Below are 55,583 nucleotides of genomic sequence, written 5' to 3' on the forward strand. Positions count from 1 at the left end.
TGCAGATAGGCGGGGCCGATGTCGTCCAGGGCGGCGACGAGGGCGGGGTAGATGTCCTCGGTGTCGCCCTCCTCGATGCCGTTGACGGTCAGGCCGGGGGCGATCCTCACCCCCACCCGGTCGGCGCCGATCGCCTCGGCGACGGCCCGGACCACCTCGACGACGAAGCGGATGCGGTGGGCGACCGGGCCGCCGTAGGCGTCGGTGCGGTGGTTGGTTCCCTTGGCGAGGAACTGGTGCAGCAGATAGCCGTTGGCGGCGTGCACCTCGACGCCGGCGAAGCCCGCGTCGACGGCCCTGCGGGCAGCGGCGGCGAAGTCGGCGACGCTGGAGCGGATCTCCCCGACGGTCATCTCACGCGGAACGACCGCGGTCTGACGGCCGCTCGCCGTGTGGATCGGCTCGGGCAGCGGGATCGGGGAAGGGGCGAGGGGCGTGAGCCCGCTGTTGTCGGGGTGCCCGACGCGGCCGCCGTGCTGCAGCTGGAGGAACATCCGGCCGCCGGCGGCGTGCACGGCGTCGGTGACCTGCCGCCACCCGGCCACGTGGGCGTCGTTGTGGATCGCCGTGATGTTCGGGTAGGTCTGGCCCACGGCGTTCGGCGTGGAGGCCTCGGCGATGATCAGGCCGGCGGAGGCCCGCTGGGCGTAGTAGGTGGCCATGAGCGGCCGCGGTACGCCGTCGGCCGTGGCGCGGTTACGGGTCATCGGCGCCATGACCAGACGGTTGGGCAGTTCCAGCGGGCCGAGGAGGGCGGAGTCGAAGAGGCGGGATCCGGCCGGTGCGTTCGTCATGCCCGTACGGTAGAAGTTGACACTGATGTCAGGGTCAAGGCCGTGACCGGCAAGCGGGGGTGGGACATGCGGATCGGTGAACTCGCCCGACGCAGCGGGGTGAGCGACAGGTCGCTGCGCTACTACGAGGCGCAGGGCCTCCTGGCGTCCGAGCGTACGCCCGGAGGGCAGCGCGAGTTCGGCGAATGGGCGGTCGACCGTGTCATCCGCATCCAGGCGCTGTACGCGGCGGGGCTCACCAGCAAGAAGATCGCGCGGCTCCTGCCCTGCATGCGGGACACGGACGGCGCGCCGAGCGAGGCCGCGACACCGAAGCTGGTCGAGGAGCTGAGCGAGGAGCGCGACCGTATCAACCGCACGATCGCGGACCTGGTGCGCTCCCGCGACGTCCTCGACGAAGTCATCGCCGCCGCCTCCTCCACCTTCTCGGCCGGCCTGCGCCCCGAAACCCCCAGCGCCGTCGCCTGACCCACCCGCCGGAACCTTGACCGCCCTCGGGGCCCGGGCCGTGTCCTCCGGCCTGGAGGCAGGCACCCGCACCCGCACCCACACCCGCACCCGCACCCGCGTCGGCATCCGCCGAGGTCACCCGGTGCGCCGGGAGCGGGCCAGCGCCAGCCCGCCGAGGGCCACACCCGCCAGGCCCGTCAGCATGGCCACGTAGGCCCCGCCCAGCCCGTTCCCGGTGCCCAGGCCACCGTCGGCGGTGGCCGCGACCAGCCCACCGAGGCCCATGCCGGTCACCCCCGCCACCATGGCCACCACAGCCTTGCGCGACCGGCCGGCGGCAGCACCGGGCCGGCCCGCGGGGCGGGCCAGGACCAGCACGGCGACGACCACACCGGCCAGCCCCAGCACCGCACCGGTGGTGGCCCCGAGCCGCCCGGGGCCGAAGTCGTAGAGACCGGCGGCGACCGGCCGGACCGAGGCGTGCGCGGCCGCCGGTCCGGCAAGCCCGATGCCTCCCCACACGACGACCGCGGCAACGGTGACCAGACGACGGACAGACATCGGGATGCTCCTTCTCTTCCTGCGACGGTGTGCGGCCCGAGCATGTCCGCCGGAGCCACCCTCCGTCGTCCGGCGGACGCAGACACTTCACGCTGCCGCCGCTGCCGCATCCCGCTACCGCGGACGCCGCAGCAGACGCGCCGGGTACCGCGTCCGCGGTAGCCGGCCGTTCGTCCACGAGGGGGACTCGCCCCGTGGCGGCGCCCGGCTAGGGTGCGCGCATGAGTGCAGGTGAGTCCGGTGTCCGGGCCCGTGTCGGAGACTGGGCCATCTCCCTCGGCGTAGCGGCGGCGCTGCTGATCACCGGGCGGTCCGGGCAGCCGTCCGGCACGAGCCTCGTCGTGCTCGGGTACGTGCTGCTGGCGGCCGGCGGGCTGGCGCTGGCCGCGCGCCGCCACGCCCCGGTCGCCGTCCTGGCCGTCACCGCGGTGTGCGCGGTGGGGTACCAGGCAGCCGGTTTCGACGTCCCCGCCGTCGCCTACCTGTTCGCGGTCTACGCGGCCGTGCGGGCGGGACACCGCATCGCCACGGCGGTGGCGAGCGTGGCCGTGTTGGCCGTGCTCCCGCTGGCGGCCCTGGCCTCGGGCCCGCACGACACGGGCGAGGCGTTCGCGCAGGCCCGAGGCGCCCTGGAACTGGCCTGGCTCGTCGCGGCCGCCGCCGCGGGCGAGGCGCTGCGGCAGGCGGAACGGCGGGCGGACGAGGCCGAGCGCACCCGGGAGGAGACCGCGCGACGCCGTGCCGACGAGGAACGGCTGCACATCGCACGGGAGTTGCACGATTCGCTCACGCACCAGATCTCGGTCATCAAGGTCCAGGCCGAAGTCGCCGTCCACGTGGCCCGCAAGCGCGGCGAACCGATACCGCAGACCCTGCTGGCGATCCAGGAGGCCGGCCGTGAGGCGAGCCGGGAGCTGCGGGCGACCCTGGAGGCACTGCGCGACGACGACACGACCCCGCCGCGCGGACTCGACCACGTCCCGGAGCTGGTGGAACGTGCGGGCAGGGCCGGTCTGCAGACGTCACTGACGATGGAGGGGCCACGCCACGACGTGCCGGCCGCGGTGGGGCGTACCGTCTACCGGATCGTCCAGGAGTCGCTGACCAACGTCGCCCGTCACGCCGACGCCGGCACGGCCTCGGTCCGGATCGACTGCCGCCCGGACGCCCTCGTGGTACGTATCGACGACGACGGCAACGCGACACCGGGCAGCGCCCCGGTGCCCGGCGTAGGCCTGCTCGGCATGCGCGAGCGGGTCACCGCGCTCGGCGGCCGGCTGCGGGCGGAGCCCCGCGGCGGGGGCGGCTTCACCGTCGAGGCCGAACTCCCCGTGGACGGGGCGTCGTGATCCGTGTCCTGCTGGTCGACGACCAGCCGCTCATCCGCAGCGGATTCCGCGCGCTCCTCGACCTCGAAGACGACATCGAGGTGGTGGCCGAGGCCGCCGACGGCAAGGAGGGACTCACGCGGGCGGGGGAGCACCTGCCCGACGTCGCGCTCATCGACATCCAGATGCCGGTCATGGACGGCATCGAGGCGACCCGGCGCATCGCCGCCGATCCGGCCCTGGCCGCGGTGCACGTCGTCATCCTGACCAACTACGGCTTGGACGAATACGTCTTCCACGCGCTGCGTGCGGGAGCCGCCGGATTCCTCGTCAAGGACATCGTGCCCGACGACTTCCTGCACGCCGTACGCGTCGCCGCGCGCGGCGACGCCCTCCTGGCACCCTCGATCACCCGCAAACTGATCAACCGGTACGTCACTCAGCCACTCCCCGGCGCCACCGCCACCGGCACCGGCGGGGGGCTGGAAGAGCTGACCGGCCGCGAACGCGAGGCCGTCGTTCTGGTCGCCCAGGGCATGTCCAACGACGAGATCGCGGGCCGCATGGTGATCAGCCCGCTGACCGCGAAGACCCATGTCAACCGGGCCATGGCCAAACTCCGTGTCCGAGACCGGGCCCAGCTCGTGATCCTTGCCTACGAATCCGGCCTGGTGACCCCGCGCACCTCCTGACAGCCTTCATCCGCTCCGCCGCCCCCGAACATCCCCGTGCCGTCCTGCGGTTCATGATCAAGGGCAGCCCGGCCGGCCGAGGAAGGAAAGCGATGGGATGACCAGGGCATGAGCGTTCACGACACCATCCACGAACGACTCCGCGCCGCCCTGCGCGCCGCCGACCCGTGGACCGCCCTGTCCGCGCTGAGCACCGACCGGCCGGGCCGAACCGACCGGCCCGACCAGCAGGGCAGGCCCGACCGGTCCGACCGGTCCGACGGGCCCGACCGGCTCGCCGAGGCGGTCGGGGAGCTGTACCGGTCGGACACGGACCCGGCCGTCTTCCGCCCGGCCGTCTGCGGGGCGCGCCGAGGAGCACCCCGCCGTCCCGTCCGTGTTCGGCCGCGGCCGTCTGCGCGGTGGTCTTCGCACCCGTGCCCGCCGCCGGCGAGGAAGACGACCGGCAGGACGGGCAGGATGCACGGTGAGACCGCGGTGATGAGGCCGCCGAGCAGGCCGATCAGGACCAGGGTGAGCATGGCTACCGCCTCTGCCGCCGGAACGCCGGTGCGTCCTCTTGCCCGGCATCCGGATCAGTCGCCGGTCCGAATGGCGGGGGAGCGAGGGCAGGGGAGTGAGGGCAGGGGGTCCGGCCTCACTCCCGCGGTGTCACGTGTCGGAGCGGCCGACGCCGCGCGCCCACAGGATCAGGGGGATCTGGAGGGGGAGCCGGCCGTAGGCGAGGGCCTTCTGCTTCGGCGGGCGGGTTCGCCAGTCGTAGGCCATCTTGACGTTGGCCGGGAAGACTCCGGCGAAGAACAGGGCTGTGGCGCGGGCGCTCGCCTTGCGGGTCGCCGGCAGGGCGAGACCGGCGGCGAGGGCGAGCTCCGCGACCCCGCTGGCCTTGGTCCAGGTCCGGGGGCTGCCGGGAAGGGACGTGGGCACGGTGGCGTCGAACTGCTTGGGGGAGACGAAGTGGGCGACGCCCGCGGAGGCGAGCAGCCCGGCGAGCAGGAGGGCGGAGCGTGTGGACCGGGACATCGGATTCCTTCGGACGGGGAGCGGACCGGCGGAGAGGAGAGAAGACAGCACGCACCTTACCGGCCGGTAAGTATGTGTGGGGGCCGTACTCCACGTCACTCCACGCCCGGAGCGAACCGCGCACCGAACCGGATGGCTTGCCGCTTCGAATACGAGGTGTCCGGGCCCGGTCCGGGAGAATCGCACCTGTGACAGAGCACGCCGGCGGGAACACGACCCCGGGCTACGAAGTCGACCTCCCCGGCCTGATGGAGAAGGTGGCACACGGCGACCGTGACGCGTACACCAGGGTTTTCAGAGCATTGGCTGAACCGGTCTTCGGCGTGATCCGGCGGGTCCTGAGGGACCGCGCCATGTCGGAGGAGGTCGCGCAGGAGGTTCTCGTGGAGGTGTGGCGTACGGCGGCCCGGTACGACCCCGGGCGCGGGTCGGTCCTCTCCTGGGTCCTGACCATGGCGCACCGCCGGGCGGTCGACCGGGTGCGTGCGGAGGAGGCGGCGTCGGCACGCGAGGAACGGGCGGCACGCATGGAGCCGGGGACCGAGTACGACGAGGTCGCCGAAGAGGTCGAGGCGCGGGCCGAGAGGGACGCGGTACGCCGCTGCCTGGAGGGCCTGACCGCACTGCAACGGCAGTCGGTGACCCTGGCCTACTACGAGGGGCTTACCTACCGGGAGGTCGCACAACGGCTGGGCCGGCCGCTGGGCACGGTCAAGTCCCGGATGCGGGACGGCCTGACACGGCTGCGGGACTGCCTGGGGGTGACGGCATGAGGCCGGAGGAGCTCCACGACCTGTCCGGAGCGTACGCACTGGACGCGCTGAGCGATGCGGAACGTACGGAGTTCGAGGCCCACCTCGCCGGGTGCGCGTCCTGCGCGCAGGAGGTACGCGGCTTCAGGGAGACGGCGGCGAGGCTCGCGGCGGCCACGTCGGCACCCGTACCGGCCTCGCTGGAGGCGGAGGTGATGCGGGAGATCGAGCGGGCGGGCCAGCTGCCACCCCTGACGCCCGGCACACCGCCCGCGCCCGGCACACCGCCCGCCCCTGACGCACAGCCCGCGCCCGACAGGCCGGCGCCCGACGCACCGGACAGCCCCGGCACACCTGCCACACCTGCCACACCTGTCACGCCTGGCACCCCCGCCCCGCCCTCCCGGTCCGCACCCGCCCCGTCCTCCCTGCCCACCCCGTCTTCCTCGTCCGCACCCGCCTCGTCCGTCTCCCGGCCCGCGCGAAGGAGCCGGGCTCTGGTGTGGGCACTGGCCGCCTCCCTCGCCTCGGCGGTCCTGCTCGGCGGTACGGCGCTCGTGCAGCATCAGGCGGCCGTGACCGCGCGGCAGGAGGCGTCACGCATCGAGCGGACCGCGGACACGGTGGCCGCGGTGTGGGCCGCCCCCGACGCCCGGCTGACCGCGACCGGCCTCCCGCGGGGTGCGACGGGCACGGTGGTGGTGTCGAGAAGCGTCGACCGCGCGGTGTTCACCGCAGCCGGTCTCGCGGAGCCGCCCAGCGGCAAGGTCTACCAACTCTGGTACGACGACCGGGGCACGATGCGCCCGGCCGGACTGATCACGCCCGACCGCACCAGCACGGTGACCCTCCTCGACGGACCGGTCGACGAGGCGGCCGGCATGGGCATCACCCTGGAGCCGTCCGGAGGGTCGCCCCGACCCACCAGCAGGCCCCTCGCCCTGGTCACCTTCTCCACCGCCTGAGAGGACCGACGGACGATGAACCGACACGACGAGGGCGACGGAGGGCCGGCGCAGCGGCCCGGCGTGCCCCGCCCGTCCTGGACCGCGGCCCGCGACGGCGGGCGCCCGGAGCGGACGGACGGGTGCGCGCACGCCGCCACGGTGCCTGCCGCGCCGGAGGCACCGGCCGACGGCTGCGCCGAGTGCCTGGCCTCCGGCGGGAGATGGCGACGGCTGCGCTGGTGCGCGACCTGCGGGCACGTCGGGTGCTGCGACAGCTCGCGGGGCCGACACGCGTACGCGCACCACGAGCGGACCGGACACCCCGTCGTCCTCTCCCTGGCAAAGGACGAGGACTGGGCGTGGTGCTTCGCGGACGAGGTCTTCCTCGTCCGCGAGACGCCGGGGGACGACACCGAGCGGGGGAGCGGGCCCTGAGGTACCCCTCCCCCTTGCGCGTCAGCCTGCCGTTTCGGCCCGCAGGTCGGCCAGGACCTCACGCGCGGCACGAGTGCCCGAGGCCAGGGCGCCCTGGAGGGAACCCGTGGCGCGATGATCACCGCACACGTACCGGCCCGGTGTGACGCGTGTGGTCTGTGACAGGGGGTGGGGCCCGGGCATCGCGGGCAGGGCGTCGTGCACCGTGACCCGGTGGACGAGCTCCCAGGCACCCGTGTCCGCGACGTACACCTCGCCGAGGGCGCCGGCCACGGCGGCCACCGCCTGCGCGTCGGGAGTCCCGAGGACCGAGGTCGAGACCAGGGCCCGGCCGTCGGGGGAGTAGTGGGGGTGAACGGCCGTGAGGACGCAGCTGTTGAGGAACCGGCGTCGTGAGTCGATCACGAGGACGGGCTCGGCCAGGGGCGGCTGCGCCGCCGCGTGGTACAGCGTGGTGACGGTCCGGCCGCGCGGTACGACGAGCCCCGGGAGGAGTCCGGCGGCGGCTCGCTGCCCGGTCGCGACGACGACCCGGGGGGAACGGGTCTCGGAGCCGTCGTCGAGCGCCACGCCTTGCGATGTCAGGGCGGCGACGGGGCTGCCGGTCCGCAGCACGCCCGTGGGCAGACGGGAGGCGAGCTGGGCGGGGACCGCGCCGATGCCGTCGGCCGGCAGGCACAGGGTGCCGCGCAGCATGCTCCGCCACACGAAGTGGAAGAAGCGGGCCGAGGTCTCCAGGTCGTCCTCGAGGAAGACCCCGGACAGGAAGGGCCGGAAGAACGTCTCCACCAGCTCGGGTGACACCCCGGCGTCGGCCAGGGCCGTGAGCGTCGTGCCGTCGGGCCGGGCCCGCAGCCGGCCGGCCGGGGCGAGGACGTCGCGCGCCGTCATCGCGGTGAGGGCGAGCAGGTCGCGGCCCGAGGCCAGCCGTCCGGGCAGCAGGTCACGACTCTCACGGGGACGCCGGGTGGGGTCGGTGAACCGCAGCAGCCCGCCCTCGGTGTGGACGAGGACACCGGGCGTGAAGGGCCGCAGGCGCAGCGCCCGCAGATCGAGGCGGCGCTTCACCTGGGGGTAGGAGGTGTTGAAGACCTGGAACCCGCGATCGAGGGTGAAGCCCGCGATCCGGTCCGTACGCATCCGCCCGCCCACGGTGTCGTCGCCTTCCAGCAGACGCACCTTCAGCCCGGCCGCCGTGAGGTCGGTGGCACACGCGAGCCCCGCGGCCCCGGCCCCGACGACCGTCACGTCGCACCGCTCGTCGTCCGGCATCCCCATGACCGTCGTCACTCCTCGTACGTCGCGCCCGGCTCTTCGCCCGGCCCGTTCAGGACCGTCCTCGGCCCCGCCACGTTAGGCGGACCGGCCTGCCCGGGGGCCGGGACGCGCCGCATCGCCGGAGGACGCGGCCCGTGCCACCCCCGAAGCACTCCAGAAGGCTCGCTCAGGACGCGTCCTCCGGCGAGACCGAATCCTTCCGGGAAACCTTCCAGGAACTCCCGTCGGGCGGGGCCGGACTCCGCTTCGGCCATCTCCCTGAGCACGTCGATCAGCTCCTGCCGCTGATCGCCCGGCAGCAGGCCGAACACATGGGCGACGTCCTCCAGCACCTTCACCGAGTCGTCCGAATCCATCCGCTCGTCCTCGCCGCCCTCGACGAACGGCTGGCCGGCTCGGCGGCGGGCGACCGCCCCCGCGTCGGCCGTCAGTGCGCCGGTGCGCCGAACTCCGCGTGTCTGGACGCCTGTTCGTAGCGCGAGTCACCGTCGTCGGACGCGGGACGAAGGAGGGTCCGACGTTGCTTGTCCCTGGCCTCCCGCAGGAGCCGGAGGAACTCTTCGTCAGTCATGTCGCTCACCTCGATTGCGCACGGGCCGCGGCCGTCGGCGGACATCGGCTCGGCGACCGCGATGACCTTCGTGCTCCTACTCATGGATTCGTCGCCCGCGGCGGAACGGACTGGTCCCCTCGGTCCCGAACCGCGGAGAGGGACGGGAACGGCAGAGCCGCCAGGTGCTCCGCGCACACCCCGTACCGCAGCCACCGGCCGTCTCCGGGCGGCCCGACACCGGACCGTGTCCCGGCGCCGCGGCGCCACCGGCCGTCAGGCAAGCGACGCATCGGCCCCGGCCCGGTCGGCCTCGTCCGGCCCGGCCGCATCAGCCCCGGCCCGGTCGGCCTCGTCCGGCCCGGTTCGCCGCGGCGCCGGCCGGGGCTTGAGCTGGCGAAGGGTGTAGCCGCGGTGCGTCGGGTCGAGGGACTTGGTGCTCTCCTTGAACAGGTACTCGGCCCGCTCGTAGGACAGGCGCCGGCGGCCGGTGTCCGGGCAGAGATCCGCCGGCGCGGGTGTCCGGGCCGGGCCGGGCCGCCGGTCGGAGAGGAAGACCGGGCCCCGCGTCCGGCCGGCCAGCAGCGGGGGCAGGAGCCGGGCGGTCCGGGAACGCCAGCTCACCCACCCGCGGCCCGTACGGGCCCTGCGATCGTCCAGGTCCAGATCCTCGATGTCGAGCGACAGGACGGCCTTCACCCCGGCGGCCGACTCGTGCAGGAGGCACCACAACGCCCGTTCGCGCAACGGCAGGTCACTGCGGCTCCAGAGCGCGTCGAGCTGCGCGGAGGCCAGGGGCCGGGAGCGCGCAGGGGCCTCGGCGCGGCGCTCCAGCCCCGCCGCGAGACCGTCCAGCGACGCCCAGGCGCCGAACGACCGGACGGCCGAGCGGTGCCGGTTCCAGGTACGGGCCGCGGCCCCTCCCCAGGAGGTCGCGAACGCCTGCGACACCTGGTCGGCCGTCAGCGCGGCCAGCGGCATCTGCTCGCCGAGGGCGCGGCACAGCCGCCGGAGGGTCTGCCCGTACGAGCGGAGCGTCGCCGCGTCCAGATCGTCACGGCTCAGGAACTCCCGCGCGGCCTGCGCGAGCGTCGGAAGCGGCGGGACACCGGTGACCGCGATCGCCTCCGCACGCCGGTGCAGGAAGGCACGCTCGGCGGCGTTGCCGGTGAGCGACGCGGCCCGGTGGAACTCCAGCCTCGCTTCCCCGGTCCGGCCCAGACGGAGCAGCAGATCTCCCCTGACGCTGGGCAGGAGGTGGTAGTCGCGCAGGGCCGGATCGGTGACCAGCGAGTCGACCAGGTCGAGGCCCGCCTGCGGTCCGTACGCCCTCCCGAGCGCCACCGCCCGGTTGAGCTGGACGACCGGCGTCGGAACGAGCCGCGCCAGCGCCTCGTACAGGCCCGCGATCTGCGCCCAGTCGGTTTCCTCGGCGGTACGCGCCTGGGCGTGGCACACGGCGATCGCCGCCTGCAGCAGATACGGCCCGGGCGTGCCACCGATCTCCCGGGCCCGCAGCATCGCGGTGAAGCCGCGGCGGATGAGCAGCTGGTCCCAACGGCCCCGGTTCTGCTCGTGCAGCTGGACGGGCTCGCCGGACGGGCCGGTGCGCGCGGCCGAGCGTGAGGCCTGGATCTCCATCAGCGCGACCAGCGCGTGCACCTCGGCCTCCCGGGGCGCCGACTCGGCCAGCAGCCGCCCCAGCCGCAGTGCTTCGAGACAGAGACCGGGCCGCATCAGATCGTCGCCGGAGGTCGCCGAGTACCCCTCGTTGAAGATCAGGTAGATGACCTCCAGCACGGACGAGAGGCGCCCGGCCAGCTCCGTGCCGTCCGGCAGGTCGAACGGCACGCGCTGCTCGGCCAGGGTCCGCTTCGCGGCGGCGATACGCTGGGTGATCGCCGTCCCGGTGACCAGGAAGGCCCGTGCGATCTCCTCGGCCGTCAGACCGCCGAGCAGCCGCAGCGTCAGTGCGGCGCGCGCCTCGGTCGGCAGCACGGGATGACAGGAGATGAGCATCAGCCGCAGGACGTCGTCCTGTTCGGGGTCGTGCTGCTGCTCCAGCTGCTGGGCGAGCTGCTCCTGCTTGCGCGTCAGCCGCTCGGAGCGCCGGATGTGGTCGACGGCCCTTCGTTTCGCGGTGGTCGTCAGCCATGCGGCCGGGTTGTCCGGGACGCCCGAGCCGGGCCACTGTTCGAGAGCGGCGACGAGCGCGTCCTGAGCCAGTTCCTCGGCGAGCCCGACGTCACGGACCATCCGTGCGAGTCCGGCGACGATCTTGGCCGATTCGAGCTTCCAGACCGCGTCGACGGTGCGATGGACATCGGGCACGGACACAGGCCCGATGACAGCACGTGCCCCGGCTCGCTCGCAAGCCGGGGCACGCCTCCCTCGCCGTCGCGCTGCGGCCGACGGCTCAGGGGCCGAAGACCTGCTGGATCACGCTCTCGCCGTCCCCGACGATCCTGCGGAAGCGCCGGGCCAGCTCGATCGCCTCCTCCTTGGACCGGACCTCGATCAGCGCGAAGCCGGCCACGGCCTCCTTGGCCTCGGCGAACGGCCCGTCCGTCACCGTGATCTCGTCGCCGGCGGAGCTGATCAGAATGCCTCCCGGCTCCAGACCGCCGGTGGCCAGCAGCGAACCCGCGGCCGTCAGCTCCTCGATGAACCGGCCCATCTCGGCGTACAGCTTCTCGTCGGGAGCGGTGTCGGAAGGCCTGGTCGTCATCAGGTAGCGCATGGGTTCCTCTTTCGTCGGGCCGGGCCGTGAAGTGCGGTGGCCGCTTTCTGTCCACACGTCGAACGAGCCCATGTGACAGGGAATCGCAGCGTTCCCTGTCACATCGCTCCTTCGACGTGTGGACAGGAACCGAACACGACGAGCCCGGAGGCACCCGCCATGACCACCACCGACCACCGCGTCCCCACCACGCCCACCGCGACCGGCACGCCCATGACGACCGGAACGACCGCCGCGACCGGCGCTCCGGCCCGGGGCACCACCCGCCGCCTGCTCGCCTGTGCGGCGGTGGCGTCTCCGCTGTGGGCGGTCGTCGCCCTGACCCAGGCCGCCACCCGGGACGGCTTCGACATCACCCGCCACCCCCTGAGCGCACTGAGCAACGGCTCCCTCGGCTGGCTCCAGATCGCCAACTTCCTCGCCGTCGGAGCCCTGCTCGCCCTCGGGGCGACCGGCCTGCGCCGGGCCCTGCACGGCACCCCCGGAAGCACCTGGGCGCCGCGGCTGGTACGGGTCGCCGGCATCGGCATGATCGCGGCGGGCGTGTTCGTCATGGACCCGGCCGACGGCTTCCCGGTGGGCACCCCCTACGGAATGCCCGCCGTCCTCACCTGGCACAGCTACGCCCACTTCGCCGCCGGTTCGGTCACCTTCCTCTCGATGATCGCCGCGTGCTACGTCCTGGCCCGTCACTTCAGCCGCGCCGGCGACCGCGGGTACGCCGTCCTGGCCCGCGTCGGCGGCACCGCCCTCCTGCTCGGCAACGGCTGGTCGATGAGCGGAGGCGAGGCGGGCACGCTGACCCTGGCCGTGGGCGTCATGGCCGCGATGTTCTCGATCTCCCTGATCGCCGCCCACTACCGCCGCAGCCGCTGAGCCCTCCGGGACACGGATGCGGCAGGGCCGCCCACGAGGGCGGCCTTCCCGCATGCCCGCACGACCCCACCAACCAGGCGCCGATTTCCGCATCCTGTATGCGGATTCAGCATGCCGAATGTTAGGTTCGTATCCGTGATGGGTGTCGAGGAGATCCTGAGGCTCACGGTTGCCGCGCTGATGGCACGGACCGGTGAGCGCCAGAACGACCTGGCCGTGCGGATCGGACAGTCGCAGGCACAGGTGTCGCGGAAACAGTCGGGCCGCCAGCACTGGTCGCTGGAGGACGTCGACCTCCTCGCGGCGCACTACCGACTGCACGCGCTCGACCTGCTCGCCGGACCCACGCACGCGGTGGGCGTCCTGCACGGCTCGGTCCCCAGTCTTCAGCGGACCGGCACGCAGCCGTTCACCCACCCCACCGGGATCCAGCCTCCCGCCACCCCCACCGCGCCTGCCGCTCCCGCCGTCGAGCAGTCCTCCGTACCGCCCGTACAGCCGCCCGCCGTCCCCGTGCAGGCGCCCGGGCCCGCCGTCCCTGCCCAGCTGCCCGAGCCCTCCGGCCCGGCCTCTGCGCCAGTCGCCGCGGATCCGCAGGCGACGGCGGGGCCGTGTGTGCTGTGCGGACAGCCGGCCCAGATCGAACTCGACGGATTCCCCCAGCACTTGAGTGCCGAGGAGTGCGCGGACGCCGTGGCCGCGGCAAGCGCACCACCGACCGTGCCCGCCGCACCTCCCGCGCCCGGCCCGGAGGCCGCTGAGGCGCCCGGGGCCCCGGAGAGGCCGGCAACGCCGGACGTACCGCGGCGGAGCGCGCCCGGGTACGCCTCCGGGACGCTCGTGGAGCAGATCGCCGACCGGGCGCGCGAGGTCCTGGCCGGGTCCGGCGGCGACGTCGACGCCGCGCAGGCCGCGCTGATCAAGTCGGCCATTCCGGATGTGATGGCACTGTTCAAGGCTTCCCGCGTGGGCGGCCGGTACGAGCATTCGGAATTCCCGCCGACGCAGGAAATTCTGCGGAAGAAGTCCCAGAAGGGCGCGGACGAGATCTGGGAGGGCCGCCCGAAATGGCGAAACCCGGAGATTTTCGCGGCGGCGAAACGCGGCGAGCGCATCGAGGTCACCGCCCTGGACATGAACGCCGCCTACCTCTCCGCGCTCAAGTGCTGGCTGCCGATCGGTCAGCTGCGTGAGGACACCGGCGGTGTCCACGACCCGAAGAGGGCCGGCGTCCACCTCGTCACCCCGGCCGGCTGGGACCACGCCGACCTCCCCAACCCGTTGGGCAACCGCATGGAGCCCGGGGAGTTGTGGGTGAGCGAGTCCACCCTCCGCCTCCTGCTCGACTGCGCCCGCCAGGGCCTCGCGGACGCCCCGGTGATCCACCGCTCGCTGGTCTCCGGCGCCTCCGAGGCCCTGCTGGAAAAGCTCCGCCGCGCCCTGGCCGAGACGCGCAAGAACGCTCTCGCGGAAGGCGACGAGCTGGCCGTGTCCTACGTAAAGGCGATGTATTCTAAATTCGTGTCGACGATCGGCGAGTCGAGTGCGAACCGGGAAATCCGCCGCCCGGACTGGATGCACATCATCCGGGCGAAGGCGTTCGCGAATCTGTGGATGAAGGCCAACAAGGCGCACAGGGCCGGACTTCGGATCGTCGAAATCTCCGGGACCGACGAGCTCCATGTGGCCGGTGACTGGCGGTCCGTGTTCCCGGAGGGCCGGGACCTGAGCCAGGTCAAGGAGAAGACCACCTACATCCTGGGGGGTAGGAGCTGATGGCGGGTTCGCCGGACCTGTGGACCCGCTGGGGAGACATCGGGAAGTTCAGCGCCCGCGGGGTGAAGGGCGGCCAGGCCCTGATCGTGGAGCTGAACCGGATCGTCTACTCCTCCGGCATCGCCTCGCCCATCACCTCCAGGCGCGGACTCGCCGCCCGCCTGCGCTACCTCGACAGCGCCGCCGGCCGTACGGCCCTGGCCCAACAGGGCGTCTCCGCACGCACGATCCGCTCCTGGATGCGGGACAAGGGCAGGATCACCCCGACACCCGGGAACCGTGAACGCGTCGACAACGCCTACTGGTCGCGCCGGCGCGAGAACCTGATCCGCTCGGGCTGGCTCAAGCGGCACCTCGACAACGACGGCCGGGGCCGCCGGATGGAGATCTACCCCGTCGACCAGACCCAGGTCCCGGCCGAGCGCTCCCGCCCCACCCTCAACCAGCGGTCCATCACCGTCCGCTACATCTGGGCCGATCTCATCGACGCCTGGGCAGTCCGGAACGAGGCCCTCGTGGACGAGATCTGGGACGACGTCATCAGCGACCTCGACTCCGACTACAACGCCTACGCCTACGTCTCCTCCGTCGGCATCGGCGCCTGACCCCCCGCCCGCACCCGCCAACGGGCGGGGCAGGGCTGTGCAGCGCCTCGCGTGACCGGACTGCCCGTCATGTACGGGCGGGACGCCCACGTCAGAACCAGAACACCGCCCCGGTGTCGCGTACGGCCTCGCAGTTGTTGGGGTAGGTCCTGCTCCAGTCGACGGTGCGGTCCTCGTAGGTGCCGCGGGCGGTCAGGGTCACGGGGGCGTACTCGGCGGTGCAGAAGCCCTGGGGCTCGCCGCGCAGAGCGTCGAAGTCGCCGTCGGCGGCGGCCAGGGCCTCACAGGCGTCCTCCCGGTACGGGTGCCCCACCCCGGCCTGCCCGGCGCAGCCGAGCCACACCGCGTCGACCTTCTCGGTCCCGCCCTGCGTGCGAGCGGCCGTGAGCAGGATGCGTGCGTCCCCGGTCCGCGCGGGGGCAGGGGACGCGGCGGCGGTGCCGGCGAGCCCGGAGGCGAGGAGCACGACGGCGGCGAAGGCGGTGATCTTCTTCATGCCCGGACCAACGCGCCCACCCGCCAAGGGTCACTGCGCCGCGCGAGACGTCGCTCCGCAGGGGCACGCCGTCCACAGATCGGATCTTCGCCGAAATCGAGCCTGCTCGATGCGGTCACTTCATGGTTGGCCATACCGGATTGCCGGGGCCTTGCGGTCAGTCCTGCGCATCCTGGAGGCGGGTGACCTGCTCTGCGATGAGCGCAGGCGGGAACTCACGAACGTCGTGACCTGCGATCGACAGCTTCGTGAAACTCACCACGGTGCTCCCGGCCCGGACCACCGTCCACTCGGTCACGTGTGCGCCGAGCTTCACCGGGGCGGTGATCTCGAACCGCACTGCCTCATCACCGAATCGCGGGGCAGGGCGCACGGCGACCGTTGCCTTGTAGAGGCCGGCTGGACCTTGCCGCTCGAAGTAGCGGCAGGTCTTCAGGTCCTCGCGCACCTTCGCGAATGCTTCCTCGGCGCCGGAGCCCTGGTACGAAGTGAGCACGGAGGCTCCGCCGTATACGTCGCCCTTCGAGTTGAACTGCTGAATGGCCGCGGCTGGTCCTGGTGTCTGCCGGCCCTCTGCGGCATCAAGCATCTGGCGGCATGCGGGCGGTCCAGCCGTGTACCGGATGTTCGTGTCGTCCGGTGCGGGTCGGAAGCCGGAGGCAGCTGGAGGCAGTCAGCACAGCGGAGACTGCCAGCACAAGGAACACCACAGAACGACGGAAGGAGCGTATGTGCATGCACGGGCCTCTGAGCGATATGAATGATCAAAGGGGCAGTATCTGCCGCGCCCGCCGTGGCAGCACTGCTCCTCGAAAAGCTCGGTGACCACCACACATCCTGGGACCGCTTCCGCACCAGCGCCCTCCGGCTGACACCCAGCACCCCCAAGACACTGGGAGCCCTGATCCAGGAGGCCGCCGCCCCCACGCCCTGACAAAGCCTGACCAGAGCCGGCAGACACCAGAAACACAGCCCCCTCACACCCCCCGCCACCGCCACGGAACCCGCGCGAAAACCCGTTGGCGGCCCACAGCGAGCGCTGCTACGTTTCCGGAGACCGTGCGAGAGAACGAGGAGGTGGTACCCGTGAACACAGTCTTCACCTGGGTGCTCCCCTCCGGGGTCACGGTCGGGCGATAGGTCGTCCGGGAGCGCCGTTCAAGAGCCCTCCCGAAAGGCACGACCTTGCACTTCACCTCTGAACAGCGTCTCGACGACGGCGTCCTCGAACGCGAATTCACCCTCGGCGAGATCCCCGGCACCCTGTGGACGCCCGAGTCCGCCGCACCCGCCCCACTGATCCTGATGGCCCACAACAACGGCCTGCCCAAGGCGGCGTCCCGGCTGGTCGCCCGCGCCCGGCACTCCGCGGCGCACGGCTACGCGGTGGCCACCATCGACGCCGCCGGATGCGGTGACCGGCCCCGTTCCGCCGCCGAGGAACAGGCCCGCGCCGAACTCCGCCGGGCGATGCAGGCCGGCGAGCCGGTCGACGAGATCTTCGAGTCGTTCATCGGCCCGCTGGTCGAGAACGCGGTCCCGGAATGGCGGACCACCCTGGACGCCCTCCTCGAACTGCCCGAGATCGGCGGCCCGGTCGGGTACTCGGGGTGGACCGCCGTCGGCATCCGGCTGGCCGCGGTCGAACCGCGCATCGCGGCCGCCGGCTTCTTCGCCGGGGGATACGTTCCCCACGCCCAGCGCGAGGAGGCCCGCCAGGTCACCGTCCCGCTGCTGTTCCTGCTGCAGTGGGACGACGAAGGAAACCCCCGCCGACGGGCCCTGGACCTGTTCGACGCCTTCGGCAGCAAGGAGAAGACGCTGCACGCCAATCTGGGCGGTCACACCGGCACCCCGTGGTTCGAGGTGGAGGACGGGAACCGGTTCTACGACCGGCACCTGAGGTGAGGCCGGGCGGTCGGGCCTCCAGCAGACGGTAGGCGACACGGGCCGGGACACTCCTCGCCGAGGACAGCTCCCGGCTCACCCCACCGCGGGCCCCCTGCCGACTCGGCAGAGGGCCCGCGGTGCCCGAGAGGGCCGAGCCTCAGGGCTATGAGCGGGAGATCCCCTCCCGTCAGAGGATCAGTCGCGATGTCGGCCCAACTCCCTTGCGGCGGAGTTGGGTTGATGAAGAACTTCGCGTCCCCCGGGTGCTGTAGGTTCCTGCCATGGCCACGAGTAAAGGGATCGAGAACCCGGAGTCGCGCTTCTCCGTGGTGCTGGAGGGTGCCGCAAGGCTTCCGGGCGTGCGTATCAGCAGGGAGGCGTACCTCCGGCAGGCACTGGCGCGCTATTGCTCCGAGGATGAAATCCGCCGAGCGATCGAAGAGACCCCCGCGGCGGCGGGTATTTCCCTCGAGGTTCTGGACAGGGCGGCCAACGACTCCATCCGCTACGAGACAGCCAAGGTCAGCGCTCTCTCCGCGGCTGCCGGGATACCTGGCCTGCTTTTCCTTCCCGCCACTGTGCCCGGCGACATGGTCCAGTACTTCGGCCACATGCTGCGCATCGCGCAGAAATTGGCGTACCTCTACAGCTGGCCCGATCTGTTCTCCGGCGACAGCGATGACATGGACGACGCGACCAAGGGAGTGCTCACGCTCTTCGTCGGCGTGATGTTCGGCACCCAATCAGCGAACGCCGCCGTGGGCAAGGTCGCGGGGATGATGTCGAAGCAGGTCGCCAAGAAGCTGCCGCAGAAGGCACTCACCCAGGGCGTCATCTACCCGGTGGTGAAGAAAGTCGCGAGCTACCTCGGCGTCCAGATGACAAAGCAGACCTTCGCGAAGACCGTCTCGAAGGCGATCCCTGTCGTCGGCGCCGTCATTTCCGGCGGGCTCACTCTCGCGACGTACCTCCCTATGGCCAAGAAACTGAAGACGCACCTCGCCAGCCTGGAGCTGACGAAGCCGGCGCACCGAGTCGTGCACGTGGACGTCGTAAAAGACGAGGAGTTCCTCGCCCCAGAGCACGCCGAGTAGCAGGAGACGCACGACACGGCCATCGAGCTGGTGTCTGTCGCCGATGGGGCGGCCTCGGCGGGATGACCGGCGAGCATCGGGCGAGAAGTTCCGTCCGTGCGACGGCACCGGATCCGCGCCCGGACGCCGGGCACCGGCCCGGCGGGGGAGCCCCGCCGGACCGGCGCCCGGTGCGGGTGACATCAGCAGGCGGAGACCCACAGGTGGGACCCGACGCGGTCGTTGACGAGCTCGCCCTGGCCGTGACCGGGGCTGAAGAACTTCAGGCCCGACGCACCGAGGTCGGGAATGGAGTGCCCCTGGTGGAGGCAGACCCACGAGCCGTTCCAGTCGGTGTCGCGGTAGAGCTTCACGTCCTCGGCGACGCCGGGGTAGCCGTTGTTCCAGACGTCCGAGACCTTGTCGCGGCAGCCCGCCCAGTTGGCGTTCTCCCGGTTCCACCGGCAGTGGAAGCCACCCGCGTGGGGGTGCTCCCAGGCGTACAGGAAGCCGTCCGGCCCGGGAACCGCCGCAGGGGCGACGGCGGCCGGTGCCGCGACGGCCACGGGTGCGGCGGCCACAGGCGTGACGGCCACAGGCGTGACGGCCTCGGACACGGCGCCGCGGGCGTCGGCGACCGGGGCGGTCAGCAGGGTGAGGACTCCGGCGGTGAGTGCCGCCGTGAGGACGCGGGTGATGCGCATGGTGTGTCTCCTTCTCAGATGGGATGGATGGGGAGGGGATGGGTGGGTGGGGTGATGGCCGGACCGCCCTTCGCGGCGCGGCCGTCGGGCCACCGCGTGCGCGGGGCACGCGGCGGAGCAAGAGGGGCCGGCGGGTCAGGCCCGCGGGCTGTCGCCGAGAATCCGGCGGGCACGGGGCAGCGCGGCGGCCCTCAGCCGGTCCCGCGTCTCGACGTCCGCGCGGTACTCCTCGGCGAGGAGCCCGCCGTGATGGACGTCGAGACGCCGGGCCGTGCGGGACAGCGCCGACTCCCCGGCGCACCGCGCCTCCGCCAGGGCGAGGCCGATCTCACGGTCCTTGGGAAGAGGACGTACGGGGGAGAGCGCGGCGGCCCGGGCGGCCGCCGGCGTGGCGAACGCGTGCCCGGCACGCCCCATGCACCGCCGCCACACGCCGAGGCTCTTCCGGTAGCCGGTATCGGCCACGACCCGGCTGCGCAGGAGCTGTTCCAGGGCGCCCAGACGGGTCGAGGAGCGGAACCAGGCGGCGATGTCTCCGTAGAGTCGCCGCTGGGCGTCCGCGACACAGCCGCGATCGCTGCGGCGCACGGTTCCCCCGCCGGGGAGGCGTACGGTCAGCCCGTCCGGGGAGGGGCCGTTGGCGGTGACCAGCGCGGTGGCCCTGCGGTCCGCCGGCAGAGCGGCGAAGTAGGCGCGGTTGGGGTCATTCCTCGCGAGGGCCTCCCGCTGCCGGCGCAGCTCGGCGCCGTAGCCGTGCCGTCGGGCCCAGGCCGCGTCGTCGACGACGTACGGGAAGAGTGTGGACTCCGGCTCGCCGGCGAGCGGGAACACGCGGTACGTGAACCCGTGCCGGCCCATGCAGTCGCGCAGCAGCCGTTGCTCGGCGTCGTGCAGGAGCCGGTCGTCCGCGGTGGCCGCCACCGTACCGATGGGGCGCACCGGGGGCGGCCGTTCGCCCGCCGACGGCCCGTCGGGGCCCGACGGCACGGTGGCGGAGAGCGCGATCGTGGCGCAGGTGACAGCCACGGCGGCGGCGAGGAGGGGGAAGCGGCGGGCACGGCTGTTCCGGGGCATGGGGGATCTCCTGCGGTGGTCGGGGGATGCGGTACGGCGACGGCGACGGCGACGGTGACGGTGACGGTGACGGTCCGTCGGCGTGGTGGCGGCCGTGGGGCGCGGCGTTCTGCGGATTCGCCGTGGCGGCGCGGGGCGCACCGGAGGGTCGGGACGTCGGGCGGAGGCGCTGCCGTCGAGCGGTGCGGCGGCCGGACAACCGAAGTCTGTGCCGGGCGGCGAGCGGGCCGCAAGCGTGTCCCGGCTGCTTCGGCGAAGTCGGGATTCCCCCCTCTCTGACCTGCGGGGACACCCCTGTCCCGGGACACGTACGAGCCCGGGACAGGGACTGCCGGCGGGTGGTGCGGCCATCGCGTTGCGGCGCCGGACGCGGCCTCCCCGGTCGTCCCGCCCGCCGCGCAACGCGACAGCGGCCGTGTCGTTCTCGTGGTGTGCCCTACGTGTCCAGAACGTGGGGAGGGAGCGTCGCCGATCGCGTCGTCCGCGAGCGTGCGGCGACCGTGAGCGTGCGGCGACCGGAACGGAAGGAGCCGCCGTGCACCACCGGACCAAACCAGGGGACGGACTCGCCCGCCGGGCGGGCGCGGGGCGCCGCCGGGCCCTCGGGGCGACCGGCCGGAGGACCGCCTTCCCCCGCCGGGGCTTCCCGCGCCGGGGCTTCGCCGCAGCACTGGCGGCCCTGGCCGCCCTGGGCGCGGCCGCCTGTCTTGCCACGTTCCCCGCCGGAGCCACGACACCCGATTCGGTCCGGCCCCCGGCAGTGCTACCCGATGAGGTCCGGCCCCCGGCAGCGCTGCCGGAGCCGACCCGGGCCCGCGAAGCGGCACCCGAGCCCGCCCGGGTCGGCGGCACCGTGACCTCCCCGACGGCACCTGACCCCGCCGGGGCCGGCGCCGCCGCGTCCTCCCCGACCACACCCGTCCTCGACCAGGAGTTCGCCGACCCGGACGTCGTGGCGGTCGGCGGGGTCTTCCACGCCTACGCCACCAACGTCCACGGCCGCAACGTCCAGCACGCCACCTCCACCGACCTGGTCCACTGGACAGTCGACACGCAGGACGTCCTGCCGGTGCCGGGCGACTGGGTCAGGCCCGATCCTCCGTACGACGTCTGGGCCCCGGAGGTCTTCGACAACGGCAACGGATTCACACTCCAGTACACGGCGCGCGACCGCGTCGGCGGGCGCCAGTGCATCGGTGCCGCCCTGGCGTCCTCGCCCGACGGCCCCTTCCGTCCAGCCGGCGGCGGCGCCCTGGTCTGCCCGACGGAGGCGGGCGGCGCGATCGACGCGTCGAGCTACACCGAGAACGGCACCCGCCACCTGCTCTGGAAGAGCGACGGGAACTGCTGCCGACTGGACACCTGGCTCCACATCCAGCCCGTCTCCTGGGACGGCACCCGCGTCACGGGGGAACCGGTCCGGCTCCTGAAGCAGGACCGCGTTTGGGAGGGCGGCCTCGTCGAGGCGCCCACGCTCGTCAAGCGGGACGGCCGCTACGTCCTCCTGTACTCGGCCGGCGACTACCGCACCGCCGCGTACGCGACGGGCTGGGCGATCGCCGACACCCTCACCGGCCCCTACGTGAAGGGGGACGAGCCCCTCCTGACCACGAAGTCCTTCTCGGGGGCGATCGGCGGACCGGGCGGCCAGGACGTGGTGACCGGCCCCGGCGGCCGGGACCGGATCCTCTTCCACGGCCGGGGCGCCGACCCCTCACGGCGCGCGCTGTACGTGGCGGACCTCGGCTTCGCCGACGGCCGCCCGGTCGTCCGGGGCAGCAAGACGCTCCACGAGGCGGAGCTCGCCCGGGTGCACCGGGCGACGGTCCGCGAGGCGAAGGACGCCTGGGGCGACCGGGCCGTCGGGCACATCGACGAACCCGACAGTTCCGTGGAGTTCCGGGTCTACGCGGCCTCCACGGGACCCCACACCCTGACCGTCCGCTACGGCAACGGCTCACTGGACGCGACCGGCGCGCCGGCCACCGCGACGCACGGCCTGACGGTCAACGGCGCGGCCGCGGGCGTCGTCGACTACCCGTACACGGGCTGGGACGCGTGGCAGCCGCGCGAGGTCCCGGTGGAGCTGCGCCAGGGGTGGAACACGCTCCGCCTTTCGAAGGGGGACCGCTCCACGGAGCTGGACGCCGTCCAGGTGGCGTAGCACCGCCACATCGTCTCCACTCAGGCCCACTTCTGCCGTACGGTCCGGTCGCAGGACAGCACCCGCAGACCTTCCGGGCTGTCGTCCAGACAGCGCCGGGTCGCGGTGCTGCGGACCTCGGACGCCGAGTCGCTCCCGGCGCTGACGGTCCACCGCTGGGAGGCGGCCGGGCCGCAGGGCACGGTGCGCAGGCCGTCGGCGCCGTGCTCCAGGCACTCGCCGGTCGCGTGGTTCCGCAGCTGCGTGCCGCCCTCCGCCGTGGTGCGGACGGTCCAGCGCTGGTACGACATGCCGTTGCACGCGAAGGAACGAGTGCCCTTGTCGAGACTGTCGTCGAGACAGGCCCCCGTCGCGCGGCTCACGAAGATCCTGTCGTGCTCCCGCGCGGCGGACGCGCCGTGCGCGACGGGCGGCGCGTCGTCACCGGATGCCGGGGCGGGAGGCCGGACGAGTACCGCGCTCCCGGCGCCGAGCACCAGCCCGAGCACGGCCCCGGCCAGAGCCCAGGCGGTACGCCCGCTCCGGAGGGAGAGCCGATGCCTCGGGACACCCCCGGGCGGGGAGCCGTCGGCCGGATCGCCGCCGGCCACGGGCGACAGCGGCCCCGAGTCCCGCTGACCGGCCAAACCGGCCTGACCGGCCAAACCAGCCTGACTGTGCAGAGCAGCCAGACCGCTCAGACCGGCCTGGCCGGCCTGACCGCTCTGACCGGCCTGCACTGGTCTGCGCTGGCTCCGGTCGGCCGCCTCCCACAGATGACGGAAGTCGGCCGGGTCGCCGTCGAGCGCCCTGCACAGGTCGTACACGGTGGACCACGGAGGGACAGTGGTGCCGCAGAAGTACCGCGACAGCGACGAATCGCTGATGCGCACACTCTCCTCGAGGGCGCGGAGCGTGCGACCGGAACGCCGCTGGAGGTCGCGCAGCGCCCCGCCCAGCACCCGGGCCGGTTCCACGTCGTCAGGCCGTTCCGCAGCCATGATGGCGTCCTTCTGTTCGGGGCCGCACACGAGGATGCGGTCAACCGGCCGCGCAGGCGGGGAACATGCTGTTTCAGCAGTTCAGAACCGTAGGATGCGGCCGATCTTGGTGGCAACCGGATCCACTCTCCCGGGGGAGCACGGTGGCCGCGGTTGACGCGTCGCCGGGTTCTGTCCGCAGGCCCCGGATCACCGGTCCCGCGGCTGAGCGGGCCCTGCCGGGAGCGGTGTGGTCATGGGTGGTGCCGTGAGTGACGTAGTGTGGTGTCTACCGACGCGGGGTGGAGCAGCTCGGTAGCTCGCTGGGCTCATAACCCAGAGGTCGCAGGTTCAAATCCTGTCCCCGCTACTGAAAACCGTATGAGGCCCGGATCCTGTGGATCCGGGCCTCATACGTGCACCCGCACGGCGGCCCGGCGGTCCTGTGCGAGGACCGCGCGGATCGACGCCGGCTGCTCGTCCCGGTTCGACTCGATGCCGGAGAAGACCGGGCGGCGGCAGCCTGGCTCAGACCGTTCAGACCGCGACCGAGAGCAGGTCGACCACGAAGACGAGCGTCGAACCGGCCGGGATCAACGGCGAGGGCGACTGGTTGCCGTAGCCGAGGCGCGGGGGAACGACGATCTCGCGCCGACCGCCGACCTTCATCCCCCTGATCCCCCGGTCCCAGCCCTTGATGACCCTGCCGCCGCCCACGGCGAACTTGAACGGCTGATCCCGGTCCCAGGAGGCGTCGAACTCCTTCCCGGACTCGAAGGTGACTCCGACGTAGTGAACCTGGACAACCCTGCCCGGCTTCGCCTCGGCGCCGTCCCCGACGACGAGGTCCCGGATCGTCAGCTCGGTGGGAGCCTCACCTTCCGGACGGTCGATCTCGGGCTTCGTCAGTTCACCCATTGCAGCCTCATCACTCTCCGCCGGAAGCCCTCGTACGGACCAGCCGGGCGCATGGTCGCTCCACGCGGCAGATGATCACGCTACCGAGAATGCCGGTTCCCGAGCGGACGTCGTGCCGCCCGCGAACCGTGTGGCACGCCACAGGGCGGCGGCGAACCCGCCGATCGGAAAGTTCCGCCCCGCCGTCTCCAGGTCCTGAAGCACCCGCCGAGGCGAGCGTCGTTAATCGGTCGTACTGAACGACCGGTCGGTAAATCTGACGCGTCCTTACGCAGGCCGGCAGCTGCCGAGGGGCTGGAGCGGGCGGGTAAGGGACCGCCGCGAAGCGCTCCGGCACCGGGGCTGACCTGCTGAACATTCATTCGATCACCGGCATGTGGGTGCGGGTGTCCGGATAGTGACCGCGAAGGTGCGGTTGCTCTACGTGTCAGACACACTCCGAAGCGCCAACAGGGTGGCGATCCAAAGGTAGATGCCCCCTCAACTCTTTGAATCGAAAGTGAGTCCCCGTCATGCTTCGTCGTTTCGCCGCGATCTCCGCGTCCGCTCTCCTCTGTCTCGCCGGCACCGCCGGTATCGCGGAAGCCAAGACCGACAGCCTGTACGCGCCCTCCGCCGTCGTACTGAGCATCAGCAAGGGCGCCGACGCGAGCTCGGCCACCGTCCTGCGCGCGGTCACGCTCAGCTGCGCGCCGACCGCCGCCGGAACGCACCCCGCCCCCGAGGCCGCCTGCGCCGAACTCAAGGCCACGTCCCAGGACGGCGCCTTCACGGGGCTGCTGGCCTCCCCGGACCCCGACCGCATGTGCCCGCAGCACTTCGACCCCGTCACCGTCACCGTGGACGGCGTGTGGGAGGGCTCCCGCACCTCCTGGCAGTACACCTTCGCCAACACCTGCGCCATGGGCGTCACCCTGAACGAAGGCGCCGCCTTCGCATTCTGACCAGCCCTCAGGCAGGCTGCGCGGGACCGCCGACGACGCCCCGGTCGAAAGCCGAGCCGACGTCGTCGTACGAAAAGCGGGCCGCACTCAAAGGGGCGAACGCGACCCGCGGTTCCACACCGCAGGCGCGCGGCCCTGCCCGGCGTCGGCCCCGGGAGAACGCCGGGACAGACCGGGCCTGCTCCGTGCACGCGCGAGGAGGTCCCGCCTCGCCAGGACCCGGGCGCGGACCGAAACGCCCGGCAAGGCCGACCGGCCACCGCGGACTCCGGGCCGACAACCCGCCCCGCCCGGGCGACGGGCCGTCGGCCCGAAACGCTCCAATAGGCTGCGCCGGCCATGGACGCGCATGCCGAACCCGAGCAGACCCGCCACGACCGGATCGCCGTCGGCCCGCCGATCCGGCAGCTCTTCCGGGGCGTCGTCGCCGACCGCCTGCCGACCCCCAGGCCGCCGGTCGGGCTCCACCTGTACCGGCCCGGAGCGGGCATATTCTCGTGCGCGATGCTGGGCCGGGTCTCACACTGCGGACATGGACGAAACCACCGGCCCCGCAGCCGTCGCACCCGCAGAGCAGTCGGGTGAGTTACTGGGACATCCGCCCGACGCCCGGCTGCTGATCGTCAACTGTGACGACTTCGGCATGTATCCAGCGACCAACGCCGCGGTGATCGAGTCGATCGAGGACGGCATCGCCACCTCGTGCAGCCTGATGGTCCCGTGTCCCGCGGCGCCGCAGGCCGTGCAACTGCTGCGCCGACGGCCGCAGATCCCGTTCGGGGTCCACCTCACCCTGGTGTGCGAGATGCCCGACATCCGATGGGGTCCGACGGCCGCGAAGGAGCGAGTCCCCTCGCTGCTGGACCCCGCGGGTGAGCTGTTCCCTCCGACGCCCGCCGGACGGGCGGCCCTCCTCGGCCAGGCTCGGCTCGACGAGGTCGAACGTGATTTCCGCGCCCAGATCGATGCCGTCGCCGATGCCGGACTCACGCCGACACACCTGGACTTCCACTGCCTGGCCGACGGCGGCCGCGACGACATCCTCGACCTGACCGCAGTGCTGGCAGCCGAGTACGGCCTCGCGGTCCGCGTCTGGCTCGAACCCGGGCTCCGGGAGATGCGCCGGCGCGGGCTGCCGGTCACCGACAACGACTTCCTGGACAGCTTCTCCCTCGAGACCACAGGAAAGGCGGCCCGGTACGTCCAGATGCTCCGCGACCTGCCTGCCGGGCTCAATGAGTGGGCCGTGCATCCAGGTCTGGGAAACGAGGAGGCGCAGGCCGTCGACGGTGGCTGGCGCGTGCGTCGGACGGACTACGAGTTCCTGACATCGCCGCAGGCCCGTGAGGTTCTGCAGCAGGAGGACATCGCCGTGATCGACTACCGGACGATCCAACGGGTCTGGGCCCAGAACGCCGCCCCTCGGTGAGCCGATCCGATCCATTCGCTCTGATTCGATCCGGCCCGTTGCTGCCTGTCCCGGGCGACGGGCCGCTGAGCGCCCCTCCGGAAGTCAGCCAGTCCGTGGACGGACAGGCATGACCGGCCGTCGGATTCGTCCCCTGCTCAGGCGCAGGAGCAGCAGTAGCAGTAGCACATCAGCGCGCCGTAACGGCCGACCTCGAAGGAGTACTCCTTGCCCGCAGGGACGTACATCCAGTCCCCGGCCGTGAGCTCGTAGCCGTTGTAGACGATCGACCCGCTCGCGATGAACCGGATGCCTGCACCGTCGTTGTGCGCGTGCGAGGACGCCTGTGCGCCCGGCTCGGCGACCGTGATGTAGAGCTGGGACTCACAGGCCATGTACACCGGAAGCTGCCACTTGCGGAATCCCGGCGGGACATTGTCGACCTCGAGGATCTTGAGCGCCTTCTCGACTCCCTCGTCCCTCGACGTGATGATGCGGTTCTCGACGTCGAGTCCGCTCTCGCGGACCGCTTCCTTGATGCGCTCCACGCCCTGCTCGAACGTGAGCCTGTTGGGATCGAAGGTCTGCTTCGCCATGGGTTTCTCCTTCTGCGCGATGGCCACGCACCGTCCGGTGCGTCTCGTCGAAGGAGTGGGTTCCCCGTCTGTTCTGGGGCCCACGGCAGCCGCGGTGGTTTCACTGCGACAGCGTCATCGAGCAAGCCGTGTGGTCCAGGCACGCGCCTCGCACAGAGGTCCTGAAGCAGCTACCTTCCGGCGCCGGTCAGACCAGTCTCACCTGACCCTCGGCGGGCACCCGGTGGCCGGTCCGCAGCTTCTGGCCGATGGTGATCCTTGTGGTGCATCGAGCGACCTCTCCTGCCGTCAGAGCGCGTCGGCGGTACGCACGCCGCAGTCGTCCGCCGGCCGGCGCATCGCCGGGGGCGCTGCGGCGGCCGCGTCGTCTCGGCGACACCCTGGTGCCGTGGGCGACGGCGTTGTCGGCCCTCGCGGCGGCAATCGGCCTGTTCTTCAGCGCCACGGTGGCATCGTCGAGCGTGGACGCGACCCGCAGGCAGTTGGACCAGGACGAGCGGCAGCAGGCCGCACGTGTCGGCTATTGGACCGAGTCGGCCGGCGAGCTCGCCGAGACGATCATCATCGTGAACCGCTCGCTGGATCCGGTGACCCACGTGGAGCTGTGGTGGTACGCGCCGGACGCGAACATCGACCCGGCCCAGCACGACATGGTCTTCATGGCCTTCGAAACCGTCCCACCCTGCACCCGAATGGTCTTCGATCACCGCGCCGTCGACGCGTTTCTCCTGAGCCGCTTCGGAATCCAGCAGGGCGGGGCCCCGCTCCGGGCGATCCAGTTCATCGACAGCGCCGGGCGGCAGTGGTCGCGCGATCCGACGGGGCTCCGGGGGGCCGAGTACGAAAGGGAGGACGGTGAGGACCTCGGTGACGCGCCCGCTCGCCGGGAGCCCGCCGAGCACTGCGACAAATGAGTGCCACCCGCTGCTTCCGGACCCGGTCGCCGCCGAACACCCCGGCATCCGCACGGTCTGGGCCGACGGCGGCAACCGCCGGCACCTCGCCGAGCACGCCGCGACCGTCCGACCGCTGGACGTCGGGCGTTTCGCGAGGGCATCCGCGCGCTGCGCGATCGGCTCCGCCCCCGACGGACGTCGTCGGGGGCGGAGCCGTACCCCAGGACGGGGAGCAGGGTTGCGCGAGAGGGAGACGCGGGTCAGAACTGGAGCGACCAGGCGTTGACGTAGCCGGTGTCGTTGACCCAGTTGTCGGTGGCGCGGAGCTTCCAGGTGCCGTCGGCGGTCTTGCCGGAGGCGTTGACCGTGAACGTGCCCTGGATGTTGTCGGCGCCGTCGGAGGAGTCGTAGTTCTTCAGCAGGAACGCGGTGCCGTCGGGGGCTACCAGCTCCACCTTGACGTCGCCGCGGAAGGTGTGGCGGATGTCCACGGTGACGGCGAGGTTCGAGGGGGCGTTGCCGGTGACTCCGGTGACCGTGACGGGCGACTCGACGGTGGCGTTGTCACGGATCTGGTAGTCGTCGGTGTTCTCGAACCGCTTGCCGGTGGGCGGCGGGGTGGTGGTGCCGGTGCCCGTGAACAGGAGCTTGTTCGGGGAGCCGGTACGGGGGTCGGTCACCTTGTCGGGAGTGGAGTCGGCGACCAGCTTGTCGCGGACCTGGGCCGGGGTCCAGGACGGGTTGGCGGAGAGCAGGAGGGCGGCCGCGCCGGCGACGTGCGGGGAGGCCATGGAGGTGCCGCTCATCGACTGGGAGGCGGTGTCGCCGGAGTTGGACGTGGAGACGATGCTGTCACCGGGGGCGAAGATGTCCAGGCAGGTGCCGTAGTTGGAGCCCTGGCCGTTGGACCAGCCGGTGGCGCGGGCGTCCTGGCTGTTGGTGGCGCCGACGGTGATGGCGGACGGCGTGGAGGACGGCGAGTAGGAACACGAGTCGGCGTTGTTGTTGCCGGCGGCGACGACCCAGGTGACTCCGGAGGCTATGGAGGCGGCCACCGCGTCGTTGACCGACTGGGTCTTGCCGCCGCCGATGCTCATGTTGGCCACGGCCGGCTTGACCGCGTTCTTGGTGACCCAGTCGATGCCCGCGAGGACGGGGGCCCAGGTGTCACCGGAGGAGCCCTGGCAGTTCAGTACACGCACGCCGATCAGCTTGACCCCCTTGGCGACGCCGTACGAGCCGCCGCCGACGGTGCCCGCGACGTGGGTGCCGTGCCCCTGGCAGTCGGAGGCGTTGGAGTCGTTGTCGATGAAGTCGTAGCCGCTGACGGCGCGGCCGCCGAAGTCGCGGTGGCTCATCCGGATGCCGGTGTCCACGATGTACGCGTTCACGTTGGAGGCGGTGGTGCCGTAGCCGTAGCTCTTGTCCAGGGGCAGGCTGCGCTGGTCGACGCGGTCCAGGCCCCAGGAGGGCGGGCTGGGCTGGGTGTCGACCGCGTACGCCACCGCGTCGGCCTCCACGCGGGCCACCGACGGTTCGCCGGCCAGTTCCAGGGCCTCGGTCTCGCTCATCCGCACCGCGAAGCCGCGCAGTGCGGCCGTGTACGTGTAGCGCAGGCTGCCCGCGTGCCGTTGGGCCAGTGCCTTCGCCGAGGCGGGGACGTCGGCCCGGGTGACCGAGTCCTTGAAGGTGACGATGTAGGAGCCTTCGACCGCGCCGGGGCGGTCGGCGCCGACGATACGGCCTTCGCCGCCGCCCGGCGGTGTGGGTACGGCCGTGGCGGCGCCGGTCGAGGCGGCCACGGCCAGCAGGGCGGCGCTGGTACTGACGCCGAGCAGGCGCCGTACGGCGCGAGCGTTGAACTCCATGTCTGGGTACTTTCTTGAGAGGTGTCCGGACCTGGCTCGGGTCCGGGGCGGCATCCGTCCCTTCGGTGGACTCCGGGCGCGCTCCGTCGGGGTGGGGAGGTGCGTGACCGGAGGGACACCGACGGCCGGCCGGGCATGCCAGAGACCTGTTGAGGCCATGACAATTGCCTGGCTGTCGGTGCTCGGGTGGGCGCCTTCGGGTGTCGGCGCCCACCACGACGGGACGGGGTGGCGTGCCGTACGGAGCCGGCTCCGAGCGGTACGGGTCCGGTCACGCCGAACGACCGCGTGAGGTGCGACCGCCCCGTACCCCGTCGGCTGGGGAACCACGGTGCAGGGGAGACGGCGTCACCGGACCGCCCAGAGCTTCGGTCACAGGAGAGGAACGCAGCAATGCGTACCGCTACCCAAAGAGTGAAGAGGGAGCGGAAGCGCAGGACACCCCCGACTGCCGACTGCCGACTGCCGACTGCCGACTGCCGTCCCCGCACCGCTCGGTCCGTTCCCGGGCACCCAGGCACCCGGAGCACCCGGGATCGGACGGAGCGGTGCGGCCTGAGCGGATCCGGACCAGGCGTCCGGCCCAATCCATAGGTGGCCGCCCCCTATTGCGACGTCGGCCCTTCTACGGGTAGACCCCTGCCCAACGGGCGACCCGAGGCCGGCCCGAGCAGAGCGCCGACCACGGGTTCCGGCCGACGGGGCCACCACGACGTCCGGCAGCCCCTCCGAGTGAGTGCGCGGCGAGAGGCGGAACCTTGGAGAGACACCCTTTCGACACGCGCCACGGCGAAGAGGCCCCCGCCACGGGCGGATTCGTCGGACGGCACGAGGAGGCGCGGCGACTGCGGGAAGCACTGCGCACAGGGCAGAGCCTCACCGTCGTACGCGGGCAAGCCGGCACGGGAACCTCACGGCTGGTGGACGAGGTGCTGGCAGAGGCGGAGTTCGCCGAGTGGACCCACCTGCGCGGGACATGCCCCACCCCCGGCCGGAACACGGCCCCGCCCCACCAGCCCGGTCCCACGCCACCCCACCAGCCCGGTTCCGCCCCGACCCACCAGCACGGACCGCTCCCCGGCGATCACACCACAGCGGTCCCTCTGAGCCCCGTGACCGAAGCCCTCGCCGCACTGCCGTACCGCCCCGGTCTCCCCGCCCTGCCGCTGCCCGCCGTGACCGGCGTCGTGGGTCTCGTCGTACCCGAACTGGCCGACCGGCTGCCGCAGCCACCCGCGGCGGCGGCCGACGACCCGGAGGTGCGACGCGGACTGCTGCCCCGCGCGGTCCGGGCGCTCCTGGCGTCCCTCGGCGACACCGTGCTGATCCTGGAGGACGTCCACCACGCGGACCCGGCGACCGTCGGTCTCCTCCACCGACTGGCGGACTCGATGCCGGAGCGACTGCGGCTCGTCGTGACGGAGGACGCCGCACCGGGACTGCCCGTACTGGGCGTCCGCGCCGCGCGAGGGACCCGGCTCCAGGAAGTCACCCTGCACCCCTGGACACCGCAGGAGACCGACGAGTGCGTACGGCGCTGGCTCGGCGACCGCCGGCCGGTACGCACGGACGAACACCGGGACCTCGCAGCGCTCGTCCACGAACTGTCGGGCGGACTGCCCGGGGCCGCCGCCGCGCTGCTCGAGGACGCCGGCGAACTCCTGCGGGCGGGCGGAGCCGTAACAGGCGGCCCCCGAACCGATGCGCTGCTCACCGCCGTACGGGAGACAGCGGTGCCCCTGCGACTGCGGCGTGAGCTCGCCCGGCGCTGCGCACCGCTCACCGAGGACGCCCGGCGGATCGTCGCCGCGGCGGCGGTCCTCGGCCGGCCCGTCCCCGTCGACCTCCTCGCGCACGTGGCGGACGTCCCGCCCGAACGGGCCGCCGCGGCCGTGGACGCGTGCCTGCGACAGTCCGTACTGCGGACCGAGGGGCCCTGCCCCGCCTTCCGGAACCCGCTGGACCGCCGGGCCGCGCTGGCACGGGTACCAGGACCACAGCTGGCCCGGCTGAGCCTGCGCGCCGCCCGGGCCCTGCACAAAAACGGCGACGGGCCACTGCCGTTGACCGACCTCGCCCGGCTGTACACGGCCGCCGGCCGGACACGCGAGGGCCTGCGCTGTCTCCTCGCGGCCGCCGACCGGGCCGCCGCCAGCGGCGACTACGCCACCGCCACCACCCTCTACACCCGGGCCATCGCCGAGGACCCGCGTGCCGGGGGACGTATCCGCACCGCCGCGAAACTGGCCCGCACCGCACAACTGGCGCGCGCCGGCGAGGACGTGGTGGCCGCCGTGCGAACGGTCCTGGACGAGGACGATCCGCCGCCGCGGCTGCGCGGCGAGATCCGCCTCCACCTGAGCGTCGTCCTGCGCAACCAGAGCGGAGGGGCGCTGGACAGCCTCAACGAGGTCGCCCGCGCCATCCCGGACCTGGAGGCCTGCGACCCGCAGATCGCCGCCCGCGCCATGGCGGTCGCCGCCATCCCCTCCATCCAGGGCTGGCCCGTCGCCCGGCACCAGGACTGGCTGGACCGTGCCGAGACGCTCGCCGGGAGGGTCACCGATCCGGTGGCCCGCGCCGCCATCGCCGCCAACCGGGCCACCGCGCTGATGCTCCTGGGAGACCCGCGCGCCTGGCCCGCCGCGCAAACCCTGCGCGGCCCGGCCGGATCCGCGATGGAGGCGGCGCACCACGCCCGGGGCCTGACCAACCTGGCGCACGCCTCCAGCGCCCTCGGCCACGGAGCGCGGGCCCGGGACTTCCTCGACCGGGCCGTCGACGGGCTCGCCGACTCCACCAGCCCCTACCTCGAAGGCCTCGTCCAGACCGCACGGCTCGTCCTCGCCTGGCACGCGGGCCAATGGCACGGTCTGCACGCCGCCGCCGACCGCACCACCCGCAACTACCAGGAGATACCCGACCTGACCGCCGAGGCGATGCTGGTACGCGGCCTGACCGCGTTGCACGTGCTCGGCGACGTTCCCCGGGCCCGCCGCGACCTCGTGGAGGCCGCGGCCACCACCCGCTACGACACGGGCTTCATCCTCACCGCATCGGCCGCCGCCACCGCCCGCGTCCACCTCGAAGCCGGACGGCCCGGACAGGCCGCCGACGCCGTCGAGGAGGTCCTGCACCGGCTGGAACGCACCGGCGGCTGGGTGTGGGCCGCGGAAGTGCTGCCCGTCGCGGTCGAAGCCCTCCACGGCAGCGGCCGGAGCCCCCGGGCCCGGCGCCTCGTCGACGACTTCGCGGCCGGGATCGCGGACCGTGACGCACCCGCCCCGCACATCGCCCTGACCATGTGCCAGGCACTGCTCGCCCAGGCCGCGGACCGGCCGGACGAGGCCGTGCGTCTGCTGGCGGACGCCGAGACGCGCTGGCGACGGCTCGGCCGGCCCCTCGACGCCGCACGGGCCGCCGAGGCCCGAGGGCGCTGCCTGCTCGACCTGCACGGCGAGTCGGCGGCCGGCGGTGTCCAGGACGTGGTCGAGGTCTACCGCCACCTGGGCGCCCGCTGGGACGTGGCCCGCTGCCAACGGCTCCTCCGCCGCCACGCCATCGTCACCACCCACCGCCGCGGCCGCATCGGCTACGGCGACCAGCTGTCCCCGCGCGAACAGGAGGTCGCCCGCCTCGTCGTCCAGGGCCGCGCCAACCGGGACATCGCCGAGAGCCTGGTGCTGTCCACCCGGACCGTGGAACACCACGTGGCACGCATCATGCGGAAGCTGAACGCCACATCCAGGACCGACATCACCCTGACGGGGTGGAGGGACGACGAGGGAGCGGTCGCCGAGCCGCGGGCCCCGGGACCCTGGGAGCGGTGAATCCCCGGGACGGACGAACGACGCCGTCGTCAGCCGGCACGGTACCGACGCCCTGACACCGGCCGCGAGCATCACCCGTATGACCGACTGCCGTGCCCACACGCCCGGCTGGGGGAAATGGGAACGGTTTCAAGTCGAAGGCGCTGCTGCGGGCCCGCGTCTTGGAATCGAAGGCACACGCGGGCTCATGCCACAGAACGTCACCATCATGCGGCCCGGGCGGGCTTCCCGGTCCCGGCCCCGGTTCGGCATCTGCCCGTCCACACGATTCCCTCGGCGGATACGGCGGCGCGCCCGGGTCCGCCCCACTCGCTGCCCGCGACCCCGCGACCCGGCCACCTGCGATCCCGCGATCCGTCTGCGCCGCGCTCCCGGGCTCAGGGACGCTGCCCGCTCGGCCACGCACAGGACCGAACGGGGTCTCTTCGTGTGTGGTGCGGGGTCGTCAGGATGCGGTGGCTGCCGTGGGAGCCGAGGGTGGTGGCATGGAGATCATGGTGGTGCAGGAACTGCGCAAGGAGCTGTCCGCGGACTTCGATCCCGGCGATCCCGCGGCACGCATCGAGGCGGTCCACGCCGTGCCCGTGGAGCCGGGTGACCGGACTCTCTGCGGCGCCCCTGCGGATGACATGGAGCGGCTGTCGTATCAGCCCAGCGGCCCGGACACGCCGTGGCTGCCTCCAGAGAAGCAGGACTGGGAATGCTCCACCTGCGCCGACGCACTCCGTTCCGCGTGAACGGTCCGGACGACGGCGTCCGGCCCGCGGTGTGTGACCGTCCCGGCACCGCCCCCGCCCACCGGTGCCGCCTGGCGTGACTTGCCCGAGCGTGACGGGCCGTGGAGACGGCCTGTGAACGCGTGCGGTACCGGTCCGCCGGCGGCACTCGGGACCGGCTCGGGCTCAGGAAGACGGGACCGGCGGCCGAGTGTCAGGAAGACGGGCGCGGTTGCGGGCGGGTCGTTCCCGCCAGGCAGGTGACCGCCGGGTTGTACGTGGTGAACTGGCCCTTGGGGTTCTTCTTCCACAGCCAGAGGTGCAGGGCGTAGTGGACGGGCTGGCCGGGGAAGTTGCCGCGGTGGGGGCCCTTGAAGGGCACTCCGAACATGCTCGGCCGGTCCTGGTCCGTCTTCGGGTTCTGGTCGCGGTCGTAGACCAGCCACTGCACGCCGACGAGACGCTTGCCGCCCTTGCCGTCGTCCTCGTAGAAGAGGGCGGTGGGCTTCGCGGGGTCCGTGGAGTTGTCGTAGGCGTGGTTGAAGTGCGGGTAGCCGAGCGCGCCCGTGCCACCCGCCCGGTCGAAGACGCAGTACTGATCGGGCTTGTAGCCGGCCCGCACACCGTTGGCGTGCTGCTGGTACGGAGCGGTCACCCGATAGGCGACCGCCTTGTCCGCCGCCGCCCTGCCGGGCTCGGGTCCGGCGACGGCGGGCGCCACGGCGAGCGCGGTGGCGCCGGCCAGGACCAGGGCGAGCGTGCGGGCCATACGCGGACTCCTCAACGGCGGCGGGGCTCGGATGCCCCACTAGCCCTTCCCCCGCCCGCCTCACCCGTCCCACGGAAGGTCCGGACGGAGGACACCCGGCCGGGCGTTCCGGGAGCGGGGGAGCTCGGTGCCGTCCGGCGTGCGGGACGACACCGAGCGACCGGTCACTGCAGGACGGCCTCGGCCCGCATGGCGAGGAAGTTCGCCTTGTAGGCATCGTGTGCCGCCGCGCCGGCGAGGCGGATCAGCGCCTCGTCGTTCTCCCGCAGGGAGGAGGTGTCCAGGTTGTGCGAGCCGGTGAAGGTCCACTTCGTATCCGGGTGGCCCGCGTAATTGCCTTCGACGAGCAGGTACTTGGAGTGGACGAAGTAGCCGCCGGCGTCGAGGTGGTAGGGCTTGATGCGGGTGTGGCCCTGCAGGGTCGCGAGGTCGTTGGAGTCCTTGTAGACGATCTCGATCCAGCAGTCCTGGTCGGCCAGCGAGCGCAGCTTGGCCGCGATCGCGTCCCGGTGCAGGGCCCACGCGGAGATCCGCACGATGGTCTTGTGGGAGGTCGTGCCGGTGGTCGTGTTCCCGGTGCAGGTGACGTTGTTCAGGAACCCGAGGACGACGTCGCCGCTCTGCTGGGGGAAGAAGTAGTACTTCGCGTCACCGGCTTCGCCCGTCCGGTAGTAGTCGCTCGTCTTGCTCATGGCGGCGAGATCGTTGAAGTACTCGGTGTACGCCGTGTAGAGGGCGGTGTTGCCGACCACGGTGTACGCGTTGTTCCACTGCCGGGTGGTGGACGACACCGTCTGGTTGGCGGAGCTCTGGATGACCACGTCCTCGGCGACGCCCGCATCGCCGACGCGGGAGAAGGTGAAGAACTTGTTGTGGTTGATCGGGTTGGTGCCGCCCGCCGCGATGCAGGCGCCGCCCGCGGTGCACACCTGAACCCAGGACCCCTGGGACTTGTCGGTCCCCAGGGCGGCGATCAGGTTCTGCGCGGGGGCCGGGGTGGGCGCTTCGACGGACTTGTGGTCCAGGACCACACGGACGTTGACGCCGCGCCCGTGCGCGGCGACCAGGGCATCGGTGAAGTCCTGGTCCTGCATGACGTACAGGGCCGCCCGCAGGGTGCGTCCCCCTTGGGTGTTGTCGATCGCCTCGATGATGTGGTTCTTCACGGCGTCCTGCTCGGCCGCCGTCCCCTTGGGGTTGTTGAAGACGGCCCCGGTGACAACGGGTGCCACGTCCTCGGCGGCGGCGGGGGCGATGCCTGAGAACACAAGGGCGAGGGCGACCGACACGGTCGCCCAGAAACGCTGGCGTATGACTCCTCCTCGGCTGGATGGTGGCATGAGCCTGCCATGAGCCGTCCGCGAGCGGGAACGAAGGGTCCGCCAGGGCGGACCGGCGCGACGTCGTGGAGCTTCCCGGCCCATCCGATTCCGGGCGGGGGCCGCGCTGCGCCCGGGGGAGGCCCATTGCCCTGCCGGCGATGTGCTCGACAAGGCCCTCTCCAGGAGGGCGGGGTGAGCCCGCAGGGGGTCAGACGAGGGCGGCGACCAGCAGGGTGAAGGCGGCGATGATGACGGCGACGCGGGCGTAGTGGAAGCGGTCCCAGCGGTTCATCTGCTCCTTCCAGTCGGCGGGCCGGTTCTCGGGGGTCCACGTCTTGCCCTGGTTGTTGATCGGGACGAGCAGCAGGACCGACATGATCACGCTGACGATCAGCAGCGCGCCGGCGGTGACGACGAGGCCGGTGCCGTGGTGGTGCCGTCCGGCGATGGCCCAGATGGCGGTGAGGACGAGCGAGCCGATGTACCAGACCGGCATCACGGCGCCGAGCATCCGGCCCCCGTGGGCGCGGCCGAGCTGGCCGCTGTCCTCGGGGAGTGCTTTGAAGATCGGGTTCATGACGAAGGCGACGGCGAACTCCACCCCCACCATCAGGCCGACGACCACGGTGGTGAAGACCTCGAGTGCGTTGAGCATGATGACCCCTCCTGGAATCTAGCGTCGCTAGGCGATGAGTCAACGCTAGTACTACTGCCGCTCGAATGTCTAGCGATGCTAGGATCGAATCATGTCGGTACAGGAACGCAAGCAGCGCGAACGGGCGGACCGCGAGCGCCTCATCGTGGCGACGGCCCGTGAACTCGCCGAGCAGCAGGGCTGGGACGCGGTCACCACCCGCCGCCTCGCCGAGCGCATCGAATACAGCCAGCCCGTCCTCTACAGCCACTTCCGCGGCAAGCGCGAGATCATCGGCGCCGTCGCACTCCAGGGCGCCGCCGAGCTGGCCGCGGCGGTGCGGGCCGCGACCTCCGCCGCGGACGGCCCGCGCGAGCGGGTCGCCGCCCTCGCCCACGCCTACCTCGACTTCGCCGAACGCCATCCGGCGGTCTACGACGCCATCTTCCGGCTCGACGGCGGTCTCGCGTACGCACAGGAGGACACCCCGGAACCGCTCAAGGACGCCTTCGCCGCCCTGCTGGAGACCCTCGGCGAGGTCGCCGGGGACGGCATCCACCCGGGACTGTTCACCGAGACGTTCTGGGCGGCCCTGCACGGCGTCGCGACCCTGACCCGGGCGCGACGGCTCCCGCCGGAGGACACCGAGCAGAGAGTGCAACTGCTGGTGGACCGCCTCGCCATGGTCTGACACACCATCCCAGCAGGCATGCGCACGGGGCCCCGGGCCCTGCTCCTGCCTGCCCCCGGCAACGCTTCCCGTCGCCGAAGTGGGCGGTTGCCGGGTCACGCAGTGGGCGCAGACCCTCGCGCGCGGCGGACGGGCGGCGAAGCCGTACCGCCCAGGCCGTCGAGGCTGGACATGCTTCAGCGGGGGAGACCCGGGCCACATACCCAGCCGCCGTCCGCCGCCCCGCCCGGCCCCGTCCCGCCACGACGACCACCCGCCCACTGCCGCCTCGTGGAAGTCACCACCCCACTACGACGACTTGATCTTGATGGTGGCTGCCCCGAAATTCACTGGCCGTGCGGCCGCTGCTCGCCCTCCGTATCCGGCGCTTGAGGGTTCGGGCCCCGGAAACGGGCGAGGGACTTCGTGAGGGCCTTCCACGGCGAGGCGTCCTCCCGGCCCGTCCCCGGCGACGCCGCCCGAGGGGCGCCGCCGCCGCTGTTCGCCTCGGCGAGCGCGTCGAGTGCCGCCTCGGCGGCCTCCCGGTACAGGTCGCAGGACGCTGTCATGGCTTCGAGCGCCTTGGCGTACCTGGTGACCATGGCCCGCGCGTGGTCCAGTTCCTCGTCGGGGGTGAGCAGATGCCAGCCCTGGCGCAGCCGTGTCAGGACCTGTTCGGCGTCGGCCGGCAGCGGCTGGGGCAGTGAGGCGAATTCCTTGATCTTGTCCAGGAGTCCGGTGGGTTCCGTGCCGTCCAGGAAGACATCGCGAACCGTGAAGTGCTCCGCGTCGTATGCGAAGGCCTGCGGTGTCGGAGGCAGGATGACGGCGCCGCCGCGCGGTATCCCCACACCCAGCTCACGCTTCAGTACGAAGTCGGCGATCAGCGCCTGCTCCGGCGTGGCCCGGTGCTCGACCACCCGGTGCCGCAGGCTCGGTGGCAGGAACGCCGTGATCGGCCGGCGTCCCAGCGCGTCCGGCGTCATCGCCTCGTGCACCACGACATGGATGAACCAGCTCTGCCGGGTGCAGGCCCGCAGCAGGCGCCGCAACTCGTCGTCGTCCTTGGGCAGATGGTTCGCCGCCCGCAGACGCACGCCCTCCACCGTCTCGTGGTCCCATGCGACCTGCTCGCTGTCGGGCCAGAACACGGTGGCCGGTGAGGGCCAGCCCGCCTCCCACGCCCGCTCCGCCTCGGCGGCGAGGACCCAGGAGACACCCTCGCTCTTCGCGCGGCGGGACTCGGGCCCGTACGTGGTCAGCTGCGCGCGCACGGTGACGTCGTCGGCCACACGCCAGCGCGCCTCGAAGAGTCCACGGGCGGACGGGCCGGGATCGGCGGACTCGTCCCGGGGATACAGGTCGGTGGAACGCGCCGCTTCGACGGGGTCGAGGTCGAGGAAATCGTCGATCACCCGGGCCGCCTTGAGAGCGAGCAGGTTGCGCCGGACGTCCCGCTCGGGCTCGGGCCCGAGGTGACGCCCACGCCCGAGCCAGGCGGTGTCGGGGACGATGGTCGATGAAGTGCTGTTCTTGGCCATGGAACCGTTCAGTAGGCGATCGGGGCCCGACCAGTATGGTCCGCGGCCCGAATGAAGGAAGCCCTACCCCGTCCGCACCCGGCGACTGAAGCCACGCCCACGAGTCCCTGAACCGGCAGCCCACGAAGACGACCAACACGTACGACGGCGCTGTCACCGAGCACTGCTGCGGCACGAACGCCACCTGCCGGGTCCGGCTCCTGGTACGACGACGCGACGAACCTCCTGCGGCCTCACCGCCTCGATCGCCGCCCTGCGCACTCCCGGGCCAGGGTTGCCCGCGTACGCCGCACGGGCGACGGCGCTCCTGAAGGACCGCCTCGTGAGGGAGAGCGGGATCTTGAGCGTGGGCCGGTGATGCGGGCGATGGCGGCGGAACGGGCACTCCGGCTGCCGGCGGACGGGGGCAAGGGTGTGGCTCGATGCGTTGGCCGACAGGCGCCACGGATCCGGACTGCGGACCGTCCTCACCGAGCCAGCCGTTCCGCCTGGCAGGCTCACTCAATCCACCGTCCGGGAAGCGGTCGCTTCGATGCCTGATGACCGCAGCTTCCGCGCCAGGAGTTCCATCTCGGGCAGGGTCCCTGAGTACTGCCCGGTCAGAACCTGGTCCAGCACGGACCGGATGCCGTCCAGGCCGATGCCAAGTTCCACCCGGAGCACCCGCATGATGGCGGCGTTCCTCGTCGGCGGGGCTACCTGCAACCTTGCTCGCCCGTGCTCGGAGAGCAGCTGGCCACGCAGTTCTTCCGGCAGGCCGCCGCCACAAACGGCCAGGGCAGAGCCGCAGGTCGGACACGCCGACTCGACATCCCATCGCAGTGCCTCGCCCACCAGGGCCTGAACACCGCACCACTCTGCCTCGGCACCGCATCCCTGGCACACGGCGGAGTACCTGATGGACTCGACCAAGATCGACTTTTCCAAAATCCCACCCTCCAGAGGAGAGATCAAACGGCAGGCGGCGAACGTCTTTCCGGGGCTCCACCTTGCCCTGGAACCCGTGCCAGCGGTCCAGGCCCCGCTGGTCCACGCGGCCCCGGCGAGCAGCTGCCCTGAGGCAGGACACCATGCACTGACGCTATGTCTCGTGAACCTTCCGAGGCCCAGTGATCACCAACTGACGCCCGAGCCGGCAGACAAACGCTGCTGCTGAACGTCAACAGAGCCAAGCACGGTGGTGAACGCGGCCGCCCAGGTACGCCGGGGCGAGCGGGAACGGTCCGGGCTGGCCATACAGGCCTCCCGAGTTCGGTGAACCAACTGGAGACCAAGCTGACGGGGAGTGAGAATGTCCGCCTGGGGCAAGCAATGAAAGCCCAGCCGGCTGACGGCTGATCGCGGACAACGGGGGCGTCGTCCATCGTGCGGACGCAGTGCAGGGAGGGGGACGGGATGGCACAGGCAGGACGGCCGCTGAGCGAGCTCCGGGGCCGTACCGAGGAAGCGAACGCGCTCGCGGGCTGGCTCCGCAAGGTCACCGCGGGCCTGCCGATACGGGTGCTGGCGGAGACGTTCCACCACTCGAAGACGCTGTGGAGCGAGTACCGCAACGGCGCCGAGCTCATCCCCGAGCAGCTGCTGGACAACGTCGTCGACACATTCGTGCCCGAAGCGGAGATGCGCGAGCGGCAGCGCGTCGAAGGACGCCGCCTCCTGGAGGCCGCACGGGGAGCGACACGGCGGCTGGCCGCACGGCCGGGGCCCCAGGCCTTGCCGAGCCTCCCGGACAGGCCATCGCCGCCGACCGGTGTCGCCGAGATCCTCTTACGCCTCGACGACGCCCGGCTGCAGCAGATCGAGGCCATGCGCAAGCTCGCCGACTCCGAGAAGCGCTGCTCGCAGCTGCAGGAGATGGTCTCCGTCCTGCAGACCCAGTGCGCCCAGCTGACCGAGGAGCGCGACCACGCCCGCCTCAAGGCCACAGGCGCTCACGAACTCCAGGCTGTTCTCGAGCAGTCGGAGAGGTACCGGGCGCAGGCGGAAGGCCAGCTGCGGCACGCACGCAAGGCGACCGAGCAGGCCTTCGAGCTGCGCCTGGCGGCCGAGGCGAACGTCTCGCGAGCACAGGCCGACGCACGCCGGACCACGGGCGCGGCTCAGGGCACGGGGAGTCTGCTGCCGCAGCCGGCAGGTGTCGGCATGGACCTGCCTCCTTTGGAGCGTATCGGCGAGGTGCTCCAGGCGGTGCAGGAACAGCTCGCCGAGCAGGACGAGGAACTGGACGAACTGCGCTCGCACCTGGGCGTCGCCGAGTCCGTCGTCCAGGACGCCGCTGCCCCGCACGTGATCACGGGACAGGCCGTCGCGAGACACGACGACCTGCCCGTGGACAACGGGAATGTCCACGAGGACCCTGAAGACAACACGCGCAACCCTGTGACCAGCACGGATACCACACCGTCCGCAGGACCGAGCGTCCCTGTCCCGGCCTTGTCCACGACGTCGCCCCCAGCGGCGGTGGAGGAGCCGGAACGGCAGAAGAAGGCCGAGCAGGGGAGAGCGGTGAGGGGGGCCGCCGGCGCAGCGCGGGCAAGGGAACGAGGACGCCCGTGCCCACTGGTCCCTCCTGTTCATCGCCCACGTGGAGCAGGTGACGGGCATCGACGGCCTGGCGAGGATGCTGCGGCAGCTTCAAAGCAAGGCACAGGTCTCACCGCGGGGCGTCGCCAAGAGTGTGTTCGGCGCCACCAGACAAGAGCACATCACGGCGGTGGAGAAATGGCTGACCGGCTCGGCCCTGCCCACCGACCTTCACTTCACCTTGCTGGCGCGAGCGCTGCACGCCAGGCCAGAAGAGGTGACGGCCTTACAGCGAGCCCGCAACCGCGTGCTGTTCAACGCGCCCAACGACCGCGCGCCGACCGCACCCCACCCCGTCCAGCCGGCTCCCGTCCATCCGGCACAACCGTCTCCCGAAGACGCGGCCACCCCCAGAACCGGCGACACCGGCAAAATCGAGCTGCCGACCCCTCTCACGATCACGTTGTCCAGCGTTTCGAACGCCAGACAACTCGGAGAACAGATCGAAGCCCTGAGGCAGCGCGCCAATACGGGGTGGGTGGACTGGTCGCACGCCCGACTGGCCTCTGAAGTCAGCCAGGGCTTCGCCACGCGCAAGGCCCGCAGAGTGGTGAGGAAATGGCTCGCCGGAAAAGTCCTGCCCTCATGGTCCCGCCTGCGACCCCTTCTCCTCGCCATGGATGCCAGCGACGCCGAACTGACGGCGTTCCAGGACGCACTGAAACGGGTCTCCCGCACAGCCAACGTCATGGCCGACCCGGCGGAAATAGTCAGTGACCGCCGCAGGCGAAGTGATCGCATCTGGACCACCGCGCTCACCTGCCTGACCGTCTTCGCCTCCGCCGCGGCAACCGGGATCGTGCTGAGCGCCACCTACGCCGCCGACCCCGTCCAGCCCCTGTGGAAGCCACTGACCGTCATCCTCGCCAGCGCCGCTCTCGCCGTCGGGGCGCGCACCGTTCTCTACCTCGTCTACGACTCCTGGGTCCCCGTCCTCGTGCTCTTCGGATGGCTCCCCACCCTGCTCACCGGCTATGCCCTGCCCCTGCTGACCGACCACGACTACGGCGGCCGAGCCATGGCCGCCGCCATCGGATTCCTGTAGAACGGCCTGACCACACGCAAGCCCCGGATCTGAAGCCGCCCAGCTGGCGCCGAAAGACAATCAAGCCGTGGCTGCCGCCGGCCACCCCGCGTCCCGGCCATCCCACGTCCCGCCCACCCCGCGTCCTGGCAGCGCCCCGACGCACGGCCCCGCCAGAAGCAGGGAGCGACCGCAGGCCAGGACGCGCGCTGGACCTATCCGAAGGTGATGTCCCGGTGGACGCCGCCGTCGAGGGGGTCTCGTAGACGTACACGGAACGCAAAAAGGAAGGCGGGGGCGCCTTCGAACCACCATTCGCACTGGTTGCTGGCGTGGCTGGTGCCGGTGAGGCCGAGGGTGAACAGGGCACCGAGTGCGACGAGGGTGAGTGTCCTGCGGACGGTGGTCGTGCTCCCTGGGGCCGGTGCTGGGGGTGGTCCGGGGACCTGGCCTTTGTGAGGCGTTGGTCCTTTCGTTGCCGGAAGTTGACGGCGCGATGGCAGTAGGGCCCGGCCATCACTCTGGACAGTTATGGTTCCGGTCATCATGCCGATCGACATGTCTGGAAATAGCCCCTGCCGGGAAGGCGGTCTCCTTCGGGTTGAGACTTCGTGGTCTCGGGTGCGGTGAGGCGCGCATTTTGCCTTCCCGGCCGGCATTTCTTTCCAGGTCGGAGACTTCGGGAGCATCTTCCTGAGCATGGCGGGTTGCAGCGGGAGGGCCTTCGCGAATGCGGGTTGTCGTTGCGGGGGGAATCACCGGGTGGCGCCAGATATCCGTGAAGACGGGTCGCTCTCTGTCTGCGTGTCCGCAGGTTCCTCTGCCCGGTCATCTCGTGCGGGCGGCGGACCTTCGCCGAACAGCTGTCAGGGTCGACCCGTCGGTACGGCCGGCCGGCGGACCGACCGCCTGCGGTCGACGTCGGCAGCGGTCGGCCTCGCGCTCACTGGTCGAGCCGGTGCCCGCCTGGCGAGCGTGTTCGGCGTGTCCGCGAGCCGCAGCACGGCACTGCGGCTGGTCGAAGCGTTGCCTGACCCCGAAGTCATCCCTCGCCCGCCCCTGGGCTACCCGACCCGCGCCCGCCGCCACTCCACTTCCTCGGCAGCCATCGGGGTCTGGACGCTGTACACGTCGCCGACCCGCAGATTGTCTGGCGTGCTGTACTCGCCGTAGGTGCCTATGACGGAGACGGCCACTTGGGAATCGGGCTGCCAGAAAGTACGGAAATACGGGGCGTTCGCCGGGATTTCTGGGATCTCCAACAGGGGGACGCCGCGCCGCTCCAACAGGCGTTTCAGCTTTTCGAACCGAAGTCTGGGAGTGAACCGCCCGTACCGGGCGCGAAGCGCGTCGTTGACGAGGGTGCGGTCCCGGTACGCGAGCCTGTGCACCTGCAGGGTGAAGTGGTGTCCCGACCAGGGGCGGTCGGCGGAAGCGCGGTCCCAGTAGAACTCGGCGAGGCCGTAGTCACGGAACATGCTGCAATCGCCGAAAGTGTTCTCACCGAAATCTGACCCAAGGACCTTGGTGACATGGTCGGGAGAATCGGCAGGGCCCACACCGAGCATGGTGCCGGTGGTGACGACGTCCACGTAGAACGCCAGGGAGTGCGGAGCCAAAGAACACCTCACGTTACTGCAACCGCCCGGAGGGCGATCCGAGCGTCGGCTGTAACTCGGTGGCTGCTGCAAGTGAGCCAGAACCCGAACTCGTGAACAATGGACGTCACAACTCGGGCTCGGGCTGAACTTCTGTGGTGTGGCTGCGCGGCGAGGCGCTGTTCGTCCGCGAGCTCGGGGACCGCGGCTCTGCTGCCTACTGCTGGGCGAGCTTGCCCTGCTCCGTCTCGTAGAACGAGAGCCCACGGCGGATGTCCTCGCGGGAGTACTGCATCGGCGGGAAGCCTTCGACGCTGAACTCGTAGTTCTCGGCCGCGCCGGGAACCTTGAAGGAGAAGTCGAAGCTGCATGCCCTTAGCGTAGAACCGACAGCGCGGCCAGGCTGGAGCTTCTGGGTACCGAGAGTCTTACCCTCCTCGTCCGTCACCCGCACCTCCGCCCCGGGCTTGACCTTGGTTCATGCTTCCCACCCCTTTTGGCCTGCGGCGGACTGTTCCGCACAGGTAGCGTGCACCCTACACATTGCGCCCTCTACCTGAATTCCTTCGGGGGAACAGCACCGGAGTGGACCGCTGGGACCGTTCTCGGGAACCTGGCGACAGGCGATCGCGCTGCCGGTGTTCTCCTGCGCGACGGCCTGCCTCCCAGGACGCTCGTCGCGGGAGGGTGGGAGTTCCTGTGGCGTGAGCTCCAAAAGCACCACCACCTCGACCAGGGCGAGGAGTTCCGCGTACGCGCACGCGGAGCGGCTGGTCGAGGGCGCGGAACTCGGCGCGGGGCGCGGACGGAGAAGTGCGGGCGAGGTTGAGGAGAGAAGCGTCCGGCTCCGGCACAGAACCGGCGATGCCCGTCCTCGGCCGGCCCCGGCCCCGACGCCGGCTCCGGCTCCGGCTCCGGAGATCATTCCGAAGCGTTCGGCGGGCCCAGCAGCCGGTCCCTGACCGCGGCGAGGACTTCGGTGCGGCTGCGCGGGCCGTTGTCGGCTGCGATGAGGTGGTCGCCGATGCGCAGGGAGAAGGTGATCAGGCAGCGGGCCTCGACATCGTCCTCGTCGGGGCAGAAGGCCCCGTAGAGCTCGCGCAGATAGTCCATGCGCCGGTTGTCGGCCCGGCGGAGGCGCCCCGCGACGCCTGCGTCGCGCCGGGCCCAGTCGCGGATCGCGAGCTCGACATCGGCATAGGTCATGGGTGTTTCGGCTGCCCCGACGAAGTCGAAGAGCCGCCCGAGCCGCTCGCGGGCGTCGCCCCCGTCGCGTTCGATCCGCTCGATGACACCCTCGGTGACCCCGCGCTCCCAGGTGTCGAGCATTTCCTCCAGCAGCCCGGCACGGTTGCGGAAGTAGCCGTAGAAACCGCCCTTGCTGACGCCGAGCGTCTGGGCGAGGACCTCGACCCGGACGGCTTCGGGGCCACCGGCGGCAAGCGCACGCAGCCCCTCCTCGATCCACTTGTCCCGCGGTGTGCGGATCGCGCCCATCGGTGTCTCCTCTTCCTGTGTCCGGCCAAGTATACGGAGCCGTACAGATGGGGCTATGCTCGATCTATACGCCACCGTATAGACAGGGATCTGCCATGAGTGATCTGCGCCTTCCCGTAACCGACCACACCTCTCGCCCCTGGCGGATCCACGAGATCGCCGGCGACTTCCGGCTCGAGGATCTGTGGGCGCTGCCGACGCCGGGCGGGCCGGACGACCTGCATCTCCTGGTCCAGCAGATGGCGGCCGGCGGGGGCGGTCCGGACGGCGGCAACCCCGTGGGCCGGTTCCTCTTCGCGGTGCGCTGGAAGCTCGGCGCGCTGCTCGGATGGGACAAGCCGGACTCGGGCGTCGGCGGCCGGGTGGAGACGCTGCGCGACCGGCTGCCGGACGACCTGCGTGAGGGGCCGCAGGGGCCCGACCTCAGCGCGGCGCCCTTCACGTCGGTCTTCCAGACACACGACGAGTGGGCCGCCGAGTGCGCCAACAAGACCATGCACGGGGTGATGCACATCGGCTGGGTCTCCGACGGCAACGGCGGCTACCGCGGCCAGATGGCCGTCCTGGTGAAGCCCAACGGCCGCCTCGGCTCGCTGTACATGCTCGGCATCAAACCCTTCCGGTACCTGGGGGTGTACCCGGCCCTGATGCGATCGATCGGCCGGGAGTGGCAGGAGAACACGGCACGCCGAACAGCGCGCTGACGTCGGCGTGTCCCACCCCGCTGTCCTCTCCGCGGCCCTTCCGTGAGCGGCTCGTTTCCCCCGGCGCGGATTCCCCGGCCGGCTCGGCGGCCCGCCCGCCGCGCGGCCTCCCGTGTTCACCGCTGTCCTCCGGCGGAGGCGCGCGCGGCCAGGGCCTCCGGGACCGCTTCGTGCTGCCGGTCCACCACGATGCCCAGGCCGATCAGACTCTCGCCCGGGGTGACGGTGAAGGAGAAGAACGAGCAGCAGCCGGCCTCCCGCTCCGCCAGGTCCCGTACCCGCTCCTCGACGCAGGGTCCGCCGGCCTCCCGGAGCGGGCGCAGGGGCGGAGGAGGGGAGTCCGTCAGCCCGATTCCGGGGCCCGGACACGGGAAAGGCCTCCCGGCGGTCGTTCCGGGAGGCCTTCCGCGGGTGGGCGCCACAGCTGCTCCGTACCGGAGCCGCGCGGCCGATCGCTAGGGCAGCACGTACGTACCGCACTTGATGGCGACCAGGCGCGGGTGCCGCCGTTGTTCACCGCCAGCCAGGTGTTGTAGAAGCTGCCGCCGGTGGTGCAGGTGTAGCTGCTGCCCGTGATCACTCCCGTGCAGCTGGCGATCCAGCAGGGGATCGAGTCGTGGCCGCTCGAACCGGCGCAGCTGCCGTTGCGGTTGTAGAGCGTGCGCACGATCGCGGAGGACGTCGCCGCTTTCGCCCGCACGTTCAGCTTGCAGTACACCTGCGTCGGCGCGGCGTAGCCGCCCGCGACGGCGGCGCCGCGGTGGTGGTACCCGCCGCGCCCAGCACGGCGAGCGGCATTCCGGAGACGAGGCCCAAGAAGCGCAGGGCGCGCATGGCTGAGTCCTTTCACGTCGAGCGCGCTTCCCCGGACCGGTCGGCATGTTCGCCTCCTCCGGCACCGGCATCCAGCTGTCGACCGGACGCCTCGTGCAGCAGTACGCCTTCCGCAAGACGGACGGGAGCATCTGGGCGGCGAGCGCGTACAGCTACGACCAGCCGCCATCCTGCGCTACGACGCGTCAGCCGCCGTCCGCCCGGAAGCCCACTGGCTGCTGTTAAGCAACACCGCCAGCACCACCGCCCGCCACCACCTGACGGTCAGGATGTCCTGCAACGACGGCCGCTCCTGGCCCACGTCCAAGGTCGTCGAAGCCGGCGGTACGGCGTACTCGACGATGACCCGCCTCAAGGACGGAAGCTTCGGCCTGCTGTACGAGTCCGGCCCGTACCAGCGGATCACGTTCGCCCGGTTCGACGCGACCTGGCTCGGAGCCGACTGCCCCACCGACCAGACGCACCCGAAGCTCACGGCGCAGACCACCGTCCCCGACGGACCGTTCACCGCCGGCACGCCGACCGCGGTGGAGGCACGCGTCACCAACCACAGTCACCTCGCGAACCCTCCCGGCACCGCGACGCTCACACTGCCCGACGGCTGGACCGCGGCGACGACGCCCCAACTTCCGGCGATCGAGCCGGGCGCCGCCGCGACAGTCCGCTTCCCGGTGACACCCCCCACGAACGCGACCACCGGCGAACACGACGTCACGTTCTCCCTGCGGACCGGCGGGACCACGACCTCGGCCACCACACGGATGCTCGTCGTCGGCGGAAGCAAGGCCCTCGACACGACACTCGCGAAGGACTTCGACGGCACCACCTCGTACACCGACCTCACCGCATCCCTGCCGAACGTGGCACCCCTCACCCGCGGCGCGCTCACCGTGCGGTTCCGCACCACCAAGACACCCGTCGCGGCCACGCTGCTGTCCGCCTCCGACGCCGCCGCACCCTCCACCAATGTCACCCTCTCCCTCAACAGCGGAGTGCCGCACTTCGAGGCCCGGGTCAACAACGCCTACAGCGCGCGGCTCGACGGCACCAAGTCCCTCGCCGACGGCCTCGACCACACCCTCACCGTCGCCGTGACCAGCACCGGCACGGCGATGTACGCGGACGGTGTGCGGATCGCCTCGACGACGGCCCCGTCGCTCTTCGGGCAGACCCCGGGCCTCAACGGCATGTGGGCCGGCGCAACGTCGACGACGGCGGCCCCCAGTGGTACTTCGCGGGCCGCATCGACCGCGTCACGGTCCACCGGACCGGCTGAGCCGGACACCACCGAACGGCTCGCCGCCACCTTCCCGACGGCAGGCCCCCACCTCCCCGCCCCTGCCGAGTCACCCGACTCGGCAGGGGCGGCATTCCCCTGGAGAGAAGCTCGCTGCGCGGGAGGAATCCGGCGCCGAAGCCGCCGTCGGCAAGACCATGACGATCGCCGACGGCGGCTACCCAGGCACCGGACTCGTCATGCCGCACCGCCGCCACAAGGGCAAAGACGGGACAACCCTCAGACGGCGCCCGCCGCTGCCAGCACCGCGACCGGCAGGAGCAGGATCCACTGCGGTAGGCGGAGCAGCGGTCGGTGCCAGCCGACGCACAGCGTGACGACCAGGAAGGCCGCCGCGTACGCGACGAAGTGCGCGGCCACGAACCACGCCACCAGACCGGCACCCGACGTACCGTCCGCCACGGAGAGGCAGAGCAGAGCGAGCCCGGAGAGCACCAGGTCGGCGCTCACCATGTGCCACACGGCGTGCAAGACCCGCTTGGGTTCGTCCGCGAGGCCGCAGGACAGCAGCGGACGCACCACATCGCGGTGCCCGCCGACGACGTGCACGGCGGCCACGCCGAGCGCGGTGATCCCTGCCGCGAGAAGCCAGCCGTTCACCGGACCTCGATTCCTCTGGCCACGATGGCGGCCAGCAGCGCGGCCAGCTGCGGTCCGGGGCGCTCCCCGACCAGCCCTACGTGGAAGAACACGGCTCCCGCCAGCGTGTCCAGGATCAGGTCCACGGGCGTCTCGGCGGTGATCTCCCCGCGCAGCACGGCGCGTTCGAAGACGACAAGGAGTCGTTCCTTCGACGGGCCCAGGAAGTCGCCGCGGATGCGCGCCTTCAGTTCCGGATCGGCGGCGAAGTCGGCGAGCAGCCCCGGGAGCGCCGCTGCGGCGGCAGGCGCGCGGAACTCGTCGACCAGGCCCTGGAGCAGCACGGTCAGATCCGCGGCCAGCGTCCCGGTGTCCGGGGGCGGAGCGTCATCGGTGGTCGTGAAGACGGCCTCGAAGACCAACTCCGGCTTGCCGGGCCACCGCCGGTAGATCGTGTCCTTGCCGACACCGGCCCGCGCGGCCACCGCCCCGATCGATGTCGCGGCGTAGCCGACCTCTGCCACCAGCTCTGCCGTCGCGCCGATGATCGCCTCGTGCGACCGGGGATCCCTGGGGCGCCCCCTGGAGGGCGGAGAGGAGCTCATGACATTTACCTTACGGGTCGACCCGTAAGGTAAACAAGGGTCAGGCCTGCCCCGCAGAACCGGAGCCGCCTCACTGAGCCGGGATCGGCTGGGTGAGGTTCACCGGGTTGCCGTCGGGGTCCTGGATGTGGGCGACGCGCTGTCCCCACGGCATGTCGTTGGGGCCGCCGCGGACCGAGCCGCCCAGCGCCGTCACCCGGCCGAGCGTCTCGCCGACGTCGTCGACACCGATGCTGAGCAGGATCCGCGGCGCCGCCCCGGTCCCCGGGTCCGCCTTGGCCACCAGCCCGAGGTCGGTGTCGCCGATCCGCAAGCCGATGTAGAAGGCCGGGCCTTCCGCCGGTACCCGGAAGATCTCCTCGGCGCCGAACACATTCGTATAGAAGCCGACCAGGACGTCCTGGTCGGCAGTGATGATCACTGGCTGGATGGTGGACATGGCACTCCTGCCGAGAACGGTCGTGTCGCCGAGTAGACCGTTCGCGGCCGGTGAACTCATCGGCAAAACCACCCCGCCTGACCCCCTACACCCTGGACTGCCGCCCCCGACCAGCACGAGCACCCCGAAACGGGGTCACGCCACCCCCGCTGACCAGCTACTTCAAGACGCCGCAGCCACCTTGGTCCTTCTCGGTGCCGACGGCGGAGGCGGACAGAAGCGTCGCGGCGGCGAGGCTGCCCCAGAGGGCGACCGAACCACGGGAGGCGAGAGCGGTCATGACAGCCGGGGAGACGGCGAGGCCGAAGCCCGTGGAGAGCTGGAAGCGGGCGAGGGCGCGTCCCAGGACATGGGCCGGGGCGAGGACGGTGACGAGCGCGGTGGCGCTGCCGGCATAGATGATCTCGCCGATCGTGCAGACCACGGACACCGCGGCGACGGCCGGGGCACTCCAGCCGTGTCCCAGCGAGGTGGCCGCGAGGAAGCCGAGGTAGGACGCGGCGAGCACCACGCCGGCCAGAGCCAGCACCATCCGCCGGGGGAAGCGGGACATCACGACGGTGACCGGAACCTGCAGAGTGACCACCAGCACCGTGTTCGCCACGAAGATGGCCGCCGACCACACCGGGGATGCGTGCAACTGTGTCACCAGGACCAGGGGGAGCGCGATCTCAGGGACGTTGAGGCAGAAGACGTAGACCACGTTGGCGGCCAGCAGCGCGCGCATCCGCGGTGCGGGCCCGCCGCCTCCGCCGCCCCCGTCGTCCCCGTCGCCCTCGGCCGCGACAGCGGCCGGACGCGTGTGCAGGTGAACTGACCAGGCCAAGGCTGCCGCAGCGAGATAGGCGAGCCCGGTGACGGCTGCCAGCGCCTGCAACGCGGTGGCGCCGCCCGCCAGGCATGCGGTGGCGATGAGGGCGCCCACGCCCAGGCCGGCGTTGCGCAGGGCACGCCCTCCCGCGAGAGCGGCATCGCGTACACGGCCGTGGGCGACCGTGGCCACGAGGGCCGCATGGGCGGCCGGCCACGCCTGGTTGCCCATGCCGAGGAAGAGCGCCGCCGCCGCGAAAAGCCAGACCTGCCCTGCCGAGGCGGCCAGCAGCAGCGCCACGCCCAGCACCCGTACCAGCATCGACGCGGCCACCACCGTGCTGCGTGCACCCCGGTCGAGCCAGCGGCCGACCGCGGGCATGCACACCAGACCCACGACGATGCCGGCCGTCATGGCAACGCCGGTGGCCGACGCGGACAGCCTCAGCACCGTCACCCCGTAGAGCAGCAGAAAGGGCCGCAGCAGGCCGGTGCCGAGCGCGTCCACAGCGAGAGCGACGGCATAGCGGGGGCCTCCGGAGGCACCGACGAGGGCGCGCAGCTGGATCTTGGTAGTGGTTGCCATGGCGCCAACGGTGCGGTCGGCCGCCGGGCCCGCCATGCCGGTTGACGGACACCGTCAACCGACGCGGCCGTCGACCGTCCGGCCCTCGATGATGAGGGGATGACGTTGAGGATCGACATCGGCGGCCTGCCGTCCGGACGACTGCGGTTCGCCGCCTCCCCGCTGGCCGAGCTGACCGCGATGCTGCACGTGCTGGCCGAACCCGCGCACCACCCGCAGCTCGCCGGCTGGGCCGCGGACGTCTGGGCCGGGCTGCGGCCGGAACTGGCCGAGCGGCTCAGGGAAGCGGAGTTCCTCTGGCGATCCTCACGAGCCGACTTCCTGGTCCCCGCCCGTCCCCGGCCGACCCTCGCCGAGGAGCTGGACGACGTGGACCGCATCGACAACGAAACCTATGTGACCGCCGCGCTCATCACCACATGCGGCAGCAACCGGGTCCACTTCGGCTCGCCGTCACCGCTCACCGACGCGACCGCACGCGAGCGGGCCCTGGACCTGGCCCAGGCCCGCGGCGCGCTCCAGGAAGCCTTCGCGGAACGGCTGCTCGCGGATCCGGCTGCCGTACGGGCACGGGTGCGTGACACCCTCGAACAGTGCGCCGAGGCCTTCTTCGACGCCGCCTGGACAGGCGCCGCCGTGCAACTCGCCACCGACCTGCGCCTGAAGAACGACCTGCTGAAACGCCAGGGCATCGGGGCGGCACTCGCGTCGGTCTCCAGCGCTGTCACCCTGGCGCCGGACGGCAACCGCATCATCGTGGACAAGCTGCAGGACAACGCGACCGCCGCCCACGCCGGCGGGGTCACCTTCCTCCCCAGCGTCTTCGGCCGCCCGCACCTGGTGGTGGTCCACGCGCCCGGGTGGCAGCCGGTGGTGCAGTACCCCGTCGCCGAGGCCAGCCCATCGGAACCGGTACCGCTGGAAACGGTCACGCTACGGCTGGAGGCACTCGCGCACCCGGTGCGGCTGCGGCTCCTGCGCACCCTGGCCCGCGGCCCGCACACCACCGGTGAGCTGGCCCACGCCTGGGAACTCTCACCCCCGGAGGTCTCCCGCCACCTCGCCGTCCTGCGCCGCGCAGGCCTGCTCACAGCCCGACGGCAGGGCCGATACGTCCGCTACACCCTCAACCTCCCCGATCTGACGGCGCTGGGGGCCGACCTGCTGGCAGCCGTACTGCGCTGAGCAGCTTCGGCCTGCCAGAACACGGGCGACCGCGCCACCTTCGCACCACCGTCCGACCCGGCAGGCGCCGCACAGTACCGGCACGAACGCCGGCTGCCTTCGGGCTGCTCCCGGGCAGCGAACTGGCCGCACCGCCCGACGTCCCTCCTGGCCGCTCCTGGCCGACGCCGACCTCGTCGCCGAGCGCGCCGCCGCCCACCCGCACGCCGAGGACGCCCTGCAACTGGCCGCACGACCCCGATCGCCCGCCCTTCCGGGACATGGCGGGACCCGGCCGTACGACGCCACGCCCGCACCCTGCTGGACGCTGCCGCGACCCGGCCCACTGGTGAATACCCATCGGCAATAGCGAGGTTGAGGGAGGCCCTGGTCAACTCCGGCGCCCTCGAAGCCGCCCAGATCTGAGCCGCCCATACGACACCCGCAGATGCCGCCCGCACCCGCTCACGCCGCCCGCCCGCACCCGCTCACGCCGCCCGCCCGCCGTCGCGACGCTCCCCGCCCGGACCGTCCCCGCCCGACCGCCCCCGGCCGCCCGGGGACGACGTGGCCGCGTCTGGAGCCTGTCTCGTGGGAAGCGCGGTGCGCACGGTGCCGTATACCGGATCGAACCCCTGTGGCGGCAGCGCTCGCCCCGCAGCGGCTGATCGAGCGGGTCGCGGGCCTCGACGAGGCGGCAGCGCCGCTGCCTCGCTTCGACCAGGCATCCCCCCACCCCCCCCGCCGGGATGACGACGATCGGTGCGCCCCACGGCTCAATCCACGGCGGACGCGGCCGGGGCGGCGGGCGTGGCGACGCGATTTGTACGGGGTTGTCGGGTGATGATTGTGCGGTGCAACTTGATCACGTGTCCTATGCGGTGGCCCGCGACAGCTTCGTCTCGACCGTCCAGTGGATCGGATCGGCCCTCGGCGCCGGGTTCGTCGACGGTGGCGTACACCCGCGATTCGGCACCCGCAACTTCATTCTCCCGCTGAGCGGCGGCACCTACATCGAGGTCGTCACCACACTCGACCACCCCGCCGCCGACCGCGCACCCTTCGGCCAGGCGGTCGCGCGCCGCGCCGCCGAGGGCGGCGGCTGGCTCGGCTGGGTGGTCTCCGTCGACGACATCGCCCCGGTCGAGACCCGCCTCGGCCGCACCTCGGCCGAGGGCCACCGCGTCCGCCCCGACGGGTTCGACCTCAGGTGGAAGCAGATCGGCCTGCTGGAACTGCTGGAGGACCCGCAACTGCCCTACTTCCTTCAATGGGCGGTCCCCATCGAGGAGCGCCCAAGCGCCGACCCGCGCACCTCCACCACCATCCACGGGGTCTCCATCGCCGGCGACGCCGCCTCCATCGCCGAATTCCTTGGCGAACCGGCCGACCACCCCCTCGACCAGATCGACGTCACCTGGGTCGAGGACGAGGAACCGGGCCTGGTCTCGGTCGAGTTCGCCACCGCCCACGGGCCGGTCACGATCTGACCGGACGGCCGGGCTCGGTGGGGCTGTGACGCGCACCGTGGTTAAAGCGTTCGCTCGACGGTGACCACCGCGATCGTGTGGGCGCGGCCGGCAACTTCCCGCGCCCGCAAGCCGCCGCCCTGTCGGCCTCTGGAAGATCCGGCACGCGCCACGGCTCGCCAGGCGCCCGGCCGGTCCCACGGCGGCGATCGGTGAGGCGATCCGGGCGGGCACGCAGGACCAGGTGGTGAGGGGACGAGATCAGGCTGCTCGCACCGTATGGCGCACGCGGGACCCCACCAGCCGCTTCTGGCGCGCAGTGCGCGGCGGTCGGTAGTGTCGGCCGAATGTCCAGCCCTGGAGACGTGCCACCGGAGATCCTGAACAGGCTGCGGTCGATCTGCCGGCAGCTGCCCGAGTCCTACGAGGAACCAGCCTGGATCGGTGTGCGCTGGCGGATCCGTACGCGGACGTTCGCCCATGTCTACACGCCGGACGTGGATCGCTCCCCGGTCTACGCCTCGCATGCGACCGCGGGTCAGGAACCGGTCGTGATGACTTTCCGTGTAGATGCCGACGACCTGCTCGGCCTGACCGCCACCGGGTTCCCGTTCCTCCGCGCCGACTGGGGCCACAACGTCGTCGTTGCCGTTCTCGGTGACCACACCGACTGGACCGAGCTCGGCGAACTGATCACCGAAAGCTACCGCGGGATGGCTCCGAAGTTCCTCGCCGCCCGGCTCCCCCTCCTGCCGCCGCCCGGCTGACCGGAAGGACGGCCGGCCGGGGGAGTGGCAGCGAAGACGCCGGCCGGCTGTCAGCGGTGTGGCCCCCCACGGCCCGGTGACGTGCGCGAGCACACCGCATCCGGCCCAACAGCGGCCAGGACGCCTTCGTCCGCAGCCATCTCAACCACGGCGGCCGGAGTGCCGGGAGGCACCGGAGTGCAGGGAGACAGGAGACCGCCTGCGGCGCCGCCCCTCGCACGGGATCGCCAGGGGAGGGAGACCGGGATCGGCGGGGTCGACCACCCGCTTGCCACCGTCCCGGTCAGAGACTCTGGTCACGCCTCCTCGCGCCGTTTCGCTTCGGACAACTCCTCCTTTCCATAGTCG

54 protein-coding genes, 1 tRNA gene and 2 pseudogenes (1 of these 57 only partly in view) are annotated in these 55,583 nt (G+C 71.8%); 28 read left to right on the forward strand and 29 right to left on the reverse strand.

All coding sequences use genetic code 11. The annotated features are described in order from the left end of the window. A protein-coding gene (locus tag ACH4MY_RS34335; protein WP_398008190.1) for an alkene reductase crosses the window boundary here: on the reverse strand, positions 1-794 show its 5' portion. The gene continues 352 nt to the left of window position 1, outside the view; 794 of the gene's 1,146 nt are visible here — the first part of the coding sequence; its start codon is at positions 792-794; the stop codon falls past the left edge of the window. 66 nt (positions 795-860) lie between these two features. On the opposite strand from ACH4MY_RS34335, the gene ACH4MY_RS34340 reads away from it, so the two are divergent. Continuing rightward, complete coding sequence (locus ACH4MY_RS34340; protein WP_398008341.1) at positions 861-1,262, forward strand: MerR family transcriptional regulator; 402 nt, start codon at positions 861-863, stop codon at positions 1,260-1,262. A gap of 117 nt (positions 1,263-1,379) precedes the next feature. Here ACH4MY_RS34340 and ACH4MY_RS34345 read toward each other — a convergent pair whose 3' ends face one another. Next, positions 1,380-1,805, reverse strand: coding sequence for a DUF6223 family protein (locus ACH4MY_RS34345; protein WP_398008192.1), 426 nt, complete (start codon positions 1,803-1,805; stop codon positions 1,380-1,382). A 221-nt stretch (positions 1,806-2,026) separates the two neighbouring features. On the opposite strand from ACH4MY_RS34345, the gene ACH4MY_RS34350 reads away from it, so the two are divergent. Together ACH4MY_RS34350 and ACH4MY_RS34355 are read left to right on the forward strand one after the other, a co-directional pair. Further along, on the forward strand, positions 2,027-3,154 hold the full coding sequence (locus ACH4MY_RS34350) for a sensor histidine kinase (protein ID WP_398008193.1): 1,128 nt from the start codon (positions 2,027-2,029) through the stop codon (positions 3,152-3,154). Continuing rightward, entirely contained in the window at positions 3,151-3,825 is a 675-nt protein-coding gene (locus ACH4MY_RS34355; protein WP_398008195.1) for a response regulator, read from the forward strand. Before ACH4MY_RS34350 ends, ACH4MY_RS34355 begins: the two co-directional genes overlap by 4 nt. 651 nt (positions 3,826-4,476) lie before the next feature. Here the strand turns inward: ACH4MY_RS34355 and ACH4MY_RS34360 are convergent. Continuing rightward, positions 4,477-4,848 (reverse strand): DoxX family protein, encoded by a 372-nt coding sequence (locus tag ACH4MY_RS34360; protein WP_398008196.1) that lies wholly within the window; start codon positions 4,846-4,848, stop codon positions 4,477-4,479. Positions 4,849-5,036: 188 nt separating this feature from the next. On the opposite strand from ACH4MY_RS34360, the gene sigK reads away from it, so the two are divergent. The 3 genes from sigK to ACH4MY_RS34375 all read left to right on the forward strand — a co-directional run bounded on the left by sigK (position 5,037) and on the right by ACH4MY_RS34375 (position 6,982). Then, entirely contained in the window at positions 5,037-5,621 is a 585-nt protein-coding gene (sigK, locus tag ACH4MY_RS34365) for an ECF RNA polymerase sigma factor SigK (RefSeq protein WP_398008198.1), read from the forward strand. Next, complete coding sequence (locus tag ACH4MY_RS34370; protein WP_398008199.1) at positions 5,618-6,565, forward strand: anti-sigma factor domain-containing protein; 948 nt, start codon at positions 5,618-5,620, stop codon at positions 6,563-6,565. Before sigK ends, ACH4MY_RS34370 begins: the two co-directional genes overlap by 4 nt. A gap of 63 nt (positions 6,566-6,628) precedes the next feature. Further along, positions 6,629-6,982: a UBP-type zinc finger domain-containing protein gene (locus tag ACH4MY_RS34375; protein ID WP_398008343.1), complete on the forward strand. Its 354-nt coding sequence runs from the start codon at positions 6,629-6,631 to the stop codon at positions 6,980-6,982. A 21-nt stretch (positions 6,983-7,003) separates the two neighbouring features. On the opposite strand, the gene ACH4MY_RS34380 is transcribed toward ACH4MY_RS34375, so the two are convergent. After that, complete coding sequence (locus ACH4MY_RS34380; RefSeq protein ID WP_398008344.1) at positions 7,004-8,254, reverse strand: NAD(P)/FAD-dependent oxidoreductase; 1,251 nt, start codon at positions 8,252-8,254, stop codon at positions 7,004-7,006. A gap of 140 nt (positions 8,255-8,394) precedes the next feature. Here ACH4MY_RS34380 and ACH4MY_RS34385 point away from each other — a divergent pair, with 140 nt between their 5' ends. Beyond that, positions 8,395-8,736 (forward strand): hypothetical protein, encoded by a 342-nt coding sequence (locus ACH4MY_RS34385; protein ID WP_398008201.1) that lies wholly within the window; start codon positions 8,395-8,397, stop codon positions 8,734-8,736. A gap of 350 nt (positions 8,737-9,086) precedes the next feature. Here ACH4MY_RS34385 and ACH4MY_RS34390 read toward each other — a convergent pair whose 3' ends face one another. Next, positions 9,087-11,147, reverse strand: a complete 2,061-nt coding sequence (locus tag ACH4MY_RS34390; protein ID WP_398008203.1) for a sigma-70 family RNA polymerase sigma factor — start codon at positions 11,145-11,147, stop codon at positions 9,087-9,089. A gap of 79 nt (positions 11,148-11,226) precedes the next feature. After that, entirely contained in the window at positions 11,227-11,550 is a 324-nt protein-coding gene (locus ACH4MY_RS34395; RefSeq protein WP_398008204.1) for a YciI family protein, read from the reverse strand. Between the two features lie 159 nt (positions 11,551-11,709). Here ACH4MY_RS34395 and ACH4MY_RS34400 point away from each other — a divergent pair, with 159 nt between their 5' ends. The 3 genes from ACH4MY_RS34400 (at position 11,710) to ACH4MY_RS34410 (ending at position 14,807) form a co-directional block, all read left to right on the forward strand. Continuing rightward, positions 11,710-12,426 (forward strand): DUF998 domain-containing protein, encoded by a 717-nt coding sequence (locus ACH4MY_RS34400; protein ID WP_398008206.1) that lies wholly within the window; start codon positions 11,710-11,712, stop codon positions 12,424-12,426. A gap of 138 nt (positions 12,427-12,564) precedes the next feature. Beyond that, positions 12,565-14,202 (forward strand): acyltransferase, encoded by a 1,638-nt coding sequence (locus ACH4MY_RS34405; protein WP_398008346.1) that lies wholly within the window; start codon positions 12,565-12,567, stop codon positions 14,200-14,202. Further along, positions 14,202-14,807 (forward strand): hypothetical protein, encoded by a 606-nt coding sequence (locus ACH4MY_RS34410; protein WP_398008208.1) that lies wholly within the window; start codon positions 14,202-14,204, stop codon positions 14,805-14,807. Before ACH4MY_RS34405 ends, ACH4MY_RS34410 begins: the two co-directional genes overlap by 1 nt. Before the next feature lie 91 nt (positions 14,808-14,898). On the opposite strand, the gene ACH4MY_RS34415 is transcribed toward ACH4MY_RS34410, so the two are convergent. Continuing rightward, positions 14,899-15,303 carry an SSI family serine proteinase inhibitor gene (locus ACH4MY_RS34415; protein WP_398008210.1) on the reverse strand — a complete coding sequence of 135 codons (405 nt, stop codon included), beginning with the start codon at positions 15,301-15,303 and terminating at the stop codon, positions 14,899-14,901. A 157-nt stretch (positions 15,304-15,460) separates the two neighbouring features. After that, positions 15,461-15,799 (reverse strand): hypothetical protein, encoded by a 339-nt coding sequence (locus tag ACH4MY_RS34420; RefSeq protein ID WP_398008212.1) that lies wholly within the window; start codon positions 15,797-15,799, stop codon positions 15,461-15,463. Between the two features lie 297 nt (positions 15,800-16,096). On the opposite strand from ACH4MY_RS34420, the gene ACH4MY_RS34425 reads away from it, so the two are divergent. From ACH4MY_RS34425 to ACH4MY_RS34435, 3 genes are all read left to right on the forward strand, one after another. After that, positions 16,097-16,237, forward strand: coding sequence for a hypothetical protein (locus ACH4MY_RS34425; protein ID WP_398008214.1), 141 nt, complete (start codon positions 16,097-16,099; stop codon positions 16,235-16,237). A 251-nt stretch (positions 16,238-16,488) separates the two neighbouring features. After that, positions 16,489-17,211, forward strand: a complete 723-nt coding sequence (locus tag ACH4MY_RS34430) for a dienelactone hydrolase family protein (RefSeq protein WP_398008216.1) — start codon at positions 16,489-16,491, stop codon at positions 17,209-17,211. Positions 17,212-17,474: 263 nt separating this feature from the next. Beyond that, positions 17,475-18,287, forward strand: a complete 813-nt coding sequence (locus ACH4MY_RS34435) for a hypothetical protein (protein ID WP_398008218.1) — start codon at positions 17,475-17,477, stop codon at positions 18,285-18,287. Between the two features lie 182 nt (positions 18,288-18,469). Here ACH4MY_RS34435 and ACH4MY_RS34440 read toward each other — a convergent pair whose 3' ends face one another. Next, a complete protein-coding gene (locus ACH4MY_RS34440; RefSeq protein ID WP_398008220.1) occupies positions 18,470-18,970 on the reverse strand; it encodes a peptidase inhibitor family I36 protein in 501 nt (166 codons plus the stop codon). Positions 18,971-19,105: 135 nt separating this feature from the next. Continuing rightward, on the reverse strand, positions 19,106-20,044 hold the full coding sequence (locus ACH4MY_RS34445; RefSeq protein ID WP_398008221.1) for a hypothetical protein: 939 nt from the start codon (positions 20,042-20,044) through the stop codon (positions 19,106-19,108). Positions 20,045-20,579: 535 nt separating this feature from the next. Between ACH4MY_RS34445 and ACH4MY_RS34450 the strand changes: the two genes are divergently transcribed. Beyond that, complete coding sequence (locus tag ACH4MY_RS34450) at positions 20,580-22,208, forward strand: family 43 glycosylhydrolase (RefSeq protein ID WP_398008223.1); 1,629 nt, start codon at positions 20,580-20,582, stop codon at positions 22,206-22,208. A gap of 20 nt (positions 22,209-22,228) precedes the next feature. Here ACH4MY_RS34450 and ACH4MY_RS34455 read toward each other — a convergent pair whose 3' ends face one another. After that, positions 22,229-23,188, reverse strand: a complete 960-nt coding sequence (locus tag ACH4MY_RS34455; RefSeq protein WP_398008225.1) for an RICIN domain-containing protein — start codon at positions 23,186-23,188, stop codon at positions 22,229-22,231. Positions 23,189-23,463: 275 nt separating this feature from the next. Here ACH4MY_RS34455 and ACH4MY_RS34460 point away from each other — a divergent pair. Next, positions 23,464-23,537, forward strand: a tRNA-Met gene (locus tag ACH4MY_RS34460). A gap of 167 nt (positions 23,538-23,704) precedes the next feature. On the opposite strand, the gene ACH4MY_RS34465 is transcribed toward ACH4MY_RS34460, so the two are convergent. Next, positions 23,705-24,085: an FKBP-type peptidyl-prolyl cis-trans isomerase gene (locus ACH4MY_RS34465; RefSeq protein ID WP_398008227.1), complete on the reverse strand. Its 381-nt coding sequence runs from the start codon at positions 24,083-24,085 to the stop codon at positions 23,705-23,707. 512 nt (positions 24,086-24,597) lie between these two features. Between ACH4MY_RS34465 and ACH4MY_RS34470 the strand changes: the two genes are divergently transcribed. Both ACH4MY_RS34470 and ACH4MY_RS34475 read left to right on the forward strand, forming a co-directional pair. Beyond that, on the forward strand, positions 24,598-25,029 hold the full coding sequence (locus ACH4MY_RS34470) for a subtilase-type protease inhibitor (protein WP_398008229.1): 432 nt from the start codon (positions 24,598-24,600) through the stop codon (positions 25,027-25,029). Positions 25,030-25,561: 532 nt separating this feature from the next. Further along, positions 25,562-26,458, forward strand: coding sequence for a polysaccharide deacetylase family protein (locus ACH4MY_RS34475; RefSeq protein WP_398008231.1), 897 nt, complete (start codon positions 25,562-25,564; stop codon positions 26,456-26,458). A gap of 137 nt (positions 26,459-26,595) precedes the next feature. On the opposite strand, the gene ACH4MY_RS34480 is transcribed toward ACH4MY_RS34475, so the two are convergent. Continuing rightward, positions 26,596-27,033 carry a cupin domain-containing protein gene (locus ACH4MY_RS34480; RefSeq protein WP_398008233.1) on the reverse strand — a complete coding sequence of 146 codons (438 nt, stop codon included), beginning with the start codon at positions 27,031-27,033 and terminating at the stop codon, positions 26,596-26,598. Positions 27,034-27,281: 248 nt separating this feature from the next. Here ACH4MY_RS34480 and ACH4MY_RS34485 point away from each other — a divergent pair, with 248 nt between their 5' ends. Continuing rightward, complete coding sequence (locus tag ACH4MY_RS34485; protein WP_398008235.1) at positions 27,282-27,947, forward strand: hypothetical protein; 666 nt, start codon at positions 27,282-27,284, stop codon at positions 27,945-27,947. A 242-nt stretch (positions 27,948-28,189) separates the two neighbouring features. On the opposite strand, the gene ACH4MY_RS34490 is transcribed toward ACH4MY_RS34485, so the two are convergent. Then, on the reverse strand, positions 28,190-29,797 hold the full coding sequence (locus tag ACH4MY_RS34490; RefSeq protein WP_398008237.1) for a S8 family peptidase: 1,608 nt from the start codon (positions 29,795-29,797) through the stop codon (positions 28,190-28,192). A 758-nt stretch (positions 29,798-30,555) separates the two neighbouring features. Between ACH4MY_RS34490 and ACH4MY_RS34495 the strand changes: the two genes are divergently transcribed. After that, complete coding sequence (locus ACH4MY_RS34495) at positions 30,556-33,627, forward strand: LuxR C-terminal-related transcriptional regulator (RefSeq protein ID WP_398008239.1); 3,072 nt, start codon at positions 30,556-30,558, stop codon at positions 33,625-33,627. Between the two features lie 485 nt (positions 33,628-34,112). Then, positions 34,113-34,364: a hypothetical protein gene (locus ACH4MY_RS34500; RefSeq protein WP_398008241.1), complete on the forward strand. Its 252-nt coding sequence runs from the start codon at positions 34,113-34,115 to the stop codon at positions 34,362-34,364. A gap of 193 nt (positions 34,365-34,557) precedes the next feature. On the opposite strand, the gene ACH4MY_RS34505 is transcribed toward ACH4MY_RS34500, so the two are convergent. From ACH4MY_RS34505 to ACH4MY_RS34515, 3 genes are all read right to left on the reverse strand, one after another. Next, positions 34,558-35,112, reverse strand: a complete 555-nt coding sequence (locus tag ACH4MY_RS34505) for a hypothetical protein (protein ID WP_398008243.1) — start codon at positions 35,110-35,112, stop codon at positions 34,558-34,560. A gap of 164 nt (positions 35,113-35,276) precedes the next feature. Continuing rightward, positions 35,277-36,380, reverse strand: coding sequence for a phosphatidylserine/phosphatidylglycerophosphate/cardiolipin synthase family protein (locus ACH4MY_RS34510; RefSeq protein ID WP_398008244.1), 1,104 nt, complete (start codon positions 36,378-36,380; stop codon positions 35,277-35,279). A gap of 262 nt (positions 36,381-36,642) precedes the next feature. Then, positions 36,643-37,089 (reverse strand): anthrone oxygenase family protein, encoded by a 447-nt coding sequence (locus tag ACH4MY_RS34515; protein ID WP_398008245.1) that lies wholly within the window; start codon positions 37,087-37,089, stop codon positions 36,643-36,645. A gap of 91 nt (positions 37,090-37,180) precedes the next feature. Here ACH4MY_RS34515 and ACH4MY_RS34520 point away from each other — a divergent pair, with 91 nt between their 5' ends. After that, on the forward strand, positions 37,181-37,759 hold the full coding sequence (locus ACH4MY_RS34520) for a TetR/AcrR family transcriptional regulator (protein WP_398008247.1): 579 nt from the start codon (positions 37,181-37,183) through the stop codon (positions 37,757-37,759). Positions 37,760-38,085: 326 nt separating this feature from the next. On the opposite strand, the gene ACH4MY_RS34525 is transcribed toward ACH4MY_RS34520, so the two are convergent. The 3 genes from ACH4MY_RS34525 to ACH4MY_RS34535 form a co-directional block, all read right to left on the reverse strand. Continuing rightward, positions 38,086-39,279, reverse strand: a complete 1,194-nt coding sequence (locus ACH4MY_RS34525) for a hypothetical protein (protein WP_398008249.1) — start codon at positions 39,277-39,279, stop codon at positions 38,086-38,088. A 501-nt stretch (positions 39,280-39,780) separates the two neighbouring features. Further along, the gene (locus tag ACH4MY_RS34530) at positions 39,781-40,206 is read right to left on the reverse strand and encodes a hypothetical protein (RefSeq protein ID WP_398008251.1); all 426 of its coding nucleotides are present in this window, start codon (positions 40,204-40,206) and stop codon (positions 39,781-39,783) included. An 840-nt stretch (positions 40,207-41,046) separates the two neighbouring features. After that, on the reverse strand, positions 41,047-41,628 hold the full coding sequence (locus ACH4MY_RS34535) for a hypothetical protein (RefSeq protein ID WP_398008253.1): 582 nt from the start codon (positions 41,626-41,628) through the stop codon (positions 41,047-41,049). A gap of 235 nt (positions 41,629-41,863) precedes the next feature. Between ACH4MY_RS34535 and ACH4MY_RS34540 the strand changes: the two genes are divergently transcribed. Continuing rightward, positions 41,864-42,907: a hypothetical protein gene (locus tag ACH4MY_RS34540; RefSeq protein WP_398008255.1), complete on the forward strand. Its 1,044-nt coding sequence runs from the start codon at positions 41,864-41,866 to the stop codon at positions 42,905-42,907. A gap of 1,043 nt (positions 42,908-43,950) precedes the next feature. On the opposite strand, the gene ACH4MY_RS34545 is transcribed toward ACH4MY_RS34540, so the two are convergent. The 3 genes from ACH4MY_RS34545 to ACH4MY_RS34555 all read right to left on the reverse strand — a co-directional run bounded on the left by ACH4MY_RS34545 (position 43,951) and on the right by ACH4MY_RS34555 (position 45,981). Further along, entirely contained in the window at positions 43,951-44,505 is a 555-nt protein-coding gene (locus tag ACH4MY_RS34545) for a hypothetical protein (protein WP_398008257.1), read from the reverse strand. A 196-nt stretch (positions 44,506-44,701) separates the two neighbouring features. Next, the gene (locus ACH4MY_RS34550; RefSeq protein ID WP_398008259.1) at positions 44,702-44,932 is read right to left on the reverse strand and encodes a hypothetical protein; all 231 of its coding nucleotides are present in this window, start codon (positions 44,930-44,932) and stop codon (positions 44,702-44,704) included. A 473-nt stretch (positions 44,933-45,405) separates the two neighbouring features. Continuing rightward, entirely contained in the window at positions 45,406-45,981 is a 576-nt protein-coding gene (locus ACH4MY_RS34555; protein WP_398008261.1) for a TetR/AcrR family transcriptional regulator, read from the reverse strand. A gap of 95 nt (positions 45,982-46,076) precedes the next feature. Here ACH4MY_RS34555 and ACH4MY_RS34560 point away from each other — a divergent pair, with 95 nt between their 5' ends. After that, positions 46,077-46,685, forward strand: coding sequence for a DUF2867 domain-containing protein (locus tag ACH4MY_RS34560; protein ID WP_398008263.1), 609 nt, complete (start codon positions 46,077-46,079; stop codon positions 46,683-46,685). A gap of 116 nt (positions 46,686-46,801) precedes the next feature. Here the strand turns inward: ACH4MY_RS34560 and ACH4MY_RS34565 are convergent, their stop codons facing one another. After that, positions 46,802-47,107, reverse strand: a complete 306-nt coding sequence (locus tag ACH4MY_RS34565) for a hypothetical protein (RefSeq protein WP_398008264.1) — start codon at positions 47,105-47,107, stop codon at positions 46,802-46,804. Between the two features lie 587 nt (positions 47,108-47,694). After that, positions 47,695-48,066, reverse strand: coding sequence for a hypothetical protein (locus tag ACH4MY_RS34570; protein WP_398008266.1), 372 nt, complete (start codon positions 48,064-48,066; stop codon positions 47,695-47,697). On the opposite strand from ACH4MY_RS34570, the pseudogene ACH4MY_RS34575 reads away from it, so the two are divergent. Together ACH4MY_RS34575 and ACH4MY_RS34580 are read left to right on the forward strand one after the other, a co-directional pair. Continuing rightward, a pseudogene (locus ACH4MY_RS34575) lies at positions 48,047-48,187 on the forward strand (hypothetical protein); the annotation flags it as partial. The gene ACH4MY_RS34570 and the pseudogene ACH4MY_RS34575 sit on opposite strands and share 20 nt — an antisense overlap. Before the next feature lie 724 nt (positions 48,188-48,911). After that, positions 48,912-49,022 (forward strand): annotated as a pseudogene (locus ACH4MY_RS34580) (IS5/IS1182 family transposase); the annotation flags it as partial. Positions 49,023-49,035: 13 nt separating this feature from the next. On the opposite strand, the gene ACH4MY_RS34585 reads toward ACH4MY_RS34580, so the two are convergent. From ACH4MY_RS34585 to ACH4MY_RS34600, 4 genes are all read right to left on the reverse strand, one after another. Beyond that, on the reverse strand, positions 49,036-49,416 hold the full coding sequence (locus ACH4MY_RS34585; protein ID WP_398008268.1) for a hypothetical protein: 381 nt from the start codon (positions 49,414-49,416) through the stop codon (positions 49,036-49,038). After that, a complete protein-coding gene (locus ACH4MY_RS34590; protein WP_398008270.1) occupies positions 49,413-50,000 on the reverse strand; it encodes a TetR/AcrR family transcriptional regulator in 588 nt (195 codons plus the stop codon). The genes ACH4MY_RS34585 and ACH4MY_RS34590 overlap by 4 nt, the downstream gene beginning before the upstream one ends. Positions 50,001-50,070: 70 nt before the next feature. Next, complete coding sequence (locus ACH4MY_RS34595; protein ID WP_398008271.1) at positions 50,071-50,439, reverse strand: VOC family protein; 369 nt, start codon at positions 50,437-50,439, stop codon at positions 50,071-50,073. Positions 50,440-50,596: 157 nt separating this feature from the next. Next, complete coding sequence (locus tag ACH4MY_RS34600) at positions 50,597-51,835, reverse strand: MFS transporter (protein ID WP_398008273.1); 1,239 nt, start codon at positions 51,833-51,835, stop codon at positions 50,597-50,599. Between the two features lie 99 nt (positions 51,836-51,934). On the opposite strand from ACH4MY_RS34600, the gene ACH4MY_RS34605 reads away from it, so the two are divergent. The 3 genes from ACH4MY_RS34605 to ACH4MY_RS34615 all read left to right on the forward strand — a co-directional run bounded on the left by ACH4MY_RS34605 (position 51,935) and on the right by ACH4MY_RS34615 (position 55,235). After that, positions 51,935-53,020, forward strand: coding sequence for a DUF5937 family protein (locus ACH4MY_RS34605; protein WP_398008274.1), 1,086 nt, complete (start codon positions 51,935-51,937; stop codon positions 53,018-53,020). An 833-nt stretch (positions 53,021-53,853) separates the two neighbouring features. Further along, on the forward strand, positions 53,854-54,489 hold the full coding sequence (locus ACH4MY_RS34610) for a VOC family protein (RefSeq protein ID WP_398008276.1): 636 nt from the start codon (positions 53,854-53,856) through the stop codon (positions 54,487-54,489). Between the two features lie 326 nt (positions 54,490-54,815). Continuing rightward, complete coding sequence (locus tag ACH4MY_RS34615) at positions 54,816-55,235, forward strand: MmcQ/YjbR family DNA-binding protein (RefSeq protein WP_398008278.1); 420 nt, start codon at positions 54,816-54,818, stop codon at positions 55,233-55,235. Positions 55,236-55,583: the final 348 nt, after the last annotated feature.

The organism is Streptomyces sp. NPDC017246, from assembly GCF_044331325.1.
Taxonomy (GTDB): Bacteria; Actinomycetota; Actinomycetes; order Streptomycetales; family Streptomycetaceae; genus Streptomyces.

What these genes read in the sequence shown, in the direction of transcription:
- ACH4MY_RS34340 (WP_398008341.1), top strand. Translation starts at nt 861, where the DNA reads ATGCGGATCGGTGAACTCGCCCGACGCAGCGGGGTGAGCGACAGGTCG.
- ACH4MY_RS34345 (WP_398008192.1), bottom strand. Translation starts at nt 1,805, where the DNA reads ATGTCTGTCCGTCGTCTGGTCACCGTTGCCGCGGTCGTCGTGTGGGGA.
- ACH4MY_RS34350 (WP_398008193.1), top strand. Translation starts at nt 2,027, where the DNA reads ATGAGTGCAGGTGAGTCCGGTGTCCGGGCCCGTGTCGGAGACTGGGCC.
- ACH4MY_RS34360 (WP_398008196.1), bottom strand. Translation starts at nt 4,848, where the DNA reads ATGTCCCGGTCCACACGCTCCGCCCTCCTGCTCGCCGGGCTGCTCGCC.
- ACH4MY_RS34370 (WP_398008199.1), top strand. Translation starts at nt 5,618, where the DNA reads ATGAGGCCGGAGGAGCTCCACGACCTGTCCGGAGCGTACGCACTGGAC.
- ACH4MY_RS34380 (WP_398008344.1), bottom strand. Translation starts at nt 8,254, where the DNA reads ATGCCGGACGACGAGCGGTGCGACGTGACGGTCGTCGGGGCCGGGGCC.
- ACH4MY_RS34395 (WP_398008204.1), bottom strand. Translation starts at nt 11,550, where the DNA reads ATGCGCTACCTGATGACGACCAGGCCTTCCGACACCGCTCCCGACGAG.
- ACH4MY_RS34400 (WP_398008206.1), top strand. Translation starts at nt 11,710, where the DNA reads ATGACCACCACCGACCACCGCGTCCCCACCACGCCCACCGCGACCGGC.
- ACH4MY_RS34405 (WP_398008346.1), top strand. Translation starts at nt 12,565, where the DNA reads ATGGGTGTCGAGGAGATCCTGAGGCTCACGGTTGCCGCGCTGATGGCA.
- ACH4MY_RS34410 (WP_398008208.1), top strand. Translation starts at nt 14,202, where the DNA reads ATGGCGGGTTCGCCGGACCTGTGGACCCGCTGGGGAGACATCGGGAAG.
- ACH4MY_RS34415 (WP_398008210.1), bottom strand. Translation starts at nt 15,303, where the DNA reads ATGAAGAAGATCACCGCCTTCGCCGCCGTCGTGCTCCTCGCCTCCGGG.
- ACH4MY_RS34435 (WP_398008218.1), top strand. Translation starts at nt 17,475, where the DNA reads ATGGCCACGAGTAAAGGGATCGAGAACCCGGAGTCGCGCTTCTCCGTG.
- ACH4MY_RS34440 (WP_398008220.1), bottom strand. Translation starts at nt 18,970, where the DNA reads ATGCGCATCACCCGCGTCCTCACGGCGGCACTCACCGCCGGAGTCCTC.
- ACH4MY_RS34445 (WP_398008221.1), bottom strand. Translation starts at nt 20,044, where the DNA reads ATGCCCCGGAACAGCCGTGCCCGCCGCTTCCCCCTCCTCGCCGCCGCC.
- ACH4MY_RS34455 (WP_398008225.1), bottom strand. Translation starts at nt 23,188, where the DNA reads ATGGCTGCGGAACGGCCTGACGACGTGGAACCGGCCCGGGTGCTGGGC.
- ACH4MY_RS34465 (WP_398008227.1), bottom strand. Translation starts at nt 24,085, where the DNA reads ATGGGTGAACTGACGAAGCCCGAGATCGACCGTCCGGAAGGTGAGGCT.
- ACH4MY_RS34470 (WP_398008229.1), top strand. Translation starts at nt 24,598, where the DNA reads ATGCTTCGTCGTTTCGCCGCGATCTCCGCGTCCGCTCTCCTCTGTCTC.
- ACH4MY_RS34475 (WP_398008231.1), top strand. Translation starts at nt 25,562, where the DNA reads ATGGACGAAACCACCGGCCCCGCAGCCGTCGCACCCGCAGAGCAGTCG.
- ACH4MY_RS34480 (WP_398008233.1), bottom strand. Translation starts at nt 27,033, where the DNA reads ATGGCGAAGCAGACCTTCGATCCCAACAGGCTCACGTTCGAGCAGGGC.
- ACH4MY_RS34485 (WP_398008235.1), top strand. Translation starts at nt 27,282, where the DNA reads ATGGTGATCCTTGTGGTGCATCGAGCGACCTCTCCTGCCGTCAGAGCG.
- ACH4MY_RS34490 (WP_398008237.1), bottom strand. Translation starts at nt 29,797, where the DNA reads ATGGAGTTCAACGCTCGCGCCGTACGGCGCCTGCTCGGCGTCAGTACC.
- ACH4MY_RS34500 (WP_398008241.1), top strand. Translation starts at nt 34,113, where the DNA reads ATGGAGATCATGGTGGTGCAGGAACTGCGCAAGGAGCTGTCCGCGGAC.
- ACH4MY_RS34505 (WP_398008243.1), bottom strand. Translation starts at nt 35,112, where the DNA reads ATGGCCCGCACGCTCGCCCTGGTCCTGGCCGGCGCCACCGCGCTCGCC.
- ACH4MY_RS34515 (WP_398008245.1), bottom strand. Translation starts at nt 37,089, where the DNA reads ATGCTCAACGCACTCGAGGTCTTCACCACCGTGGTCGTCGGCCTGATG.
- ACH4MY_RS34520 (WP_398008247.1), top strand. Translation starts at nt 37,181, where the DNA reads ATGTCGGTACAGGAACGCAAGCAGCGCGAACGGGCGGACCGCGAGCGC.
- ACH4MY_RS34525 (WP_398008249.1), bottom strand. Translation starts at nt 39,279, where the DNA reads ATGGCCAAGAACAGCACTTCATCGACCATCGTCCCCGACACCGCCTGG.
- ACH4MY_RS34555 (WP_398008261.1), bottom strand. Translation starts at nt 45,981, where the DNA reads ATGGGCGCGATCCGCACACCGCGGGACAAGTGGATCGAGGAGGGGCTG.
- ACH4MY_RS34560 (WP_398008263.1), top strand. Translation starts at nt 46,077, where the DNA reads ATGAGTGATCTGCGCCTTCCCGTAACCGACCACACCTCTCGCCCCTGG.
- ACH4MY_RS34590 (WP_398008270.1), bottom strand. Translation starts at nt 50,000, where the DNA reads ATGAGCTCCTCTCCGCCCTCCAGGGGGCGCCCCAGGGATCCCCGGTCG.
- ACH4MY_RS34595 (WP_398008271.1), bottom strand. Translation starts at nt 50,439, where the DNA reads ATGTCCACCATCCAGCCAGTGATCATCACTGCCGACCAGGACGTCCTG.
- ACH4MY_RS34600 (WP_398008273.1), bottom strand. Translation starts at nt 51,835, where the DNA reads ATGGCAACCACTACCAAGATCCAGCTGCGCGCCCTCGTCGGTGCCTCC.
- ACH4MY_RS34605 (WP_398008274.1), top strand. Translation starts at nt 51,935, where the DNA reads ATGACGTTGAGGATCGACATCGGCGGCCTGCCGTCCGGACGACTGCGG.
- ACH4MY_RS34615 (WP_398008278.1), top strand. Translation starts at nt 54,816, where the DNA reads ATGTCCAGCCCTGGAGACGTGCCACCGGAGATCCTGAACAGGCTGCGG.